The following is a 57,671-nucleotide window of genomic DNA, read 5'->3' as shown; positions in this document are numbered from 1 at the left end:
CGTGCTCGCCGTACGTGCTGCTGGACCTGGTCGACGACGAGGGCGCGCCGGTGCCGTTCGGCGACGAGGGTCGGGTGCGGGTGTGGCGGCTCACCGACGACCAGCTCATCCCCGGGTTCCTGGAGCGTGACCGGGGGCGGCGGGTGCGGCCCTACGGCGAGGCCGCCGAGGAGTTCCCGTGGCCGTGGCTGGGCGACCCGTACAGCCCCGAGTTCACCCAGCTGGGCCGGGTAGAAGGCGTCTACTGAGGAGGCGAACGTGCGGATCCTGCTGGTATGGCCACGCAATCCCCGCGCGGTGCTGAGCGACCAGCTCAGCTGCTGTGAACCCCTGCCGCTGGAGTACCTGGCGGGGGCGCTGCGCGACCACCACGACGTCCGGATCGTCGACCTGCGGCTCGATCCGCCGTTGGCCGAGTGGGCGCAGTCGCACGAGGCGCCGGACCTGGTCGGCGTCGCGGTGCCGTACACGACCAACGTGCACGTGGCCCGTGCGGTCACCAAGGAGGCCAAGCGGCTGTGGCCGGATGTGCCGCTGATGATCGGTGGACACCACCCGACGGTGTCGACGGAGTGGCTGGACGGGTTCGCCGCGGACTGGGTCGTGGCCGGTGAGGGCGCCGGTCCGGTGCGGCACCTGGTCGCGGCGCTGGAGGCGGGGCAGCCGGTGCTGCCGACGATCGGGCTGGCGCCCTACCAGGCGCGGGCCGAGCTGCGGCGGATCACCAAACCGGCGCCGGCCAGCCTGAACGAGCTGCCCCGGCCGGACCGGACGCTGCTGGCCCATCATCGCGAGGACTATTTCCACTCGATCTACCGGCCGGTGGCACTGGCGCGGTTCAGCGCCGGGTGCCCGTACCAGTGCAACTTCTGCTCGCTGTGGCGGATGACCGACCGGCGTTATCTGGTCAAGGAGGCCGAGCGGATCGTCGGGGAGCTGAACGACATCCCCAACCGCAACATCTACGTCGTCGACGACGAGGCGTTCATCCAGCCGCAGCGGATGCTGGAACTGGCCGACGCGATCGAGCAGGACGGCCTGGACAAGCGGTACCACATGTACGTGCGCACCGACACGGCCACGCGACGGCCGGACGTGATCACGCGGTGGGCACAGGTGGGGCTGGACTCGGTGCTGATCGGCGCGGAGTCGATGACCGACAACGAGCTGGACGGCTACCACAAAGGCACCGACTCGGGGCAGACGCGGCAGGCGATGGACCTGTTCCACGGCCTCGGGGTGAAGGTGCGGGCGAACTTCATCGTGCGGCCCGGCTGGGACGACGCCGACTTCGACCGGCTGCACCGCACCATCGACGAGCTGGGCGTGGACATGCCCAGCTTCTCGGTGCTCACTCCCCTGCCGGGCACCGACCTGTACGACGAGGTGCGCCACGACCTGATCAGCGACGACCCGGAACTGTTCGACTGCTACCACACGCTGTTCCCGACCCGCCTGGACCCGGCCCGCTTCTACGAGCGGGTGGCGGGGCTGCTGCTGGCGGCGAGCAACCGCGGCGGCGACGGCGACGGACCGGGGGTCTTCTACTTCAGCACCGACGACGCGTTCGGTCGCATGGTCGAGTCGGTCCGGCAGGGCCACCTGCTGGCGGAGCCGCAGCCCGCCTGACGTACGCACACAGGGCCCGGACGGCGCATCGGCGCGGTCCGGGCCGCTGCGTCTGTCCGGATGCGCACACGCTGGCGATGTAAGGAATTCTTGACATCATGTCGAGAATTCCTTACCTTCGTGATGTCAGAAATATTTGACATCACGCGGCATCCGGCGCCTGCGCGCGGCGTACGGTCTCGGCCGCTTCCACTGCCGACCTCAGCGAGGACCCGTCATGACCTCTCCGCAACGGACAGCCAGGATCACCGGCGCGCTCTACCTAGGCGTCGCGATCTTCGGCGCGTTCGCCTTCCTCTACGTGAAAGCCCTGGTCCGCGTACCCGGCGACGCCGCCGCGACCGCCGCCAACGTCGTCGCGCACGCCGACCTGGTCCGGTTCGGATTCGTGGCCGACCTGCTCCAGGCCACCCTGTTCCTCTTCGTGGTACTGGGCTTCCATCGGCTGCTGGCGCAGGTGAACCAGCACGTCGCCCGAGCCATGGTCGCCTTCGTGGCGGTCGCGGTCGCGATCATGTGCCTCAACGCGGTGTTCCACTACGCGGCGCTGCGGCTGGCGACCGACCCGGGCGGCTACGCCGGTCTCGGCGAGTCCCAGTCCCGATCACTGGTTCTGCTGCTGCTCGACATGAACTTCGACGGGTTCATCGTGGCGCAGATCTTCTTCGGACTGTGGCTGGCGCCGCTGGGCTACCTGGCGTACCGCTCCGGCCTGTTCCCCCGGGCCCTCGGCGTCGCGCTCGTCATCGGCTGTGTCGGCTACCTCGCCGACACGCTGGCCCAGTTCCTGGTGCCTGGGCTCAGCGACGCGGCCGGCACCGTGCTGACCGCGCCCGCGGGCATCGCCGAGTGCTGGATGGTCGGCTACCTGCTCGTACGGGGCGTCCGCCGCACACCCGCCCTCGCCTGAGCGAGTACGCGGGACGACGACGGGGGCCCGGCGAACCGGACCCCCGTCGGTTTCAGATACGGGCTACACCCCGAACGTCTCGCAGCGGCCGCCCGCGTTGGCGTTGTTGCCACGCCCGGCGAAGGCCGCGTCGGCTCCCGCGCCGCAGTCCACGGCGTCGTTGCCGGTGCCGGTGACGATACGGTCGTCGCCCGCCCCCGCGTTCACGCTGTTGTTGCCGTTGCCCGCGTCGATGATGTCAGCGCCGTCCCCGGTGGTCACCGTGTCGTTGCCCGACCCGGTCCGCACGGTGTTCGCGCCGGATCCGGCCCGGACCACGTTGTTGCCGTTGCCCGCGTCGATCCAGTCCGACCCGCCGGCCGTGGTGATGACGTCGTTGCCGGACCCGGTGGCCACGCAGTCGTCGCCGCCGTTGCCATTGACGACGTCGTTGCCACCCACCCCGACGATCAGGTCCGCACCGGTGCTGCCGTCGATCACCTCGTTGGCGGTGCTGCCCACGATGACCGCGCGCACCGCGATGCCGGTGCACGCGTCGGCGGCCATCGTGGTGGCCCGTACGGTGACCGGGCCGGTCGAGCCGATGCCGGTCAACCCCGTCACGGTCGCGCCGGAGGTCGTCTCGGTGAACACGACCGAGCCGCCGAGCCCGACGGTCAGCTCGACCGGGACCGCCTTCACCGTGACCGCGACGACGGCTGGCTCGCCGTCGCGCACGGCCACGCCGGTGCCGGTCAGCACGTAGGCGCCCTGGCCGAGGCTGATCGTCGCGGCGCTGCCGGTGAGCTGGATCCGGACCGGCCGGGTGCCCGCGCCGACGTCGACCCGTACGCCCGCCGGGGCGGCCGCGTCGGCGACGGTGACCTGGCGGCCGCCCGCATCGACGATCCGGCCCGAGGTGGCCGCGTCGGCGAACGTCGCGTTGGCCGGGTCGGTCGGGGCCGGGTCGACGGCGTCGAGGATGCCGTCGTCGTCGGCGTCGAGGTCGGTGCAGGGCAGGGTACCGGCACGCAGCGCGTGGCCGCCGTCGTTGGTGTCGTCGGACCAGTACCCGGCCTTGAACCCGGCGACGCACTCCGACTGCGGCGCGATCGTGAAGCCCTCGTTGTTGTAGTCGGGCATGCCCGCTGGGCGCTCGTAGACGGCCGTGGCCGCGAACCTGCCCTGTGCGTCGAGGTCGAACGTGGCGGTGCGGCCGTGGCAGGTGTCGTCGCAGACCGTCCACAGCAGCCCGGTCTCCGGCTCGAACACCAGGTCCATCACGCCCGGGAACCCGCTGGCGAAGGTCGCCACCCGGGTGTAGGCGCCACCGGCCTGGTCCAGCGCGTAGGCGTAGACCGAGCCGTTGGCCTCCAGCCCGACGAAGAACAGGCCGTCACCGTGGCCCGGGTAGTCGGCGGGCCGGTACGCCGAACCCGTCCGCTCGTCCCGGAACCCGCCCGCGACCAGATAGGAGTCCGGAATCCAGGTGATGCCCTCCAGCCCCGCGTTGGCGCCCACGGTGGGCAGGTCGGCGGTCAGGTTCCACTCCGCCGTCGCGTCGAGGCTGCTGCCGGTGCCGCCGACGTCGAAGCGGACGATCTTCGGCAGGCTCACGCCGCTCGCGGCGTTGTCGCGCTCGGTCGCCACGTAAACCCCGCCCGCCGGGCCTGCCCCGGACAGGGCCACGCCCTCGGAGTCGAGGTCACCGGTGCCGTCGGCGTAGTGCAGCGCCTTGCCCGACGCCCAGCCGTCGGTCGGGTCCGGGGTCCAGTTCGCGCCGTCGCGGACCAGGCGGTATAGCGTGCCCGGACCGTTCTTGACCGCCCACAGCACACCCGAGCCCTGGTAGGCCAGGCCGCTCATGTTACCGCCGAACACGTCGGCCGCGTCGGCGGTCGCCACCGCGCTGCCGCCCGGCCAGGTCGACGCAGGGGTCTGCCCGGCGCAGGCGTTGGCGCTGCCCTTGGTCGGGGCGGTCGTGGCCGCGAAGGCGCCGGTGGCGTCGGGGCAGCGGCCGTAGGTCGTGGTGGCGTGCGCGGTCCACGTGTACGAGTCCACCAGCGTCACACCGTCGGGCAGGAACAACCGCGCCGAATCCGCACCGCCGAGGCCGTACGCCGACTCCACGTCCAGGGCCAGGAAGCCACCGGCCGCGATCGACGTCCCGGCCGGGACCGTGAACGTGTGCGTGTCGTCGTTGTCCCGCACGATCCAACCGGACAGGTCGGCGGCTGTGGCGCCCCCGTTGAACAGCTCCACCCAGTCGCCGGGGCTGCCACCGCTCGACTCCACCTCATTGACCCGCACCGGGCTGCTGCAGTCGTTGGCGGCACCCTTGGTCGAGGCGGTGGTGGCCTTGACCGCACCCGTGCCGTCCGGGCAGCGGCCGTACGTCGTGGCCGCGTGCGCGGTCCACGCGTAGGAGTCGATCAGCGTCATACCGTCGGGCAGGTACAGGCGCGCCGAGTCCGCGCCGCCCAGCCCGTATGCGGTCTCGACATCCAGGGCCAGGTAGGCGCCCGCGGCCAGGGTCGTCCCGGCGGGCACCGTGAAGGTGTGGGTGTCGTCGTTGTCGCGGACGATCCAGCCGGACAGGTCGACCGTGCCGGTGCCCGCGTTGAACAGCTCCACCCAGTCGCCGGGGCTGCCGCCGCTGGACTCGACCTCGTTGACGCGCACCGCGGCCGGGTCGTCGGCCGCGGCGGGCACCCCGATCAGCAGGCAGGACATGGCCGCGAGCGTGGCCAGGGCGAGTCGTCGCTTGTCACGCCGATGTGTACGCAATGTGGATCCTTGTCACCAGGGCTGCGAAGTGGGCGGTGTTCCTCGCGCAGCCTGCGCCACCTCGGCGACCGGTACGTGAACACGCGGCGAACGCCCCGGGACCAGGGGCGCCGCCGCGCGGGAAAGCGACGTTCGGCTGATCCGCGCTCAGGTGAAGATCGCCTGACGTCGTACTACCGGCCGTCGGATGAGTGGTCCATCCTCAGCCGGTGTAGCAGACGCGCCAGCCCGCGCGCTCGTCGGACAGGAACAGGGTCTTCGGCACGGTCTCCCCGTCGGCGTAGGTGATCTCGGTGTCGACGTAGTAGAGCGTCCCCGCGTCGTTGACGTCCTCGACCCGCGGCTTCACGATCCGGTAGCCGGTGACGGCGGGATGGTCGTGTCGGGGACGCCATTTGTCGAGGGTGTACTTCTTGCGCTCGCTGCCACAGACCCACTGGTAGGCGGCGTCGTACTTCCCCTCGCGCAGCGCGTCGAGGTACGCCGTCGCGGCTACGGTCATGCCCTCCTTCGCCGCCTTGTCGGTGTGGTTGCGGTAGACGACGTACAGCGGGGTGCCGACGCACATGAGCAGGACCACGAACCCGAGGAACCAGAAGATGCCGTTGCCGCTGGAGTCGCCGGAGTCCGCCGCCATGTCCGCCTCATCGGATAGCCGTACACCTATCCGCACCCTAACGGGGCGCCGCCAGCGCACCCACGCCGGTCCGGTTCGGACAATTGAGGTCAGGCGCTCAGCAGCAGACCGTCAAGCCTGCCCGGCCACCCGTCGAGCACCGGGCCGGGGTCGGCGCCGAGCACGTCGGTCAGGATCGCGGCGTACACGTCACGGAAGTCGGTGTGGAACTTGAGGTCGCCGTCGTCGAGGTCGGTGAGGCTCGGCTGGTCGCCGACGAGGCGGCCACCCCGCACCGACGGCCCGGCGATCAGCACGTTGGAGGCGGTGCCGTGGTCCGTGCCGTCGGCGGAGTTGGCGCGCACCCGACGGCCGAACTCCGAGTAGATCACCACGACGACCTTGCGGCCGCGTTCGGTGCGGGCCATCCGGTCCAGGAACCCGCTGACAGCGGCGTCGACCGTGCGAAGCTGAGTCTCCTGGCCGGTCCGCTCCCCGGCGTGGAAGTCGAACCCGCCCTGCGAGACCGAGAACACCCTCGTCATCACGCCCGCCTCGACGCAGGCGGCGACCATGCCCAGCTGCGCCTGCAGGGTGGCCTGCGCGCCGCCGGTGCCGGTGGCCGGGTCGTCGCCGTGGTCGGCGTCGTCGTCATCGGCGTCCATCGCGTCGGTGACAAGCTTGTCGACGCTGATCAGGTCGGCGAAGCAGGCCGCCGCCCGTGCCTGTAGCACCGGCTCCCCGGCCGACGCCGCACCCAGCGCCTTGAGGTCGGCGGCGGTGACGGACTTGGGCACGCTCACCCCACCCAGCGGCACCGCCGCACCGGCGCAGTTCGCCCCGGCCAGCACCGGCGGCAGCACCGGCTCCAGCGAGATCGCCGAGCGCGGGTCGCGTCCGGCGTGGTCGAGCCAGCGGCCGAGCCAGCCGGTGTCGGCCGGGCGCACCGGGTTGGCGGTCTGCCAGATGTCCATCGACCGGAAGTGGCTGCGGTCGGGCTTGGGGTAGCCGACGCCGCGCACGATGACCAGCTGCTTGCGGTCGTAGCGCGCCTTCAGGCCCTTCAGACCGGGGTTGAGGCCGGTCTCGGCGTCGAGCTGGAGCACTTCGGTGCCGTCGTAGGCGAGGTCGGCGCGGGCGTCGCGGTAGGCGCGGTCGGCGTACGGGATGACGGTGGCCAGGCCGTCGTTGCCGCCGTACAGGGTGACCAGCACCAGCGTCCGGTCACCGGGCCCGGCCGACGGGTGGTCGGCGGTGGCGAGGATGTCGTGCAGCGTGTAGGCCCCGGCCCCGGCGACCAGGGCGGCTCCCCCGACCACGCCGGAGGTGATCAGGAACTTGCGACGGGTGACGGCGTCCATGGGTCTCCTCCTCAGTGGACCGCGTACTCGGGGCTGATCAGCGCGAGAGTGACCAGGCGCGGTGGCCGGGCGGCCGCTTCGACCAGCGCCGCCCGGGTCCGGGCGGTCCACGCGTCGACCGCGAGCAGCCGACCGACGGCATCCACCTTCGCGTCGGCGTTTCCCTTGGCCAGCGCGGCCAGGTTCGGCTCGGGGACGGCGGCGGCCAGCGCCGCGGCCGCCTTCATCCGCGTCTGCAGCGACGAGGTGGTCAGCCAAGCCGCCCCGGACGGCCAGCCACCGACGCTGGGCGGGCGCAGCGGCACCTGGCCCATCCGGCGGATCCCGTTGAGCAGCGCGGTGGCGGACTTGCCGGTGGGAGCGACGCCGAGCTGCCGCAGCGCGCCGACGGCCCACTCGACCGGCTGCTTGACCAGTTGCCCACGGGCGGCCATGAACCGCTCGTCGAGGAGCATCGCGGTCAGCATGGCGCTCACGTCGCGGCCGACGCCGTACGCGGCGACCATCGCGTCCCGGGTGGTCTCCGGCAACGGCTCGCCCGAGCCGAACCGGAACCACAGCCGGGAGGCGAGGAACACCGGGTGTTCGGGCTGGGCCAACAGCACGTCGACCAGGGAATCCGCGTCGTGGGCGGTCCCGCCGACGACGGTCTGGTCGCCCTTGGCGTGGCGGTTGGCCTGGAACACCGCGGCGCCCCGCGCCCGGTCGAGCGTCCAGCCGGTCAGCGCCCGCGCCGCGGCCTTGACGTCCTTCTCGGTGTACGCGCCGACGCCGAGAGTGAACAACTCCATCAGCTCACGGGCCAGGTTCTCATTGGGTCCCTTAACGGTGTTGCGCTGCCCGTCGAGCCAGAGGATCAGCGCCGGGTCACGCAGCATCGCCTTGGCGAACACAGCGAAGTCGCCGCGGCCGTACACCCGGAAGGTCTGCAGCTGTCGGCCCATCAGGGTCGCGGACTGGACCTTCTGCGCGCTGGTGGCCCAGTGGCCGTGCCAGAAGAACACCAGCTTCTCGGCCAGCCGGTGGTCGGTGCGCGCCATCCGCGCCAGCCACGCCTCGGACAGGCGGGTCAGCTGTTCGCGGGCCGCCCGCCGGGCCGCCGCACGCTGCTCGCGGGTCAGCTTCTCGGTGCGGCCGAAGTAGGGGTCTTCGGCGAAGACGGGCAACGGCTGAGCCGCGTCAGGGCCCACCGGGGTCACGAGGTCGGCCACCACATCGCGGTAGGCGCGCCCGGCGGCCGCGTCGATCTCGGCCGCGGTCGGTCCGAAGGTCGCCCGGCGCAGCAGGTGCGCGGCCAGGTTCCGGTCTGCCATGGCGCTCAAGGTACCCAGATGCCGGGCGGTTGGCCCGCCCACGAGGTACGGGGAGTGTAAGAACTGTCAGAAAACGCGGGTGAACGAGAACGACGGCGCGGCCCTGACGGGGCAGCACGATCCGATCGGCTCGGTGGCCGGGCGGGGGACGGTGCCGCGCAAGCACCTGGAAGGGTGTGGACGCCATGCGCCTCAACATCACCTCCTCGACGTCGTCGGACGGTGTCGTCGAACAGCGTTTCAGTCTCGGCGAGATCCCCGGCGTGCTGTGGACGCCCGAGGCCGCCACCGGTCCCCGGCCTCTGGTCCTGATCGGACACGGGGGTGGGCAGCACAAGACGTCTCCGCGGGTGGTGGCCGGTGCCCGCGACTTCGTCACCGAACTCGGCTTCGCCGCGGTGGCGATCGACGCTCCAGGCCACGGGGACCAACCCAGGACCCCCGAGCTGGATCGGGCCTTCACTGACATGCGGACCCGCGCGGCGGCGGGCGAGCCCATGTTCGAGCTGGTCGCCGGGCTGCACACCATGCTGGCCGAGCGGTCGGTCCCGCAGCGGCGTTCGGTTCTGGACGCGGTCGCCGAACTCGACCGCGTCGGCGGCGGACCCGTCGGCTACCTGGGCATGTCGCTGGGCTGCGGGCTGGGCGTCCCGCTGGTCGCGGCCGAACCGCGCATCCGCGCCGCGGTGCTGGGCCTGTTCGGCGCGCTGGGGCTGGCCGAGCCCGCTGCTCGGATCACGGTCCCGGTGCGGTTCGTGATGCAGTGGGACGACGAGCGCGTGCCACGACAGAAGGCCCTGGCGCTGTTCGACGCCTTCGCCGCCACGGAGAAGACCCTGCACGCCAACCCGGGTGGGCACGGGGACGTTCCGGAGTTCGAAACGCGGGACGCGGTCCGCTTCCTCGCCCGGCACCTGAGCTGACCGCCACCGGATGTCCACGCCGAACGGGATGCGTTCCCGTGCGCTGCCCGGTCGGCACGGACATCCGGCTCAACCGGTCAGGCTGTTTCGCCGTCGATACGGCAGGGCCCCGCGCGACTTCCGCAGATCCGGAACTTGAGCCATAAAACCTACGGAATCGGCCGATGCTGGTTATGGTCGGGATGATCCGAAGGAGTTGCCATGACGACCTACCACGCCGAGAAGCGCATCGACCATGACCTGACCGATGCGTTCGCCTATCTCGCCGACCCCGCCAACCTCCCGGAGTACTTTCCGAAGATCACCTCCGCCAGGCAGGTCGGACCCGAACTGGTGCAGACCACGGCGGCCGTCGACACCGACGGCGACGGCGAGCAGGAGCGGGTCTCCGGGCAGGCGTGGTTCCACGCCGACGACGCCACCCACGAGATCACCTGGGGCTCGCCGGAGCATTCCGCCTATCATGGCGCCCTCAAGATGACCGGCAGCGGTGGGCAGGACACCCTGCTCAGCCTCCAGATCGACGCGGCCGACGACCACCCGGGCATACAGGAGGCGCTCGACGAGGCGCTGGAGTCGATCGCCCGCCACCTGGCCGCCCACTCGCCCGGCTGATCGACGGTCGGAGCACGCCCGACCGCGCGCGGCGGCGCCCGGCCTGGACGCAGCCAGTCCTCGCGCCGCGGCAGGTCACCCGGGACGAGCACCGCCTTCCGGCCCGGTTTGGGGCGGGCCGCCGACGGGGTATCAGACCGGTCGGACCAGTTGGAGGAGGTGTGCCGTGAGCAGCGAACTCGCGGTGGCGTTCCTGGTGAGCCGGGAAGGCATCGAACAGGCGGAGCTGACCGAACCCTGGCGAGCCGTCGAGCAGGCCGGGGCGACCCCGCGCCTGGTGTCGCCCGAGCCGGGCAAGGTGCAGGCCTATCACCACCTGGAGCCCGCCGACGCCTTCGCCGTCGACGAGACCGCCGGTGACGCCGATCCGGCCCGGTACCGGGCCCTCGTGCTGCCGGGTGGTGTCGCCAACGGCGATCTGCTGCGCTGGCAGGAGCCCGCGCGCGAGTTCGTGCGCGGTTTCCTGGCCACCGGCGGACCGGTCGCGGTGATCTGCCACGGCGGCTGGATCCTCATCGACGTCGACGCCGTCACCGGACGCACCATCACGTCATGGCCGAGCATGGCGACCGACTACCGCAACGCCGGGGCGAACTGGACCGACCAGGAACTGGCCGTGTGCACGAACGGCCTGTTCCCGCTGATCAGCAGCCGCAAGCCCGACGACCTGCCCGCCTTCTGCGCCCAACTCGTCGACTCACTCAAGCACTAGTCGATCTCCGCTGCGCCGCGGCGGAGGCTGCAGTTTCGGGGAAACTGCTCGAAAGCGGGCCAAGATTCCGGCACTTTCCCCGAAACTGCGGCCACGGTGAGAGGACGGCGTGGGCGGGCCGGGTCGCGGTCCCGCCCACGCTGTATTTCACACCTGGGTGAGTCTGACCGCGTCCGCGATGACGTAGCCGGTGCCGCTGGTCCAGCGGCTGACCATGACCGCGTCGAAGTCCCCGGCGTTGAAGTTGAACGTGCCGAGGGTGCGCCAAGCACCGCCACCGGTGCGCTGGTCGACGTAGACGGTCTGATTGCCGCCGCTGGTGACCATGATGTACGGGGCCGAGTTGTTGTAGCCCGCGTTGGACGCGTACCAGGCCTCCACCCGATAGTTGCCCGCCGCCGGGATGGCGAACTTGTACTTGGCGGTGTCGCTGGCGCTGACCGGGTTGGCGTACCGGTAGTCCGCGCCGTAGCGGGTGGTCGAGTAGGTCGAGGTGCCCCAGTTCGTCGAGGCGGTGAACCGGCCCGCGGTCGCGTTGTCGACGATCGACGACCAACCGGGGGTGGGGTTCAGCAGGCGGGCGACGTCGGCCCGCATCACGTCGAGGTCGATGAACGAGGGGTCGATCTTTCCGGTGGTGCTGGTCTCGCGGTGGCCTCGGGCGTAGCTGGCGTCCCGGCCGAGGCGGCGCAGCACGGCGGCGGTGGCCTTGAGCGAGTTGTTGTACTGCGCGGCGGTCATCGCCTGGTCGGTGGCCTGGTCGCCGCCGTAGTCGATCTCCCAGCCGATCATCAGGGTGTTGCCGTCACCGGCCGGGATCGGGCCGCTGCCACGCGAGGCACCGGCGTGGTTGCACCGGTTGGCCGAGATGATGTGGAACACGCCGTTGTAGTCCACCAGCGCCTGAGCCAGCGGCCCCTGCAGGTCGGAGCGGCCGTTGATGACGGTGTTGAGCGCCGGGTGCGGGTTACTCGCGCTGGAGAACGCCGCGGTGTGGTGCCACAGCACGCCGATCGGGTCGAACGAGCCGGTGACCTTGCGGTTGAGCCAGTCGCCTTCCTCGACGACCGGAACGCCTTCTGCCCGCAGGACGTCGGCGAGCCACGGGATGCTGGCCATCAGGACTCCGTCATCAGGTCGGCGGCGCACTCCACGACGCGAGGCTTGGCGGCGGCGGCGGTCGCGGCGTTCGCGGCCTGCGGCGCCACGGTCACGGCTGCGGCGACGAGCACCGGCATGCCGAGGAAGGCGCGGCGTGGCAGCTGACGGGGTGGGCTTGGGTTCATGGCACTCCTTTTGCGAGGGAGGTGTGGAACCGGTGCCAGCACGATACGGCGCGACGCCCATCTATGTCGATAGTTGTCATAGTGGTTTCTTCGTATGAAGTTTTCTTTCTTGCCCCTCACCTGAACAGCGTGGGGCGGACATGCCCGTAGGCATGCCCGCCCCCTCACGACGGTTGCGGTCAGGCGCCGTAACTCGCCTGCAGCACGTTGAAGACGTTGCGGTGGCCGACCGTCTCCTGCAGTGACCACAGCAGGTCGGGATTGGTGTCGTCCTCCCAGTAGCTGATGCTCTCGCCGCCGCCGACCCAGGCGAAGGTGCGCGAACCGTCAGCCGGGGTCCAGTAGTAGAGCTGCTTGGACCCGGAGGAGTTGAACCACCAGCGGTTGTTGTGCGAGGCGACGCCGTTGAGCTTGTACCAGGGCAGCTGCAGCGCCTGCGACGCGGTGGTGGACGCGGCGAACGTGGTCGCGCCCGAGGCGAACGGGAACCGGATCGCCCGCGGCGCCCGGTTCGGGTAGTCGGTGCAGCCGGACTGGCAGGTGTACTCGGTCATCACGATCGACTTGCTCACCCGGTCCAGCGAGATCGACGACCAGGCCAGCGCCGTGACGCCCGAGGCGGTGCTCGCGGTGATCGTGCCGATCTGCGGCAGCACGTAGGCGTAGTTGTGGGCGTAGTAGGTGGTGGCGTTCACCCGGCCGATCTGGTCGGCGGTGCCGCCGGTGTCGGTCTTGAGGATCTTGCGCATGTCGAACACCCGCATGCCCCGGCCGGTGTCGGCGACGTACAGGTAGTCGCCGTACCAGGACACGCCGCCCGCGTGGATCGGGATGTCGCGGAAGTTCGGCGCCGCCGTGGTGCCGGTCGGCTCGACCAGCAGCACCTTGCGGTACTTGTTCGGGTACGTGGCGTCCCAGTCGACCAGCGTGATCCGGCTGCGCTCCTGCGCCCCGCCGCAGCTGTCCTTGGTGTACCAGCTGACCACGACCAACTGGTGGCCGTCGTAGTTGCCGCTGTTGGCGGTGCCGACCGCGTCGCGGCTGGTGGTGATGCCCTGCGGGTAGTTCGCGCAGTCGCCGTCGTCACCCGAGTCGAACTTGAAGCCGCCGTTGTAGCCGGCGATGCCGAGAGAGTCGGTGATGCCGGTGCGGTCGTGGTTGGCGTTGTCCATGACCGTGTGCACCGCCGCCGTGCCCAGGATGCCGACGAGCGCGGTGTTGAGGGCGTCGTACTGGTGGTAGTTGGCGGCCAGGGTGAACTGGCTGTTGGGCAGTGTGGTCGGTGCGGCCGCGGCCTGGGCGCTGGGTGCGGTCACCAGCGTGGCCACGAGCGTCGCCCCCGCCACCAGCCCGACAAAGACCCTGTTGCGTATGGACACCGTGGAAAACCTCCCCGATTGAGACAGAGAGTGCACCATACGCTCATTGATCTCTATGTTCAACCGTCGCGGACCCCGCCCAGCACGGTCAGGGCCGAGTGCGCCGCCGCAGCTCAAGACGGAACAAAAGGCTGGTGCCGGTGGCGGCGACGAGGCCGAACCCGTTGTGCAGCAGCACCTTGCGAGAGGCGTGATTGGTCAACGCGGTCTCGGCCCGCAGGCGGCTGAGGCCGTACACGGTTTCCGCGAGCTCGCACACCTGGCCGACGGACCGGGTGGCCAGGCCTCGACCGGCGAAGTCGCGGCCGACGCGGTAGCCGAGCTCCGCCTCCCCGTCGCTGATGTCGACCAGGTTGACCCGACCCGCGACCGCGCCCTCGTCGGTCATCAGCACGTGGAACAGGTCGGTGCCCGCCACCTGCATGCGCAGCAGCGCCTGGTGGCGGGCGGGATAGTCGGCGAAGAACTCGTCGCCCCGGTCGGCGATCGTGGCCGCGAAGTGCGCGCGGTTGACCGTCTCGAACTCGAGGACGGCGGCCAGGTGCTCGGCCCCGAGCTGCTGCAGTCGCACGCGCCGACCCTATCGGAGGCGCCGCCGCGCTCGGCCGTCAGCCTGCGGCCGGTGCGGCGGCGGGCCGGGCGGGCGGGTTGTGGCGGCGCAGCAGCAGCGCGTTGAAGATGACGATGATGGTTGACGCGCTCATGAGCAGGGCCGCCCACTGCGGTTGCGGCAGCAGGCCCAGGCTCGGGTAGAGCACTCCCGCCGCCACCGGGATGGCGAGCAGGTTGTAGATCGCGGCCCAGAACAGGTTCTGCTTGATCGTCGTGCCCGGCGTGATGGCCGTGATCAACGGAGGCCGGACCGTGGGCCGCGTGCTGGTGTGTCATCGTCGCACCTCACTGACCATGATCATCATTTGTGACGGTACCCCGAAAAGTCCCGTCCGGCGCGCCACCGCGCCGTCGACCCGACGATAGTACCCCCGGGGGGTATCGTCGACCGTGACGTCCGTCGCGCTCCGACACGCGTGGGGCGGACACCGACAGGCGTCCGCCCCACGTCCACACGAGCTGTCGACCGTCAGTTCTGCGGCCGAGCCACGCCCTTCCCGTCCAGAGCGCCGACCTCGCGCACCGCCGCGGCGATGGCCGAGGCGTCCTTGCGCAGGATCGCGCCGTGATTACTGGCGACCTTCGCACTGATCGCGATGTTCGGGTTGCGAACGGTCACCCGGTCGAGGCTCGCGCGGATCCGCTCCTGCTCGTCACTGCGGCTGCCGAAGGAGGTGCCCGAGGCGATTACATATCGCGCCGGGACGGCGATGGCGTCCAGCACCGGGCCCAGCGCGCTCTCGCGGGAGAGCTTGCCGAGCTCGATGTTGCTCTCAGCCTGCTGCGCGGCGGTCATCCGCGGGACCAGGCCGGTCGGGCGCAGCAGCGGCGAGAACCAGCCGATCCGCTTGAACAGCATGCGGATCCGCTGCTCCATGGCCTCGTCGAGCCAGTCGTGGGGGAACGCGCCGTCCACCATGACCGCGCCCACGGTCCGCTCCGGGTTCCGGTCGGCCCAGTGCGCCGCCACGACCGCCCCGTACGACCAGCCCACCACCAGTGCCCGGTCCACTCCCCTGGCCGCGAGCACTGCGTCGACATCCCGGACGGCGGCCTCGAAGGAGTAGTCCGCCGAGGTCTTCGACCTCCTGCCGCGCGCCCGCTCGTCGTAGGTGATGTGCCGCCATCCCGGCCCCAGTTCGGCGATGACTCGCCGCCAGTAACCCTGGGTGGCGAACTGGCCGTTCAGGTACACCACGGGCAGGCCGTCACCTCCGGGGTCGGTGACGGCCAGGGCCGTGTCGTCGATCTCGACCATGCCGGTCCACATGTTCCGCATCGCGCACTCCCGCTCTCGTTGTTTCTGATAACGGAAACGCTACGTTGCCTTCAATAATCTAGCAACACGTTCGTTGCTGAAATGCCGTGTTTCTCCAGCTAGATTTGATATTTTCGTTGCAACTACCTTGATCTTAATGCAACGAAAATCGCACTGAGCGTTGCAATGGTATGACGGTGAATGCTATATCGGCGCACCCTGTCCCCTCGACGAGACGCTCCCGTAGAGAACGCGCGAGCGGGCCGTACCGGAAGCACAGTGCTTCCGGTACGGCCCGCTCGGAGGCGGAACGCTAGGCCGTGGTGTCGTAGCTGTACCAGGCCGACGCGTCCAGCACGTCGGCCGGGCGCAGCGGCTCCCCCAGCAGCGTCACCATGGTGTCGTTGAGCCCCTGACCCGACGGCACCTGTTCGTCGCTCGCGCCCGGCAGGTACACGCGGCCGCCCCGGGCCAGCCACGCCTCCCACAGCCGGTCGATGTTGCAGTGGTTGAGGTAGAACAGCGGGTCGTTGGGCGAGCTGCCCGGCCCCATGTCCCCGCCGACCCACACGTGCACCCGGTTGTGCATCTGCGGACTGCCCGCCTGCTGCGGACGGCGCGGGTCGATCCACCCCTCCACCCGGTTGCGGAACCCGTCGGAACTGACGTCCCAGGGCAGGCTGTCGTAGGCGAGGTTCTCCTCCAGCGCCCACTTGGCGTCGTCGGGGGTGGGCAGGCCCGGCACCCCGGCGTCGGTGCCCGCCGCGCGCTGCAGCGGCCGGGGCGCGATCGACCACAACTGCGTGCCGTGGCCGACCAGCCGCACCCGGAACGGGCTCAGCGCGCCGCTGACCACGTCACCGCGCGACTCGCCCAGGCCCGCCTCGCCCCACAGCGAGCTGGCGTGCTGCTGCTCGGCTGGCAGGCCGCCGTCGGCGGTCCAGTCCCAGTACGGCAGCCCGGCCTCGGCGTCGCCGGTGACCCGCTGGAGCTGCTGCTCCAGGCGCAGCAGGAACATCCGGTGCCAGGGCAGGAAGATCGGGCCGCCGTGGGCCAGGTTGCGCATGGGCCGCGACGGGTTGCTGGGCATCTGCATGGACACGAAGTGCCACAGCACGAACAGGTCCCAGGTGGTCAGCTGCTGGTCCACGCCGTACAGGCGGAAGCCCGGGATGGACGGCGCGAGCAGCTGGTTGAGCTGAGAGGTGGTGTAGCCGGACTGCTCGGCGTTGAGCGCGACGACCCCGGCCAGGAACTTCTGCCGGGCGCTGTCGGAGGTCTGGATGTTGGCGCGTACGGCGGTCACCGGTGGTCCTCCCCATGCTCGTGGCCGTGCTCGTGCTCGTGCTCGTGGTCGTGCTGCTCCACCTGGGGCTGCGGTGCGGCGTGCTCGTGGCCCTCGGCGTGGTCGTGTCCGTCGGCGTGGTCGTGGCCCTCGGCGTGCTCGTGTCCGTCAGCGTGCTCGTGTCCGTCGGCGTGCTCGTGTCCGTCGGCGTGGGTCTCGCCCGGAGGGCAGGCGCAGCAGTCGCTGTGCTCGCCGACCAGGCAGCCCAGCTCGTCTATGGCCGGGGGCTGGGTGCCGAAGTAGTCCAGGACCCGCTTGCACAGGTCGATCGCCGACGGCAGCGCGTACTGCGGCAGGCCGTGGTAGTGCACGGCGCCGTTGTCCAACACCTCCAGGCCGCCCTCCAGCGGTTTGCCGTCGATCGTGATCGCGTACGTCGTCTCGATGCGGATCTCGTGCCCGTTGTGCACGGCCGTGCGCACCGACGACGACACCCCGTTCGTGCCGTGGCTGTGGCCATGCCCGGCGGTCGAAGGATCGGGCAACCCGTAGCCCCCGGCCCGCAGCGCGGCCGTGAAGTCGGTGGACCCGCCGCCGCCCTCATCCCTGACAAAACTCACTGTTCCTCCACCGTCCTACCGCGATCCCCGCTCATACGCGGGGCCACCGCACTGTGTCACCGCGCCCACGCGGGGGCAACGACGCGACGGCATTCGGACATCCGACGGCCGGGTCGACCGGATCAGTGGGTGTGCGCGTGGCGGGCGTACTCGTCGAGGCGGGTGGCGAGTTCGGTGGGGCGGCTGAGGGCCGGGGTGTGCGCGGTGTCGATCTCGTCCGGTGTCCTGCCCAGACGGTCCTGGGCGACGCGGCGCAGGTAGGCGGGCGGGAACATCCGGTCCCGGTGGCCGATCAGCACCCGGGTCGGCACGTCGGGCCAGACCGTCATCGGCGTCGGTTCACCGAGTCGTGCCTCGGACTGGGTCCGGCCGCGGCGCAACGCCTCGGCGGCCAGTTGCGCCGGCACGTCGTGGTAGAAGAGGTCGATCGGGTCGTCGTACTGCTCGTGCGCCTGGCGGGCGTACTCGGTGGCGGTCCAGTATTCGGCGGGTGCCTCCGCGGGTGCGGGGATCATCGGTGCCACCAGGACGAGCTGGCGTACCGGCAGGCGGGTGCAGACCAGCGGGGCGGTGAATCCGCCCAGCGACTGCCCCACCACGACCAGGTCTCTGCGGTCGCCGACCGCCGCCGCGACCGTGTCGGCGTACTCCGGCAGACCGGCGCTGTCGTCCTCGCAGGGCAGGTCCGGTGCCACGGTGTCGTGGCCCCGGGCGCGCAACTCGGCCTCCACCAGGTGCCAGTACCAGCCGACGTCTCCGGCCCCGTGAATCAGTACGAACGTGGTCATCCTCTACTGATACCCGTTTGCGGCGGCGTAGACACCACCGCGTGGGGCGACGCCGCCGCTACCGGGGCAGGTCGACCGGTCCGTAGCAGGTGCGCTCGGCACGGGTGGTGAGCGCCCAGTAGCGGTCGCCGTAGGACCAGTGCCACCACTCGGTGGGGTAGTTGACCAGTCCCGCTCCGCGCAGCGCGGTGGACAGGATCTCCCGGTTGCGGCGGGCCTGCGCCGACACCCGAGGCGACGCGGTGAAGCAGGCGTCCTGGCTGGCCAGCGGGGTCGCGTTGACCTCGGTGCCGAGGTCGAGCTCGACGCCGTCCTCGGTGCACAGGGTCAGGTCGACGGTGCCGCCGGTGCTGTGCGGGGCGACCTGCGGCGGCGAGACGTACTTGCTGGCTTCGACGTGCAGGCGGGCGTCGTCCCAGTCGGGGCGGACCTCGCGCAGCTGCTCGCGGTACTGCTCGAAGTAGGCGGTCTGCAGCCGCAGCGGCCGGTACGCCTCGATGACGAGCAACCGCAGCCCGCCGGGCAGGGTCCGCTGCGCCCGCAGCAGCCGCTCGACGGTGCCTTCGCGCAGGTGGGCATAGGCCCCGGCCGCGTCGGCCAGCCGTCCATCCACCAGCAGTCCCGGCACCTCACGCAGGTCGACCAGGCACTCGCCGTTGTCACCCAGGGGAACAGCCGCGATACGCGGGTCGGACAGCAGGATCATCGGTGACTGGGCGACGGCAGGCGCGGGCGGGCTGGTCAGCAGTTCGGTCATGAGCACAGCTCACCGCAGTCGGCGTTAGCCCGGCATGAGCGCGAACGCTCACATCCCGTTCACACCGCCGGTGTTCCGGTCACCATGGCTGGCGCGTGACGCCGTCCAGCTCGGCGACCGCGGAACGGTCCTCCGCCGCCAGGATTGTGAGCATCCGTTCGGCCTCGACCAGCGTCGCATGCTTACCGGTCGCCGTGGCGTCCTCCGGGTGAGGGGTCTCCAGCCACAGGCGCCCGTCGTCGCAGCTCAGCTGAACGACGGCACCGCTCGGACTCGACGCCGACAGCCAGGACCCGGTCCGAGTCGGCAGGCGCCGCAGCACGTCGATGACCTCGGCCGAGGTCATCGGCTGTCCCTGACCGACGATGGGACCGCTGGGTAGGGCTTCGTAGGTCACGTCGAGGATGCCGGATTCGTTCGGCACGCCCGGGACGTCGTCCCCGCGCAGCAGCCGCAACCCATCGAACCGGCCCGTGGCCCGGTCGCCGGCGAGCAGGCGGTGCCCGTCGCGCGTGATCCGCTGCGTACTGCCGTACGCCTCGACCTCCAGCGTGGCGCCGGTCGGCAGCCAGGGCAGTTCGATGGCGGCGAGGGCGGTGACCGGCATCGGGTCGAGACTGCGGACGCGGCGGCCCAGGTCGATCGTGGCCGTCACCTCGGGCTCCGCCGGGTCGTACGCGACATGGGCGGCCAACCGCCCGAACCTGCGGCGTTTCCAGTCCAGCCGGACGTGGATGCGACGGCCGGCCGAGCCGTCCCAGTCGACCTGGAGCCCTTCGGCTCGCAGCGCCGCGGCGATCTCCACGCCGATCTGCTCGTCCGGCAGTTCGGCGAACCCACCGAACGCCAGCCACAGGCTGCCGCCGTCGGCCATGCGCTCGGCATCCTGGGCGTGGTAGAACACGTAGCCCCGGGCTGCCTGGTCCTTGCCCCGCTCGTCCGCGATCTCGGTCGTGCCGCAGTTCTGGCAGCAGGCGAAGTCCTCCCGGGCCACGATCCCGGACATGTCGAGGGTGCGGAAGGCGTCCGTGAGCCGGTCCGCGTCGGTCCGTTCAGGCCACCTGTCCTGCTCCGCCAGATGCGCGGCAAAGGCCGGACCGACCAGGCGCCACGCCAGCGCGCGCAGTTCGGCGGGTTCGGCTTTGCCGTGCAGGAATTCCGTCACGCCGGTGACGATCCGGGTACAGGTCTGACTGCCGAGGGCGACCTGCCAACGGACGTGGTGGGCCGCGAGCTGTACTTCGGCATCTTCGAGTGGCACGCCGGGCAACGTAGCAGCAGCGCGCCCGGCTGATACGTCCGGTGCACGACGTATCAGCACCCGGCTCCGGGGGCTCTGTCTGGCACAGGGCACCAAACCAGAGGAGAGCCGCATGAACTACCAGCCCGCCATCAACCAGTACAACGTGGGCGCCAGCGCGACCACGGCCGCACTGCAGGTACACCTGCTCGCAGCCGTCTGGCCAGGAGCCGCGCCGCAGGTCAACATCGTCGTCGACGGCACGATCGCCGCGGGCGGGGTGCGACCGGACTACGACAGCGCCACGAACACCATCACCATCCGACACAACGCCGCCGGGCCCGAGGACATCCTGGACAACCTGCTGTTCGAGGTGAACAACGCGCTGAACCCGAAGGTCGCGGCGGCCGCCGCGCTGTCCAAGGCCACCCCGGTCGGCGACCTCGGCAACCAGAAGATCATCGCCGAGTACGACACGTTCAAGCTGTACGTGCGCGATCTGGCGACCATCTTCGCGCCCGGCGGCAACGCCAACAACTTCCCCGCGCTGGTCGGGGGCGCGCACGCCCTGCCCGCGCAGGCCCTGGCGACGATCAACAACTGGATCGCCACGTACGCGCCGATCTACGCCGCCTACGGCGCGGGCGCGCCTTTCGCGGTGCACCCGACCGCGAACCTCATGCCGCTGCCTGCCGTACCGGCAGCGCCGGCGGGACCGTTCGGGGCGGGCGGGGCGGCGGTCGCCGCGGAGCAGGCCGCCATCCTGCAGTTCGGCACCACGATCCACAACCCGGGCGCCGCCGGCGAGCAGTTCTACCTGGGGCTGCTCACCAGCAAGCAGGTGTACGGCTACGAGCTGGTCCGCAACTGGAACGTGTCGCAGCTGACGACGTACGTCAAGGCCATCGACCCGGCGTACGTCAACGTCATGGCGGCCAACCAGATGAAGCCGATCAAGCTGGCGTGGGAGGACGAGCGGCGCTTCCGGCCGTACCTGTTCGAGCAGGCGATGGCGCTGCTGCCGGTGCTTGCCCCGGCGGGGGCGCTCGGGCAGAACCACCAGTTCGACCCGGGCATGGTCCAGGTCGCCCTGGAGGAGGCGAGCCGCGCCGTCTCCGACCGGTGGGAAAAGGGCGACCTGTCCAAGGTCAAGCCGGTGGTGCCGTGGCTGCAGCCGGGACAGGCCCTGCGGGTCCAGGTCGACCTTCTGCGGATGAACGCGGCGCCCGCGCTGCCCGCCATCAACCTGTCGCGGATCCGCTGACCACTGTCGCGGATCCGCTGACCAGGTTCGGCATCGGCGAGGGCGCCGAATGATACGGAAGGCCTCCCGGTTTCGGGAGGCCTTCCTCCGTTCGGGCTACCGTGGCCGCACAGTCGTCCTTGCGACGATCGTCCGGGGTATCACCGCTGCTCGATGCCTCTCTATTCTGTAGTAGCGGTCCCATCACGACACAGGAGCGCCCGTGTTCCACCTCGACGCGACGACGCACGGTCCGGTCGGCCGTGCCGTCCCGGCGCGACCGGCGCCGGGTGACGAGCGGGTGGAGACACAGGCGCACGCGAGTCGGCCCCGGCGGCGAGACCGGCCTGGGTTCAGGCCGGTGCCGTGGACCGGGGGCCGGGATCGGCGTATGGGCGGCAGCGGTCAGATGAGCGTCCAGGACGTCTGGACCGGTCCGTCGTCCTGGGGGTAGCAGCAGAGCCGCAGGTGCCCCCGCGCGACACCAGTCGCGCAGAAGCGACCCAACGCGTCGGCGTCGACCCAGGTGGGGCCGTCGGCGTGGTCGACCCGGATGCGGGCGCGCTGGGGCGGCACGAGCTGCCCGGTCAACGCGACCGTGGCGCCGGTGACGGCCGCCTCGACCTCGATGGTCAGGTCGCCCGCGGTGAACGTGAACAGGTCCGGCGGGGTGTCGCCACGGACGCCCGCCAGTTCCACCTGCTTGACCAGTTGCGCGAGCGCGGCGTCGGTGTCGCGCCAGGACAGCGCCTCCTTCGCCATCGTCAGCAGGTGCGTCGGCACGGGGTCCATCCGCGAGGCCAGCCCACGCAGTTCGGTCGGGTTACGGTCGTGGTCATGCGGCATCGCTGCTCAGCCTCCTGCGGAGATGGTCCAGGCAGCGTGCTCTCGTGGGGCCGATGCTGCCGATGGGTATGTCCAAGGCCGCGCTGACCTCGGCGTAGCTGGGTGGTGGGTCGAGCAGCAGCAGCCGCAGCACCGCCTGGCACTGCGCGGGCAGCTCACGTACGGCCTGCCACAGGGCACGGTCGCGCTCGCGGCGCAGCAGGTCGTGGTCGGGCGCGTCGCCGACGGTGTCGCGCGGCTCCAGCGTGGTCAGGTCCCCGACGGGCAGGTCCCGCCCGGCCCGGCGCAGCACCGCCAGCGCCTCGCGCCGGGCCGTGGTGGCCAGCCAGGAGCCCAGCCGGTCCGGTTCGCGGATGGCGCCCAGGTGCTCGACCAGGCGCAGCCAGGTGGCCTGGAAGACGTCGGCGGCGTCGGCCGAACCCAGGCGGTGGCTGCGCGCCACCGCCCAGACCAGCCCGGAGTAGGCGTCGACCAGCGCGTTCCAGGCCTGCTGGTCGCCTGCGGCAGCCCGTTCCAGCAGCGCGCCCGTGTCCGGTTCGGGCAGCATCGTCTCCTGCGATCCCTGGCTCATGACAGCCCCGGGTATCCGCCGATGGAGCGCAGCGCCGCCGTGGACAGGACCGACTTGAGCGCCACCTCGGTCGAACCGCTGCGGGCCGTCTGCTCGGCGAGCAGCCCGACCACGTGCGGGGTGGCGAACGAGGTCCCGCTCCACAGCGCCCAGCCGGTCGGGAACTGGCTGTGCTTGACGAACGTGCTGGTGATGTCCTCGCCGGGCGCGATGACGGTGACCCAGGGGCCCGCGTTGCTCCAGTCGCACAGGCCCTTGCCGTCGTGCGCGGCGACCGCGACGATCTGTCCCGCCCACGGCTGCGCCGTGCCTGCGAACGCGGCGGGCCAGAACGGGCGGTCGCGCAGGCCGTCGTTGCCCGCCGCGGCGACGACGAGCCGGTCGCGCCCGGTGAGCAGCTGCCCCAGTGCCACCGACAGCGCCAGCGGCGGTTGGTCGTCGAGGGTGTAGCCGCCCAGCGACAGGTTGATCAGCTTCTCGTCGCTGACGCGGTCGAACGAGGCGATCAGGTCGGCCTCGGTACACAGTCCGAAGGTGTCCAGCAGACGCACCGCGCGGACGTCGGCCTTGGCGGTCTGCGCGGCGATGACGCCGATGATGAAGTTGGCGTGGCCGACGTCGCCGTCCAGCACACCGTCGTCGTCGACGTCGGTGTCGGTCTCGAAGTCGGCCGCCGTGGCCGTGTACGCGTGCGACGGCAGCGGGCTCTCGCGCCACACGCCGGTGTCGATCACCATGACCGGCACGTCCCGGCGCGGCTTGTCGACCGTCGGCGAGGTGGTGGGCTGGGCGGCGGGCTGCGGGGGTCCGAACGGGCCGCCGTGCTCGAACGGGGTCGACACGAACACATGGTTGGGCGCCGCGACGGTGCGGTCGTCGCCGTCACGTGCGGCCGCCTGCCGTACCTTGCGGGCGGCGGCGGGCACGTCCAGGCCGTCCGCGGTCAGCCGCAGGAGGCCGGGCGCCACGACGGTCTCGTTCACCCGGTCGGTGTGGCCGAGGCCGCCGAGCACCCGTTCGGCGGACTGCCGATGGTCGGTGAGCACCAGCAGTTCGTTGCGAGCGAACCAGACGGGCCTGCGACCGGCGCGGGTCTCCTGGCCGAGCCAGGGCAGCTCGGCCATCCTCCGGGCCCGCCGGTCCTGCCAGCGGTGCAGGCGGTCCTGCGACATTGCCATCGTGGTCCTCCAGGTCGGCGTGTTGCGTCGTGCAACAGAGTGCGGGCGGTGGCCTCCTGATACATCGGGGTCTGTCACAACGACGACACTTGCGACAGTGGTGATTGGACCGATGCGAGAGTTGTGCGGCATGAGCGCGTACTAGCCATGGTCATGGCCAACCCGGAACGGGCCGCCGCCCTCGGCGTACGGCTGCTGGCCCGGGCCGAACGTGGACGCGACCGCCCCGGTATGTCCACCAGCCTGCGCATCCTCGGCCTGGCCGCCCGGGAGCTGCAGGATCCGGCGCTGGCCGCCATCCGGTTGCGCCGCTCGATCGCCGTGGCCCGTGACCATCCGCGGCTGGCGGCCGAGTCCCGGATGAGCCTGGCGTTGGTGCTCAACGACCTCGGGCGTCCTCGGGCCGCGCTGCGCGAGATCGATCAGGCGCTGCTGGTGCTGGAGGGGCTGCCGCTGGCTCGGGCCCGGATGCAGCACGGGATCCTGCTGCGGCGGCTGGGCCGCGACACCGAAGCGCTGGAGGCGTACGGTGCGGCGCTGGCGAGCTTCCGGCGCCACGACGACCGGCTGTGGCAGGCGCGGGCGCTGACCAACCGCGGGGTCCTGCAGGCCTACCGCGGGATGTTGACGCAGGCGAAGGTGGATCTGGAGCGGGCCGAGGAGCTGTACCGGGGCCAGTCGCTGACCGTGGCCGTGGCCCAGGTGCAGCACAACCTCGGTTTCGTCGCGGCGCAGGGCGGCGACATCGTCACGGCGCTCACCTGGTACGACCGGGCCGACGAGCAGTTCCGGCAAAGCGGGCGCCGACCCGCCGAGGCGCTGATCGACCGGGCGGAGCTGCTGCTGGCGGCCCGGCTGCTGCCTGAGGCCCACCAGGCGGCCCGCGACGCGGTCGAACTGGCCGGGTCGACCCGGCTGGGTTCGCTGCTGCCGCAGGCGCGGCTGCTGCTCGCCCAGGCGGCGCTGGCCGCCGGGGACACCGCCGAGGCGCGGCAGTCGGCGCGCCTGGCGCGGCGGGCCTTCGAACGGCAGCAGCGGGAAAGATGGGTGGTGCACGCCAGATACCTGGAGTCGGTGGCCATGGCGCGGCCGAGCCCGCGACTGCTGCGCACGCTGGCGACGGCGCTGGACGCGGCGGGCTGGCCGGAGCAGGCCCTGGACGCGCGGCTGCGCGCGGCGGCCACCGGCGACGCGGACGCGCTGGCCGAACTCGCTGCGGTCAGCGTGGCCCGCGGGCCGGTCCGGTTGCGCATCCGGGCCTGGCACGCGCAAGCGCTGTACCGCCTGCACCGCGGCGACCGAGCGGGGGCCAGGCGTGCGCTGCTGGCCGGGCTGCGCCTGCTCGACCAGTACCGGGCCGCGCTGGGCGCGACCGAACTGCGGGTGCTCAGCTCGGCCGAGGGCGGTGAGCTGGCCCGGTTGGGGGTGCGGCTGGCGCTGGTGGAGCGGTCGGGACGGCAGGTGCTGGGCTGGGCGGAGCGGTGGCGTGCGGCGACGCTGCGACTGCCCGCCGGGCGCGGGCAGGACGACCCGGCGCTGGCGCGGGAGCTCGCCGAGTTGCGCCGGGTCAGCGCGGAGCTGGCCGGATACTCCTCCGACGCGATCCGGCGGGCCCGGCCGCTGCAGCGCCAGCGTGTGTTGGAGGACTCGATCCGGCGCCGCACCTGGCGTACCCGGACCACAGGCGGCGTGGTCGAGACGCCCGGTTCGGTCGACGAGATCGTGGGCGGCCTGGGCGGGCGGGCCCTGGTGGAACTGGTCGAGCAGGACGGGCAACTGCTGGGCGTGGTCGCCGTCGACGGGCGGATCCTGTTGCGCCCGCTGGTCGCGGCGACGGCCGTGGCCGCGGAACTGGCGGCGCTGCGGTTCGCGATGCGGCGGCTGGTGCTGCGGTACGGGTCGGCGGCGTCGCTGGCCGCCGCCGAGGCCGCCGCCCGGCACGGCGTACGGCAGCTGGACGAGTGGCTGCTCGGTCCGCTGTCCCGGCTCGTCGGCGATCGGGACCTGGTGGTGGTGCCGACCGGTGCCCTGCAGGCGCTGCCGTGGTCGGCGCTGCCCAGCTGCCGTGGCCGGTCGGTGGCGGTCGCCCCGTCGGCGACGGCGTGGGCCCGCAGCGCCGCCGGTGGCGGAGTGACCGACGACCGGACCGTGCTGGTCGCGGCGGCGCGACCCGAGCACGCGCTGGGCGAGGTGCGGGCACTGGCCGCGCTGGCGCCCGCCGCGCGGGTGCTGGCCGGTCCGGACGCGACGGTGCGCGCGACCCTGGCTGCCATCGACGGTGCCCGGCTGGTGCACCTGGCCGCGCACGGTGAGTTCCGCGCCGACAATCCGCTGTTCTCCCACCTCGACCTGGCCGACGGGCCGCTGACCGTGCACGACCTGACCGGCCTGCACCGGGCGCCGGACCTGGTGGTGCTGTCGGCCTGCGACACGGGCCTGTCGGCGGTGCATCCGGGCGATGAGCTGATGGGGCTGACCGCCGCGCTGCTCGGGGCGGGCACCCGCACGCTGGTCGCGAGCATCGGCCCGGTCGACGACGACGCGACCCGGGCGCTGATGCTCGAGCTGCACGACCGGCTGCGCCAGGGCGCCGACCCGGCCGCCGCCCTGGCCGCCGCGCAGGTCGCGGCACCAGTAGAGCACTGGGCGACCGCCCATAGTTTCTCGTGTTTCGGCGCCGGAGCCGCCTGACCTCCCATCATCCGCGTCGGATATCGGCGGCGGCGGCGTCGCGCAGCTGACATCGACGGCTGTATCAGCGCCCGCCGCCGCCCGCTCTGTTTCGCGATCGTGCCGCCCGGCACGAGGCGAGGCGGAGGTGGACAGATGCGGTACACGCAGGAGCCGGGGCCGTTGGCCCGGGCGTCGGCGCTGCTGCTGGCGAGCCTGGCCGAGGTCGATGTGGCCGTGCAGGTCGAACACCCCGGCGCTGTGCAAGGTGTGCAGGCCGGAGCGTACGGCGGCCCGTGGCTTGCGGTATGGCCGTACGCGGTGCTGCCGGAGTCGCTACCGGCACGCGCCGGTGATCCGCTGCGGTTGCGGGTGCGGTTCCTGCTGCACGCCGACGGTCCCGGGACGACCCCGGTCGAGGTGCTCGACCGGGTGCTCACGGCCGGGGTGCCGTACCTGCTGGCCGAGGCGGTGCCGGACACGTTGTGGCCGGCCCTGGGGGCACGGCTGCGCATGGCGCTGCTGTGCGAGGTGCCGGTGCAGTTGGCCACGGCGGCGCCGTACGTGCCGCGGGTGACCCAGCCGCCCCGGCTGGAGACGACGGCACTGCGGCCGCTCAACGGCCGCGTCGTCACCGTCGACGGAGTGCCGCTGGCGCGGATGCGGGTGGCGGTCGCCGATCAGACGGCCGCCGCGTACACCGACAACAACGGTCACTTCACGCTGCCCGCGGTCGCCGCCGACCGCCCGCTGCGCCTGCTGGTCACCGGCCGCGGGTTGCAGCTGTCCGCCGAGGTCGCGGCCGTGTCGGCCGACCCGGTCGTCATCACCTGCGAGATCCTGGAGGTCTAGCAATGCCCGTGTACTCCTCTCCCGGCATCTATGTCGAGGAGGTGTCCGGCGGCAGCAGGCCGATCGAATCGGTCGGCACCAGCACCGCCGGGTTCGTCGGCACCGCACCCGACCCGACCGCCCGCCGCGACGAAGCCGTCGCGGTCAACAGCTGGTCGGAGTTCGTGCGCGTGTTCGTCGGCGAGAGCACCGCCAGCACCCCGCTGTCGCGGGCCGTGTACGGCTTCTTCGACAACGGCGGCGGCCGCTGCTACGTCGTCAACATCGCCACGGGCCACCCGCTGGCCGGTAAGGGCCGCCAGCGGTCCGGGCTGCGGCTGCTGGAGGCGATCGACGAGATCGCGATCGTGGCGGCGCCCGGCTACACCGACGCGGCATCCTACGAGGACCTGCTGGCCCACTGCGAGCTGATGGGCGACCGGATGGCCATCCTCGACGGGCCGGAGCACACCGGCGACGTCGAGCGGCTGACCCGCGTCGGCGGCGTCACGCTGCCCAAGCCGCCCCGCAAGGCCGGTGCGAGCGCCGAGGGCGAGTCGCAGGTCGCGCCGGTCGAGGAGAACAGCGGGCTGCGGCCGCGCCAGTCCGACTACGGCACCTTCTACGTGCCTTGGCTGGTCGTACGCGACCCGCTGACCGGCGAGATGACCAGCACCCCGCCCAGCGGCCACGTGGCCGGGGTGTGGGCGCGCACCGACACCACCCGAGGCGTGCACAAGGCCCCGGCCAACGAGCCGGTGCGCGGCGCGGTCGACCTGTCGTACCGGGTGACCAAGGCCGAGCAGGACGTGCTGAACCCGGCCGGGGTCAACTGCATCCGGCACTTCCCGGCCGAGGGCATCCGCATCTGGGGCGCCCGCACGCTGGCCGCCTCGGCCAGCGAGTGGCGCTACCTCAACGTCCGGCGACTGTTCAACATGCTCAAGGAGTCGATCGGCGACGGCACGCGCTGGATCGTGTTCGAGCCCAACGACAACCTGCTGTGGAAGTCGATCCGCCGCGACATCGGCGCGTTCCTGACCCGGGTGTGGCGCGACGGCGCGCTGCAGGGCCGTACGCCTCAGGAGGCGTTCTTCGTCAAGTGCGACGAGGAGACCAATCCCGCCGAGGTCCGCGACGCGGGCCAGGTGGTGACCCTGATCGGCATCGCGCCGGTCAAGCCGGCCGAGTTCGTCATCTTCAAGATCAGCCAGTCCGCCGGCACCGGCGGCGAGCAGGGAGCCTGACATGCCCGAGGTCACCGCAACCGCGCGTCCCGCCGCCCAGCCGGGCAACCTGGTGGACCCGTATCGCGCGTACAACTTCAAGCTGCTCATCAACAACGTGACCGAGGGCCACTTCACCGAGGTGGGCGGGCTCGGCATCAAGGTCGAGACCATCGCCTACCGGGAGGCGGGCAACAACTCGGTGGTGCGGGCCATCCCCGGCCGGGTCACGTACCAGCCGGTCACGCTGCGGTTCGGTCTCACCTCGTCGGCGGAGCTGTGGGACTGGCTGATGACCGCGGTCGAGGGCCGGGTCAGCCGCCGCAACGTCTCCATCGTCATGCTCGACAGCTCGGGTTCGGCCGAAGCGCTGCGCTGGAACCTCGTCAACGCCTGGCCCCAGGAGTGGTACGGCTCGCCGCTGGACGCGATGAGCCGCGAGCTGGCGGTGGAGACGCTGGTGTTGGCGCACGACGGCCTCCAGCGGGAGACCAGCGGTGTCGGCGCGGCTGCGTGATCTCGTCGGCTGGTTGCGGCGCCTCTTCGCGGGAAGGGGCGCCGCCGCCCGGCGGACCCTGGCGGTGACGGCCGACGGCACCGCGCTGGTGTACGTCGCCGACCCCGCCGACCAGGCCGATGCCTTCGGGCATGACGGGGCCGACGACCCGACCGCCGGACTCCGACCGCCGACCGCCGACCGGCTGGGCGGACGCGCCGCCGACCTGGACCCGTCCGGGTCCGGAACCGGTTCCGGACCGGCCCGGCCTGCGGCGCCTCAACCGGGTGCGCAGGCCGTCCGGCCGCCCCGCCCGGTGGCGCAGGCCGTCCGGCCGCCGCACCCGGTGCGGGCGCGGGACTCGGGGCAGCCGAGTTCGGTCTGTCCGGCCGTCCGTCCGGGAACGACCCAACTGCCGCCACGGTCGGTGGCCGCCCAGGCGATGGCCGCTGAGGCGGTGCGGGTCGAGGCGGAGACGGCTGCTGCACCGGCCCGATGGGCCGACGACGCGTCGGCCCAGCCACGGCCGTTGCCGGACTGGATCGACAGCCCGGCTGATTCGCCTGCGGGCGAGGGTCACCGGGTCGAGCAGCAGCGGCTTGGTCAGGCACATCGCCGTCCCGGCCCGGCCGTGGTCGGCGACGAGCCCGTCAGCCTGGCGACCGAGCGGACGGGCTCCGCGACGGAGCATGGCTTCGGGACACCTGGGTCACCGGAGCATGACGGTGTCAGCGGGCGGTCGGGGTGGCCGGGCTCGCAGGACGCTGCCTGGCCGACGCGGTTCGGCGGGCGGGCGGCTGCGGCCCCGGCGACACCCGGCACCCCGCCCGGAGCGGATCCACCCGGGTCATCCCAGGTGGACGACCTGCCGGGGCCGCGCAGGGAGGGCAGGGGGGAAGCTCGGCACGACCGGCTCACCGGGTCCGGTACCGGTACCGCCGCCACGGCGGACCGCGACAGGACGGCTGCCGTCCGCGTCCACTCGGACACTTCCGGGTGGCCCGCGCCGTCGTACGGCCCGGAGGTCTCGACACAGGACGACCGGGCCTTCGAGGCGGTCGAATCCTGGCGTGGCCCGACGGCGGACGCGTGGACCGACGCCGTTCTGGGGCGGCGGTCGAGCCGTGCCCCAGGGCAGTCCGCCACCGCTTCGGGGTCGGCCGCGACGCCCGGTCCGCAGCCGGTGCGCCCCGGGCCGGGCCGAGCGGCGCAGCCCTCGTACCCGGCGTACCCGGCCGTTTCGCGGGCCCGGCGGCAGGACTGGCCGCACGACGCCGAGCGGCTCGGGCCGCCCGGGGCCGCCATGATCACCGGTCCCGCGGCCGAGGCGCCGTGGCCGTCGCTGGACGGCCCGGCAACGGTCGCCGACCCGTGGCCGCACCTGCTCGACGACACGGCGCTGTGGGTGGCCCCCGATCCGTCCACGCCCGACCCCGACCGGATCCACCGACTGCGACGTGAACAGGAGGGGCAGCAGTGGAACGCATAGCCTTCCTCGTCGACGCCACCGGCGAGCGCATCGACTGCCTGGTCAACCCCGAGACGCTGGTGATCCGGCGACTCGCCGGGGTGCGCCCGGCGGCGCTGCCGGGCGCCGTGGTCGGCACCGGGGTCGACGACGCGCTGCTGTACACCGGCGGCGGCCGTACCGAACTGGTGCTCGACCTGCTGTTCGACGTCGACCTGGTGGAGCCCGCGCACCGACCCGACGACGTACGCGAGCTGACCGGGCGGCTGTGGCACCTGGCCGAGAACGGCGACGGCCGCCTGCCGCTGGTCCGGCTGGTATGGGGCAAAAGCTGGAACCTGCCCGGCGTGGTGGTGAACGTGGCCGAGCGTTTGGACGCCATCGACGCGTCCGGCACGCCGCGGCGTTCGTGGCTGCGGCTGAAGCTGGTGCGCACCGAGGGCGAACCCGCGGCGCCGCCGACCCGCACCTCGGCCGCCGCGGTCCAGGTGACCGGCAACGGCGCCGGCGGAGCCGGGGTCCGCTTCGACCTGCTCGCCGCCACGGCGCTGGGCGACCCGACCCGGTGGCGGGAGCTGGCCGAACACAACGGCGTCAGCAACCCGCTGGCCGTGCCCGCCGGTTCCGTCCTGGGAGTGCCGTCATGATCATTCCTCAGCTGTCGGTACGCCTGGACGGCGTGCCCGTCCCCGGCCGGGTCCTGTCGGCCCGCGTCGCGTACCGGATCTCGCTGCCGACCCAGGCCGAGCTGACCGTGCAGGCGGGCAACGGCTGGCCCTTCGGGTCCCGGCTGCAGCTCGAACTCGACGGGCAGCCGCTGTTCGACGGAGACGTCGGCTCGGTGGAGCTGGTCCGCGGCCCCGGCTCGGAGATCGGCTGGACCGTCGTGGCCCACGACGTGCTGCACCGGCTGCGCGCCCGGCAGCGGCCCCGCGTGTTCACCGACGTGACGCTGGCCGACCTGGCCCGCGAACTCACCGCCGGGCTGGGGCTGACCGTGCGCTGCCCCGACCCGGGGCCGCCGCTGGAGCGGGTGGTGCAGCACCGGGCCACCGACTGGGACCTGCTGTCGCGTACCGCCGCACGGCTGGGCCGCTACCTGCACCTCGACGGCCGCACCCTGGTCGTGGACACGCTGCGTCCGCGCGGTTCGGCGGTGGAGCTGAAGTTCGGCGACACGCTGTGGCAGTGCCGCGTCGCCGGGCACGCCGACCGGGCGCTGTCGGCGGTGACGGCGTACGGCTGGCACCCGAGCCGGGGCGAGTTCACCACCGAGCGGGCCGCGGGCCCCGGCTACCGTCCCGGCTCGGCGACCCCGCCGCCGGGGCTGGCCGCCGGCGCCGACCGCACCCTCATCGACCAGCCGGTCGGGCACCAGGCCGAGGCCGCGCAGGCGGCTGTCGACCGGGGCGCCGCGCGGGCGCTCGCGGTCAGCGGCACCTGCCAGGGCGACGTGACGGTACGGCCCGGCCGGGCCATCGGCGTCAGCGGCGTCGACGACGCTGTCGACGGGGTCTATCCGGTGTGCACGGCCGTGCACACGATCGACGCCGACGGCTACCGCACCGTCTTCGGCACCGAGGCGCCCGAAGGCCTGCCGCAGCAGACCGCGGCGGCGATCGCGCTGGGCCGGGTCACCGCGGTCGACGACCCCGACGGCCGGGGCCGGGTCCGGGTGGTCCTGCCCGGACACGGTGAACTCGACCTGGGCTGGCTGCCGGTGCTGTGCCCCGGCGCCGGGCCGGGCAAGGGCGTGGTCGTCCTGCCCGACCCCGGTGACCTGGTGGTGCTGGCGCTGCCGCGCGAGGACCCCGCCGACGCGATCGTGCTCGGCGCCGTGTTCGGCCCGCAGACCCCGCCCGACACCGGGGTGAAGGGCGGCGCGGTCAAGCGCTGGACCCTGCACAGCGCGGGTGGGCAGCAGGTCGTCGTGGACGACGTCGACAAGTCGATCACGCTCACGAACGCCGACGGCAGCCGCCTGGAGCTGGCGCCGAACGTGGTACGGCTGCTGGCCCGCACCGACCTGGTCATCGAGGCGCCGGGTCACAAGATGTCCATCCGCGCCGCCAGCGTCGACTTCGAGCGGGCGCTGATCCCGGGCCTGCCCACGGGGGTGAACCCGCTGTGAAGGCGATCGTCTCCACCGCCGACGTGCGCTGCGACCACGACGGCAAGGTCCAGAACAACCCGTCGCAGCACTGGGTGCAGATCGCGGGCGACCCGGTGCTGGTCGACGACGACCCGGAGGGACGCGCGATCGTCCGCTGCCCGAACATCGGCGCCACGATGAAGCCCTGCGTGAAGACGCTGCGCGTGTTCACCGGCTACAGCGACTGGATCCGCGTCGACGGGCACGCGGTCGTGCTGGACAACCTCGACGGGCTGACCGACGGCACCGTGCCCGGCACGGTCCACTACCAGGTCCGGATCCCCGGCCAGTCCTTCGTGGAGGTCTCCGCGTGAACGCGACATCGCTGCGCTTCTCCGAGCCCGTCGGGCTCGTCACCTCGGCCGCGGGTCGGGTCGCGCTCGTCCACGGCGACGACGCGATCCGCCAGGCGATCATGCTGCTGCTCGGTACGACGCCCGGTGAGCGGTTGATGCGCCCCGACTACGGCTCGCACCTGCACCGGCTGCTGTTCGCGCCCAACGACCAGACCACCGCCGGTCTGGCCATCCACTACGTCCGCCACGCGATCGAACGCTGGGAGCCGCGGGTCGAGATCGAGGAGGTCGACGCCGACCCCGATCCCGACATCCCGTCCCGGCTGAACGTGCACCTGCGCTACCGGGTCCGCCAGACGCTGGCCACCGGTGTCCTCGACTACCCCCTCGACCTCGGAGAACAGCCATGATCCCCGTGCCGAACCTGGACGACCGCACGTTCGCCGACCTCGTCGCCGAGGCCCGCGAGCGGGTGCGCCGGTCGTCGCCGGACTGGACCGACCTGTCGGTGCACGATCCGGGTGCCGCGCTGCTGGAGGCGTTCGCGTACCTGACCGAGGTGATGCTGTTCCGGCTGAACCGGCTACCGGAGAAGGCGTACCTGGAGTTCCTGAACCTGCTCGGGGTCACCCGGCGGCCGCCCGCCGCGGCCTGGGTGGAGCTGACGTTCAGCCGGACCGGCACCGACACCGCCGAGCGGATCGTGATCCCGGCCGGGACGCGGGTGGTGGCCGCGCGCGGCGCCGACCCGCAGCCGGTCGTGTTCACCACGACCGTCCCGGCGGCGGTCGCCGAGGGCGCGACGGAGACGCGGGTGCGGGCGTACCACTGCGAGCTCGTCGACGGGGAGCTGCTGGGCCTGGGCACCGGGCTGCCCGGACAGGTGCTGCGCTGCGACCGCGCCCCGCTGGCCACCACCGGTGAGCCGCTGGAGGTGATGCTCGGCGTGCAGGCGGCCGGGCCGGTCGACGGGGCGGCGCGGGAGTTCCAGGGTCGCGTGTTCGAGATCTGGCAGCGGGTGGAGAGCTTCGCCGGGCTGGGGCCGACCGACCGGGCGTACCTGCTGGACCCGGCAGCGGGCGTGGTCACGTTCGCGCCGGAGCTGGACGGGGCGACGGGGCAGGCCGCGATACCTGGTGCGGTGCCGGGCGCGCACCGCGAGATCCGGATCTGGTACCGCACCGGCGGCGGCTCGCACGGCAACGTCGGCGCGGGCGCGCTGACCACACTGCGGGATCCGATCGCGGGGGTACGGGTCACCAACGCCGAACCGGCCCGGGGCGGGCGCGACCTCGAACCGGTCGACGCGGTGGCCCGGCGTGGGCCGTACGAGCTGTTCAGCCTGCACCGGGCGGTGACCGCGCGCGACTTCGAGCTGCTGGCCACCACCGACTCCCCCGCCGTGGCGCGGGCGCGGGCGTTCACCCGGGCGGCGATGTGGTCGTTCGCCCGGCCGGGCGAGGTCGAGGTGACGCTGGTGCCGTTCGTGCCCGAGGCGGCCCGGCCGGGCTGGCGGCTGCCGGTGGCGGCGCTGCTGGAGCGGCAACTGGACGAGGTGCGGCTGCGTACGCAGGCCGACCTGGACCGCCGCCGGGCGCTGGGCACGTCGGTGACCACGACGTGGGCCCGGTACAAGACCGTGGCGGTGCGCGGCCGGGTGGTGGTGGGCCGCCAGGAGGACCTCGACGCGGTGCGCCGCCGCATCCACGACCGCCTCTACCAGGCCATCAGTCCACTGCCCGCCCCGGCGACGGTGGAGGGCTGGACGTTCGGCGAGCCGCTGCGCGCCTCGAACGTGTACCGGATCCTGGAGCAGGCCGAGCCGGGGGTGCGCTACGTCGACGACGTGCGGTTCGTGCTCGACCACGCCCCGTCCGGCGTGACGAGCTCGCTCGCCGCCGACAACTATCAGGCCGCCACCTGGTACACCGGCGGTGGCGCCCAGGTGTTCCGGTCCACCAACGACGGCCAGGGCTGGGAGCTCGTCAACGAGCTGCCCGGCGAGACGGTCCGGCAGGTGCTGCCCGCGCCCGGCGCCGACCGCCCCGGTGTCACGGCACGGCCGGGCACCGTCGCGGTGGTCACCAACACCGACGAGGGCGGCTCCTCGGTGTACGTGTCGGCCGACCTGGGCGAGACCTGGCGCAAGCTCACCGAGCTCGACGCCGTGGTGCTGGAGGCGGCCTGGATCGACCGGGACGAGGCGGTGTCGCTGCTGCTGGCCTCCGACGCGGGACTGTTCGAGATGTCGCTGGTGGACGGTGCGGTGCCGCTGCAGATCGTGGTGGACCAGAAGGACCAGGACCGGGGCTTCAACTCGGTGCGGGCGTTCGTGTCCGAGCGCGGGGTGTGGGGCGTGGCGCTGGCCGCCGAGACCAGCTACGGGGTGTACCTGTCCACCGCGGGCGGCAAACCCGGCACGTTCCAGCACGTGGGGCTCGCGGGCACCGACACCCGGGCGTTGGCGGTGCAGCTGGACGGCCCGGACACGGTGCTGTGGGTGGGCACCGGCATGGCCGACCCGCGCAAGCCCGGCAAGGGCTGCTACCGGGCGCGGCTGTTCGAGGCCGACGTCCGCTGGCAGGAGATGTCGGCCGGGTGGACCGGCGGCACTTGCTGGGGCCTGGACTTCACCGACGGGGTCGCGTACGCCGCCAGCCAGAGCGGCGGAGTACTGCAGCTGGACACCACCGCCGCCACGCCGCAGTGGGAGTCGCCGTCGGTCAACTGCGGCCTGCCGCTGCGCGACCGGACCCGGTTCGAGCCGGTGCGGACCGTCGCCGCAGGCGGCGAGGTGTTCGTGGGCGGCAACCGGGGCGTGCAGGTGCGCGCCGGGGCGGGGCTGTGGCGCTCGGCGGCCAGCAAGGAGCTGCGGCAGGTCGTCACGATCCCGCCGACCTGGCTGCTGGTCTCGGGTGACCACGACATCGAGGTGGTGACCGACGATGCGGCGTGACGCGATCGCCGGGATGCTCCCGGCCGTGTTCCAGCGGACCATGCACCCGTCCGGGGTGCTTTGGGCGCTGCTGGACGTGATGGAGGGCCTGCACGACAGCAGCGAGGCCCGACTCGACGCGGTCGAGGACCTGTTCCACCCGTACCGCTGCCCGGAGCGGCTGGTGCCGTTCCTGGCCCGCTGGGTGTCGGTCGACCACCTGGGCAGCGGTCGGGACCTGGTCGCACACGGTGCCGCGCTGGCGCAGTGGCGCGGCACCCGAGAGGGGCTGAAGGCCGCGGTGGTCATCGCCACCGGCCTGACCGAGATCGAGATCGAGGAGGCGGCCGACCGCCCGTTCCACCTGATCGTCCGCATTCCCGCCGAATGCGTACTGGCCGAGCAGGTTCGGCACATCGTCGAGCTGGACAAACCGGCCGCCACCACCTTCGAGATGGGAGAACTGCCATGAGCGAGAAGACCGACAAGAACGAGAAGTGGATCATCACGACGTCGACGCCGGAGGTGGCACTGGGCCAGGACCGCGCTGCCGAGGTGACCTTCACCATCACCAACCAGACCAAGCGCACCGGCCGACCCGGCATCGACTTCCACACCGGGACCGACACCGACGCCGCCTGGTTCACCGTGGAGGACTACCCGCGCCCGCGGCCGGGGGCCACCGCGCCACTGGTCGTGAAGATCAACGTGCCGCAGACGGCCCCGGCCGGACGCTACGAGTTCCAGGCCCGACTCACCCCTCCCCCGGCCCCGGGCACCTTCGGCGACGCCGAGGCCGGTGACGCGCCTGAGGAGAACTCGGTGCTCAGCCGCCGCGTCGCCGTGGTCGTGCCCGCGCCGCCGACGCCGGAGAAGAAGCCGTTCCCGTGGTGGATCGTGGTCGCCGCCGCGCTGGCCGTACTGGTCATCGGTGTGATCACCTGGCTGGTGTGGCCGGGCGACGACCCGCAGGCGGTCGCCCCGCAGTCGTCGGCCAGCCCGTCGGTCGAGCCCAGCGCCAGCCCTTCACCGGTGCCGATGACCGCCGTGCCGAAGCTGGTCGGGCTGAACCTCACCGACGCGAAGGCGGCCCTGGCCAAGGCCGGTTTCGTGCCCGGCACGGTCCAGTACGGCTGGGACAACTCCCGCGGCCCCGGCGCGGTCACCCGCCAGTCACTGCCGGGTGGCGCGAGCGCGGCCAAGGGCAGCACTGTCGACCTCGGGATCTCGGCGGCCGCGGCGCAGCCGGTCATCTCCGTGCCGGTCAACAACTCCAGCGTCCCGCCGGGCCGGATGCCCACGCTGAACTGGACCCAGCCCGACTCGTGGCCGGTGCGCTGGCTGGTCTCGGTGCAGCTCGAACGCTGCACCCGGTCGGTGGTCGGTGAGGTCTGCAGCCTCACCCCGGCCGTGTCCAGCCAGATCTCGCGGGAGCGGCAGTTCACCCCGGCGCTGCCCAAGCCCAACTACGACACGGTCAACAACGTCCGCGACAACGGCTGGGTCACCATCAGTGTCCAGGTCCTCGACGACTACGGCACCGCCACCACCGCCGGCACCGTCCGGGTCTACCTGGAGCACTGACATGCCCGCACTCACCCGAGGACAGAAGATCCTCGCCGCGGTCGCGGTGCTGATCGTGGCGCTGTACGTCACCGGCGTGGCCACCCAGAACGACCAGCAGTCCATGGCCGACCCCACCGACAACGGCCTGGTCCAGGCACTGGGCGACTGGTTCGGCGACCCCGATCCGGTCGACCCGGCGGATCTGACCGCCCCGTGCCGCACCGGCGACACCCTCACGGTCGAGGGCAGCTGCGTGCTGACCGTCGCCAGGGCCGACGCGGACCTGCGCGAGGTGGCGCTGCGCCCCGACGCCGCGCTGCACCTGCACACCCGCGCCCCGCACGACGACACCGCCCTCGACCGCGACGTCCCCGCCGGGGAGCGCATCAAGGTCGCGGTCGACGGCGACGGCGTGGACATCACGCTGACCTGCGACAAGTGCACCGTGACCGTTGGAGGCAGTGATGGATAGGCTGCGCACCCCGTTCTTCTTCGTCTCGCTCGTCGCGTTCGGACTGGTCGTGGCGGTGGAGACGGGCAGCTCGTTCCTGCTCGGGCTCACCACCCCGGCCCTGGACACGGCCACGCAGCTCGGCGCCGACGTCCCGCCGGGCGTGGCGGAGCGGCCGGGCGGACTGGCCATCTCGTACCTGGCGCTGATCGACGTCGTGCTGCTGGGCACGGCGGTGCTGATGGGCGTGGCGATCCTGGCCTCCAAGCGGCTGCATGCCCGAGCCCAGGGGGTGGTCACGCTGATCGGTGCGATCATCCTGATCATCACGGCGCTGGTGCTGCTGTTCGTGGCGATCGCCAAGCTCGTCCTGATGATCGGCCTGCTGCTGGCCTTCCCGTTCGGGACGATCGTGTACCTGATCCTGTTCGGGTCGTTCCCACGCGGCGAGGCGGCGGTGGTGCTGTCGCTGATCATGTTCCTGAAGGTGGTCGGCGCGGTCTGCCTGGTGCTGGCGCAGCAGCGGTTCCTGCAGAACAAGGGCCTGGTCGCCATGATGATCACGTCGCTGCTCGGCAACGTGGTGGCGGTGTTCCTGCACGGGCTCGTGCCGGGGGTGCTGGTCAGCATCACGGACGCCATCGCCGGGATCGTGTTCGCGATCGTCGGCATCGTGTGGGCGATCATCCTGATCATCGGGTCCATCCCGGCGATCATCCGGGCCGTCCAGGCCACGGTGGACAACGCCAAGCAACTGCGGTCGGCTGTGCCGAACGCCGCCCAGAGCTGACCCGGCCGTTCGTCATCGAGGACAGGGCCCATGACCAGCAAACTTCCGGTCACGGGCCCTGCCAGTCCCGGTCCACGGGCACGCCGGATACGAAACGATCGCTGCAGAGTTCGGACATTCCGCCACTGGACCATGCGGTCAACGAACTTAGCGGGGGTCGAGATGCCTGCGGTAGCGTCGTGTCGTCGCGCAGTGGTGCATAGCCACTGATTGACGACTTGCGGAAGCCGTAGGGGGTCGCGGGCTACGGCATTAGTCACCATTTCGCACAATGATCAAATCTGGACAGGAAGTAGATCACCGAGGCCCTCACCGCTGACCCGCCACCGCTGACCAGCGCTCGCCCTCAGCCGGGCCAAGGGCATCGACATCCGGCAGAATCCCAGCCAGAAGCACCACCGGCACCTGGAGCCGGTGCTGGTGGTGCTGTCATCGGTTAACGTGACCGGCGCACTTCAATGCGACAAGCAGCCCTTGGAGCATTAAAATGGGAACTCACGAAATGAACCCGACTTGCTGCATTCCGACAATGAAATCGGTTATCGGAAAGTCGAGTCGCGCCTGCACAGCGAACACGGCAATGGGAGTTGGGAAGATGACTTGGTGGTGCTGCCAGACCTTTTTTGTGGCGAGTACCCTTCCATCAATGATCGAATCTCCATCCGAGGAGAATTGAGCACCACGGGTAAAGACCAACTGAGGCCGTTCGTTGTCCTCTAAGTACGAGGCGCTGATGTTACCCACCGCCGCTATGGGAGCTCCAATCGCCGGCGCAGTTCCAGCAGCCGAGGACAGTTGCTCCACTCCCGTCTTATCGTTTCCATCCGTGAAGCTTGCCAGTGCCTGCACGACTGGCAGGCTGGGGCCAGCCCCACTCGCCACCTGATCCGCAATCGCTTGCTCGACAGCGGAAATCGGTGCTGAGCACTCACCTCCACCCCCCATGGATCGGCAGACGAACTCCACAAATACCTCTGGCCCCCGGTCGCCGACGCACCGCCCAGCTTCCATGCACGCCAGATGATCCATCGCTTCTCCGACCGTGAAGCTGCGTGAGCCGCTATACCCGAAGCCGCTCCTCATGGCCTCATACGTTTGCTCGCTGACGTCCTGACCCATGATCTTCAACTCACGGATCTTGCGGATCGCTTCCTCAGCTCGTTTCCGCGCGGCGGCAATCCCTGCTTCATGATGCTTCACCCGGGTCTGATATTGCGCGACAGTCTCCTCCTCGAACCGAAGACCCGATGCATCGCTGAAGGTGGTGGGATTTCCTCCGCTATACGAGTAGCCGTGTGCCTGCTGGGGGTTGGTCAGATCCAGGACTGGGTCGACCGAGATGAATCGGCCGAGTGTGGCGTCGTACTCGCGCGCACCGAGGTGCACCAGACCTGTCGAGTCCTTGGTGCCGCCGACGTAGCCTCTCGTGCCGACGAACAGGCCTTGCGATCCGCGGGTCTCGCCGTACGGCATGGTCCTGTTCCTGGTGGTGCCCAGGCCCACGGAGTTGATCTGAATCTGCTGGGTCCCGTGGTGGTCACCGACGATCCAACGCAGTCCCGCACCGTCTCGCACCGCGATGGTCTGCCCGTCTGCGGAGTAGTAGCGGGTGGCCGCCAGGGTGCCCGAGTCGCGGTCGATTTCGGTGTGACCGAGATAGAGAGTGGTCTTCCCGCCCGTCTTGCCGAGCAGCCGGTTGCCGTCGGCGTCGTACACATACTCGGTCGTGGTAGCACCTTGGGTGACTGTTGCCAGGTGTCCTTCGGGGTTCCAGTTCAGAACCTGGCCGACACCGGCGTCGGTCTGGCGGTTGACCGTGTTGCCGGCGTTGTCATAGGTGAACGCCCTGTTCGCGGTGCCGGCAAGCGGTCCTGCGGCCGCGACGCTGGTCAAGGAGTGCGGTCGGACCGCACCGGGTGCCGGGTAGGTGTACGTCCACGTGGTGTCCGCCGCGGCACCCTTGTCGACCTGCGTCTTACGGTTGCCGGTGTAGTCGTCGAAGGTCCACTGGCGCCAGTAGGGGTCGGCGCCAGCGCCGCCTGGGACCTTGGTGGCGCCGCAGTCCCAGATGGCGTTGGTCCATGCCTCGGTCATCCGGCGTAGGGCGTCGTACTTGAAGCACTCGACCTGGTCCCGTGCCCCGTTGGTCCTTCCGGCGATGACTTTGACGTCGCCGATGGCGTCGTAGCTGTATTCGCTGGTGAACTTGTCGCTGAAGGTGCCCGGGGTCGTGCTCTCGGTGTCGACCTGGGACACGTCGAGGCGTCCGGTGCCCTGGTTGATGGTGTTCGTCAACCGCACCTGAGCTCCTGCGGCGCCGAGCGTGACCCTGTTCAGCGGCCCGTAGTTGTAGTAGGTCCGGCTGGCGACGTAGGTGGTGGTGCTGGGTCCGTAGTCGGAGGTGACGGTCGTCGGGTAGCCGAGGTTGTCGTATCCGTAGGTGATCACCTCGTCTTCGGCCAGCGGCGTCCCGGCCGCCCCTACCCCTGGCACTGTCATCGAGGTGATGTTGCCGGCCTGGTCATAGCCCAGGTTCGTCTGGTAGGTCTTCACGGCCGGGTCCATCACACCGGCCGGGACGGTGACGAAGTTGCCGGTGGGTTGGTAGCGGTTGTTGTATCCGGTGACGCCGGTGACGTACGCGCCGGTGGTGTCGTAGCGCGTCGCCGAGGTGAGCTGCCCCTTGGCGATGGTGTCGTAGAGGTAGGAAGCGAGCTTCGTGCCGCCGGTGCCGACCGGGCCCGACCAGCGTTCGATGACGCGGGAGAGGTCGTCGTACTTGTTCGAGACCTTCCCGAGCGGGCCCTGGGTGTAGTCGACGCGGCCGGCCGAGTCGTAGGCCGTGGTCGTGGTGCCGGCGTCGGGGTCGACCGCAGTGGTCATGCGACCGGCCCAGTCGTAGGCGTAGGTCCAGTCGTTGCCGGCCGGGTCGGTCATGGCGGTCATACGCCCGAGCAGGTCGTAGGTGTAGACGGTGTCCTGGTGGATGGTGGCGGTGGTGTACTGCTCCAGCTTCGTGGTCTTGCCGTTGACGTCGAGATACGCGATGGTCCTGGTGCCGCCGGCCGGAGGCACGGTCTCGACCCGGTCGCCGTAGTAGGTGGTGGTGGCCTGCCGCCATGCGCTGGCGGTGGTGGAGTAGTCCGCCACGCTGATCGGCCGCGACAGGTGGTCATAGGTTGTCTTGTGCCAGGCGGGCAGTGCCGTCAGGGCCGGGTTGAGCAGCCCCGATCCGGCGGCTGAGGCGTTGTGCACCGGGTCGCCGGTCGCCGCGACGTTACCGCGGGCGTCGTAGGTCGTGACGCTGACGATCCGGCCACCGGCCGGGCTGGCCGTCTGGACTTCCCTGGTGCGGCCACGGCCGTCGAGGTAGGTGAACGACGAGGCCCAGTTCCCCGCACCCGACACCAGTTTCTCGGTCTGCGTGCGCGCGGGCGCGGTGGGCTGGCCGATCCCGCCGTCGTAGGTGATCTGGTATGCGAACCGCAGCGATCCCTGGCCCGCTGTCTCGCCGGGCAGAAGCACCTCGGTGGTGCGGCCCAGGCGGTCGACCTTCAGTTCGGTCACCTTGCCGTTGGCGTCGATCGTCTTGAACGGACCGCCCTGGTAACGCGACATGAAGATGGTGGTCTGGTGACCGGCGATCGGGCCGGCGGTGACGATGCCGTTCTCCGGCCAGTTGACCGCCGGGTTGTAGGTCGTCGTGGTGGTCTTTCCCGCCGCGTCGGTCGCGCTGGTGACACGGCCGAAGTTGTCGTACACCGACTCGGTGGCGGTGTACTTGTTGCTGGCGCTGTATGTCTTGACCCAAGTGGGGTTGCCGTCGTCGAGATACTGCAGCGGGCCGGTGTCGATAGACCCGTCGTAGTAGGTGATCGTGCGCCCGATCTCCGCGCCCGGGGTCTGGGTGTTGCACGCCGAGCCCTCACGGGTGATGACCGTGTCCGGGTAGTCGAGCAGGTAGAGCGCTTCGTTGCGGGCGTAGTAGATGTTGGTGCAGGTGTCGTCGGCGGTGTCGGCGAGGTTGCCGTGGTCGGTGACCGTCTCCGGCTGCCAGAACACGTTGTCGTAGGTCGTCGTCTTCTGGGTCTCGCGCCAGCCTCCGCCGGTGACCTTCTCCCGGTTCTTCTCCAGCGTGACGAACGTCCGGTACGAGTTGTTGTAGCCCGGCCCGTCGCCCATCAGCGGATACCCGTACTCGTAGCGGGTTGACCCGACCTCGTCGTAGGTCGCAAGGGTCGGATCGGAGTTGTAGGTGAGCATCTTGTAGCGCTGGACCTGCAGCGTCCGGCCGGTCACGGCATAGTGGTCGACGCGCCAGTGGTCGTCGAAGTCCTTGATCATCGTCTGCTTGAGGGTGTCGTCGTCCTTGCGGTCGTAGTACATCCCCTGGAAGAAGGTGTGCGTCTCGACCGTGTACTGCGACGGGTCCGTGCCCGAGCCCTGCAGCACCCGCACCTTGCCGTAGCCGCGCCAGTCACTCCACGACTCGTCCGAGTCCGCGACGAACGGAGAACGCGGGTGAGCCCAGGTCGCGGTCGACTGCGAGTAGTCGTACTGGGTCACCTGATCCGGCGAGCCGCCCACCAGGTCCTTGTAGACGACCTTCGTGACGAGATACTTGTGGAAGATCCCGAAGCCGGAATCGTTGCTGTCTTCCGGTGTGTGGAAGATGTTGTAGCAGTCCTCGGTGTTGACGTCCCAGTTGCCGACCTTGGTGTTGTACCAGGTGCTGTAGCCCGGCTGGTTCGATCCGCCGTCCGGGCACGGGTCCTTGCGGCCGTAGGTGATCTCGATCTTCCCGCCGAACCCGTTGTAGATCTGCAGCAGCCGCGGCATCCGCAGTGCCGCGACACCCAGGCCGTCCTCGTCGTAGTCGACGCGGCCGTCCAGGTCGGTCCGCGAGTCGAAGTTCACCACCGGCAGGGCGATCTTGGTGGCGTCGTCGCCGATCAACCCGATCGGTCGCAGGTAGTCCAGGAACAGCACCTCACCGGTCAGACCAGGCGGGTTGATGAACTTGTACCTCGCCTGCACCCGCGAGATGTTCTCCCAGCCGTTGGTCACCGGGTTCCACGTGTAGGACGTGACCATGTCCAGGCGCGTCGAGGTGAAGAACGCCTGCGAGTAGTTGCCGCACGAGGTCGCCGAACACAGCAGATCGGCCGGCACGTCCGGATACGACGACGGTGAGGACGCCTGGGTCGGACAGGCGTTGGCCGGGTACGGGTTGGCCACCACGTCGTCGGTCAGCGTGCGCTCGACACACCGGTTCACCGACGTGAACTCGACCTTTCCGACAGGGATCGATCCAGCCACGGTGTCATTGCGACCGTATTCGATCCGGTCGAGATAGCCGCCGCGGTCGTAATCCAGGATGCTGCCGGTCTTGGCGCGCTTGTAGTAGTTGACCTCGCGGGTCCAGAACAGGTTCGTCTGGTTCTCGTTGCGGTCGACGATCTGGTCGAGATTCCACCGCCACGGATCCTGGCACGATCCGGTGAACGCGCTGTTGCACGGCTCGCCCGGGTCATCGCCCAGGAAGTTCATCTTCCACACCGCGTCGCGCACGAACCCGAACCGGTACTTGGCCCCGTCCGGCGTCGACACCAACCAGTACCCGTCCGACTCGGCCCCACCGGCCAGGTTCTCGACCTTCCAGCCGAAGTCGTCCTTGGTCCGCCACTTGCCGTCCGTGGTCTTCACCAGCTTCGTGGCCTGACCGTTGAGCGAGATCGTCATCTGCGCCGAGAGGATGTCGTCGGTGCCCGTCTCGCCGTCGTGCTTGTCGGGCGACTCCCAGCACATCTCACCCGCCAACGCACCGTCAGACGGGTAGTCCTCCTTGCACGAGTAGTAGGTCCGCTCGATGTAGCCCGGACTGAACGACCAGCCCAGACCGGCCCAGCCACCCTGGTTGTTCGTCCATCCCGTCACGCCGTCCACACCGCTGGAGCTGTAGGACAGCGACAGACCCAGCGGGCTGCCATAGGGCAGCGGCGGCTCCGGCAGCGGATAGGAGTAGCTGAACCCGCCCGAACTCAGGCCTATCTGCCACTCGTCCGACGGCTTCAACTCCGTCGCCTTGTACGAGCCGGTCGAGCCACCCTCCGCGACGGACATCACCGCCAGCACCGTGCCCGAGCCCTGCACCGCGGTGCTCTCATCAGCCAGCACCCCCGACCGGTTCGCACGTGCCGCGGCGATCTGGTCACCGCCGACTCCCACGACCGCGCTCAGCACACCCCGCGCCAGATCGTTGACGCTCTCCACCCGCCGCGGATTCGCCGTGCACTTCGCCACCTGCGGAGTCTTCACCGCACACGCCGGCAACTCCACCAGCCGCAACCGGTCCGCGACCGACCCGCCGAACGCCTGCGCGTACGGCGAGTAGTCGACACTCACCCGCACGTGACCGCCCGACAGCACGCTGTCAGCACGCGTCAGCGAGAACACATGACCGACCGCGCCGACGGCACCGGCCGCCGCATGGTCGAAGGACTGAACCCGCACCGCCCCGACGGGACGTTCGGCAGCGAACGCCCGCGCACCCGATTCCGCGCCGACCGGCGACACCGACACACCCAGGGTCGCGCCGACGCTCTGCGCGCCCGCCTGCCGCCCGGCCGTGGCCAGATCCAGCACCGCCACACCCGGCTGCGGCCACTTCGGCGCGGACAGCCGCGCCGTCCTCGCGACCGCGTCGTCAGGGTCAGGCCCGCGGTCGGCCACAGTCAGCGGCCGTCCGGCCACCGACACACCCACATCCAGCAGATCAGGACTCGCCGCGGCAGCCCTCACCGGCACCCCGACGAACGGCAGCAACCCCACCGTCAGAACCACAGCCAGCAGAAACGGCAACCGACGCAGGCGCACGCGCCGCCGAGCAGACACCATCACACACACTCCCCCGAGGCGATCAAGTGCACGCACGGTAGCCCAGAGTTCGACCATCCCGTTGTCCCGCGACGAAGAATCGTTATCGACGTGATGCTCATGATTGTTTGGTTCGCCTGGGGCGGCCTAGCGGTCGAACCGGCGGACAAACGTGTCCACCATCGACGAAGCACTGGAAACCGGGGATCGTGTTTGGTGACGCGGTCGTGACGATCCGACACGCACCGACCTCACTGCCGCGGCGCGTGACTCGGCCCGCCGTACCCAACGGCGGGCCGAGCCACGCGGTGCCGCTACGACAGGGTCAGCGCGGTGTCGTCGATGACGAAGGAGGTCTGCAGGGACGCGTCCTCGACGCCGGTGAACTTGATGACCACCGTCTGCCCCGCGTACGCGGAGACGTCGATGGTGCGCAGCGCGTACCCGGTGTTCTTGTTCAGGTTCGAGTAGCTGGCGATTGTGGTCGAGCCCGCGGCGACGGTCAGCTTGTCGTAGGCGACCGTGGTGGTCGTCTCGGCGGTGTCGATGTGCAGCCAGTACGTCAGCGTTGCGCGGCACCCGGCCGGGATCGTCACCGACTGCGACAGCGTGTCGGTGTGGGTGCTGCCGTACCCGTTCAGCCAGGCCTTGTACGACCCGCCGTGCGCCGCCTGACCCGAGCTGTTGTCGATCACGCCGCTGCTCTGGGTCCACGGGGACGTGCCGGTCTCGAAGCCCGGGTTGCCGAACAACTGCCCGGAGCAGGTGCCGCCCGACGAGCTGACGGTCCAGCTGAAGGACGCCGTGCCGGTGGCGTTGGTGGTGTCCTTGGCCGTCACGGTGACGGTGGTGGTCTGCGCGGTGGTGGGCGTACCGGTGATCTTTCCGGTGCTCGCGTTGATGGTCAGGCCCGCGGGCAGCCCGGTGGCGCTGTAGGTCAGCGTCTGGCCGCTGCCGGAGGAGCTGGCGGTGATCTGCAGGTTCACCGCGGTGCCGACGACCGAGGACTGGTTGCCCGGGTTGGTGACCGTCACCGTGTTGCCGGTGCCCGGCGGCTTGGGCAGCAGGCAGCCCGACACGGTCAGGTCGATCGCGCGCGAGGCGTTGAGGCAGGTGGTGAACCAGTACGTCTGCTGGCCGTAGCTCTGGCCCTGGTAGACGTGGGTGGTGCCGTTGGCGTCGACCTCGCACGGGTTGTTCAGCGTGCAGGACTGGCCGTCGTCGTTGCCGGTGTTGTTGATGCCGACGACGTTGTTGGTGGCCAGGTCGACGATCGGCGAGCCGGAGGTGCCGTGGGTGGTCTGGCAGCCGGAGTTGTACTTGATCGAGTCGTGCCAGGTCCACACGCCCTCGCGCAGGGTGGGCACGAACGCGCTGATGGTGCAGTTCCAGATCTGCTTCCAGTAGCTGGACGGGATGAACATGCTGCTGCCGCTGGCCGGGCGGGTGGCCGAGATCGTCAGCGCGGTCACGCCGTAGCTGCTCTGGATCGAGGCGAACGTGGTGTTGAGGCGGTACAGGGCGACGTCGGTGTCGGTCATCGTCGCGTAGATCAGCTGGTCGGCGCGGACGGTGCCGAGGCCGGTGCCGGAGGCGTTGAGCAGGGTGCCGGACCGGGTGCTGCTGCGGTTCTGCAGCACGTCCCCGGCGCCGGGCATGCCGCCCTCATAGCAGTGGCCGTTGGTCAGCATCATGGCCCGGTCGGTGCTGACGGAGCTGGGGAAACGTACGAGCGAGGCTGAACAGTTGTTCAACGCGATCGTCGCGTTGAGGCTGGCCGCCTGGAGGGTGACGGCGGTCGCGGGGACGGCGGGGACCGCGATGGCGGCCGCGCCGAGCACGAGTGCGCCCACGGTGGTGGCGATTCGTCGGAACATGGGGGCTCCCAGGGGGTGTGAGAAATCGCCGCCAGTCTATGGGCAGCCTCACCCTCCAGTGAAGACCATGAATAACCGCGCCGATCGACCCAGCGAGCGGTCAGCGCTCGGCGCCGTCCAGCAGGGCGCGCACCTGGGCGGCGAGCGCGACCGACGCCTCGATCTCCACCTTGCGGATCGACACGCTCTCCACGTTGAACCCGAACGGCATCCCCAGGTGGCGACAGAACTCGCTGAGCTCCCGCGCCGCGGCGACACAGTAGTCGTACGACTCCGCCAGCGGGTCGGCGGCGTGGGTCAGCGCGTTCTCCAGCCAGCGCGGGATGCCCACGCCCAGCCACTTCAGGAAGGCCAGCGTCTTGAGTGAGCCGCACACCGACAGGGTGAACAGGACCGGCCGCGGCGCGATGCCCTGCTCGCGGCAACTGTGGAAGTAGTCCGACACCAGGCTCTTGGTCGCGTCGACGTCGTAGACGACCTGTGAGATGAAGAAGGCGCAGCCGCGGGCCTGCTTGGCGGCCAGGCGCAGGTGCTCGTCACCGCTGCGCACGTACCGCTCGGTGATGGCCACCCCACCCAGCAGCAGCTCCGGCCGGACCTCGTGGCGCAGCACCTGGGCCTGCGGCAGGCTCGTGTGGATGGTCTTCTGGCTCGACGACGCGCCCACGAACACGCTCAGCACGCGGGCCGGGTCGGCCCGGTCCAGCCACGACCGCAGTTCGTGCTCGGGGTACTTGCCCACGCAGCGGTAGACCACGACCGGTCGGTCCCAGCCGGTCAGGTACTCGTCCTGGAAGCGGGCCGGATCCATGGTCGGCAGGTACGGGAAGGGGCGCTGGTCGGGGTTGCGGTCGCTCTCGTCGTCGATGTCGTAGAGCACCAGGCCGTCGACGTCGAGAGGGGCGAGCCGGGCCATGGTGACGGCAGCGATCTGGCGCACCTCGTCGGGGGTGGCGCTGCGGCGCGGCGGCGTGATGCCGAACAGCAGGACACCGCTGTGCGCGTCGGTCAGCAGTTCCCGCAGCGGCGGCCGCCCGGTCGGGGTCTCGGCGGCGTTGGGCGAGGTCACGGTCTGCTCCAGCATGAACCGACCTTAACCAGGTCGTCTGTGGCGTGTCTTCGCCCAGGATTGCCGTCTCACATAGTCGACACGACTCGGGTGGTCAGTGTGCCATGGTCTGGGCGGCGCGCAGGTCGTCGAGCAGCTCGACCTGGATGGCCAGGACCTCGGTCAGGATGCGGCGGGCGACGGCCAGCAGCTCGGCGACGTGCGGGCTGACCAGCGAGTAGTAGACGGTCGAGCCTTCCTTGCGGGTGACCACGAGGTTCATCTTGCGCAGCACGGCCAGCTGCTGGGACAGGTGGGCGGCCTCCAGGCCGACCTCGGGCAGCATCTCGCCGACGGAGTGCTCGCGCACCGACAGCAGCTCCAGCACGCGAATGCGGGCCGGGTGGGCCAGTGCCTTGAAGAACTCCGCCTTGGCCTGATACAGCGGTTTGCGCACCGGTCCACCTCCTCCATCGTCCCCAAACCGTACCGGGCGCATTCGCGGGCTGCCGGGCTGCCGGGGGCGTTCCGATCAGCGGACCATGCGGCCGGGGCGGGACAGGGCGAACAGCCGTCTGGCCAGGGCCTGCAGCAGCACCAGACTGGTGTCCTGGTCACCGCGGCGGTGCATGACGTGCGCGTGGGTGGCGATACCGAGCAGGCGCAGTCCGTCCAGGCCCCAGGCGGTCGCGTTCGCGTCCAGGTGGGCGTGCAGCGCCGCGAACTCGGCGGCGGCCTCGCCGCGCTGGGTGGTGCGCCGCACCGCGGGCACCAGGCCGTCGACCACCAGGAGGTATCCGTGCCAGGCCGAACGTCGCTGGGGTTCCATCTGGCTGCACGCCCCTTCCGCTGTCGGCCATCCCGGCCGCGCGTGCTCGGGCGCTGCCCGCCGAACCCGCGGCGACGCATTAGTACTTGCTAAGATACGCAACTATTCAGCTCGACGGGCACCGGGTGTACGCAGCCCCCGCCCGAATGGCAAGATTCGTCCCATGTGGACAGAGGGTGCCTCGGCCGACGCGATCGAGCTGGCACACAGACAGGTCGCGGCGGCCGCCGCGATGCTCGCCCAGCACCGTCCGGCCGGTGGCGGCCTGTGCAGCTGCACCCGACAACTGCCCTGCTCGGTGGCGCTGGCCTGCGTACGCGTGAGCGAGCGGCACAGCCGGTTGCTCGGCCTCACCCACCCCACCATCGTGCTGCCATTGGTGCGCGAACAGGCGCCCGGCAGCGAGGAGACACCCCCGCAGGGTTGATCGCCACGACGACAAGGGTCCGTACAAAATTCAAGGGTTCCGATGCCTTGTGCCGCTTCGGCGGTTCTGCTTGGCTACGGCGAGCCGTCCACATCGGCATGGACACAAGGAGCCCTTCATGAGACTGAAAACGGTTACGGCAGGACCTGCCCTAGCTGTCTTCGTCGCCGCGGCGATCGCCCTGAGCGCACAGCCCTCGGCCGCCGCCCGACCCGCCGGACAGACCGGTGCGACCGCACCGGCCCTCGTCGGCACCCTGGCCGCGCCGGTCATCGACGTGAACAATGTCAAGGCCCACCTGCAGCAGCTGCAGACCATCGCGACCAACAACGGCGGCAACCGGGCGACCGGCACCGGCGGCCACACCGCCTCGGTGACCTACGTGCAGCAGAAGCTGCAGGCCGCCGGCTTCACCGTCACCCTGCAGACCTGCACCACCTGCAACGGCTCGGCCAAGAACGTCATCGCCGACTGGCCGGGTGGCGACACCAACAACACCTACATGTTCGGCGCGCACCTCGACAGCGTCTCGGCGGGTCCCGGCATCAACGACGACGGCTCCGGCTCCACGGCGCTGCTGGAGGCCGCGCTGCAGCTGGCGGCGGCCAACCCGACCATGGCCAAGCACGCGCGGTTCGGCTGGTGGGCCGGCGAGGAACAGGGCCTGATCGGCTCGAAGTTCTACGTCAACTCGCTGACCTCGGCGCAGAAGACCGCGATCAAGGCGTACGGCACGTTCGACATGATCGCCTCGACCAACGGCGGCTACTTCGTCACCGGCACCGACGCCGTCGCGGTGAAGCTGCGTGAGTACTTCACCTCCATCAGCGTGCCGACGGAGACGTCGACCGAGTGCTGCAGCGACGACGGCTCGTTCCGCAACGCGGGCATCCCGTCCTCGATCAACTCGACCGGCGCCGGCTTCACCAAGACCAGCGCGCAGGTCACCAAGTGGGGCGGCACCGCCGGTGCGGCGTACGACCCGTGCTACCACAAGGCGTGCGACAGCTACCCGTCGAACATCAACACGACGTCGCTGGGCCGCTTCGCCAACGCGATCGAGTACGCCGTGTGGAACCTGACCACCGGCACCGCGCCCGCCAATGACTTCTCGGTGTCGCTGAGCCCCACCTCCGGTGCGGTCAACCCGGGTTCGTCGACCACGGCCACCGTCAGCACCGCGACCACCTCGGGCAGCGCGCAGACGGTCAGCCTCAGCGCCTCCGGCGCCCCGTCGGGCGTGTCCGTGAGCTTCAGCCCCACCTCGGTGACCTCCGGCGGCTCGTCGACAATGACCGTGTCGACCACCTCCAGTGCCGCCCCCGGCACCTACACCATCACGGTGACCGGCACCGGGTCCGTGACCCACTCGGCCACGTACACGCTGACCGTCAACGGCACCGGCGGGTGCACCGGGGCCGGGCAGAAGTTCGCCAACCCGGGCTTCGAGTCCGGTGCCACCTCGTGGACCCAGTCCTCGGGCGTGATCGGGCAGAACACCGGCAACGGCGCGCCGCGCACCGGCACGTGGTCTGCGTGGCTGAACGGCTACGGCTCCACCCACACCGACACGCTGTCGCAGTCGGTGACCCTGCCGACCGGGTGCAGCAGCTACACGCTGTCGTTCTATCTGAAGATCGTCACCGCGGAGACCACGACCACCACCGCGTACGACAAGCTGACCGTGCAGGCGGGCACCACCACGCTGCAGGTGTTCTCGAACCTGAACGCCAGCGGGTACACGCTGCGCTCGTACAACCTGTCGGCCTTCGCGGGCCAGACCGTCACCATCAAGTTCACCGGCGTCGAGGACTCGGGCCTGCAGACGTCGTTCGTCATCGACGACACGGCCGTGACCGTGTCCTGACGCGACAACAACCGGTGGCCGGTTCCACGAACCGGCCACCGGTTGTTAATGTCGGCGCCTGTGCGTACGCGGATGGTGCTGGTGCGGCACGGCGACTCGGTGCACAAGGCAGACGGCGTGGTCGGCGGCCCGCACGGCTGCGGCGGCCTGACGCCGCTGGGACACGAGCAGGCGGCCGGATTGGCCTCGCTGCTCGCCGCACGGGCGGACCAGGACGGGTGGGGTGAGACCGTCGCGGTCTACACCTCGACCCGACGTCGGGCGGTGCAGACCGCGGCCACGGTCGGGGCGGCGTTCGGAGTGGAGCCGACCCAGGACTGCGGCCTGTGCACCTGGCACGTGCCGGACTATGCCGACGGCATGGCGGTGGAGCGGTTCCTGCGGGACCACGCCGCACCCGGCGGCGGGGTGTTTCGGCCATTTCAGGACGGCAACGAGACACCTGCCGAGCTGCTCACCCGGATCAGCCGCGCGCTGGTGGAGATCGCCTCCCGGCACCGGGGCGCGACCGTGATCGTGGTCGCGCACGCGGAGACGGTCGCCGCTTCGTTCACCGGGCTCGGCCTGCTCGGCCACTGGCACCCGTTCGACCTGGTCAACGTCGGCAACGCCACGGTCACCGAATGGCTCACCGACGACAACCCGGCGGCGTTCCCGCCGCCGCGCTGGTCCCTGGTCCGCTTCAACGCGTGAGGCAACCCGCCGCCAGCGGCCGTCGCGGGCGCGACGCCGCCTGTTGTCCGACCCGGCTACCTTGAGCCGATGGCTCGCGGCGCGAAAAGGACGCTCCGACGCAGGGACATCCAGGCGCGGGTCGTGTCGGCTGTGGTCGCGAGCGCGGCACTTGCCGGTGCCTGGATCATCGACCGTACCGGCGGCTCCGTGCCGCGGTTCGCGTTCCTGCTCGCGCCGGTCGCCGTCTGGGCGGCGGTGATCGCGTACGCCCAGCGGGTCGTCGTGAGCCAGACCTCCATCGCCGTGTACTCGATGTATCGCGTCAGCACGGTGCCGCGGCACATGGTGGCAGCCGGGCAGCTCGGCAGTGACGGCAAGCTGCTCGTCCAGACCACCGACGGTCGGACCGTCGTCATCCGGACCGGGCCGTCGTGGCTGTGGGAACCGAGAAGCGGCAGGCTCGATCGAAGGCTGGGCCAGCGCGAAGCGGCCGAGCAGCTCAACGCCATGCTTCGCGGAACCCCCGCGTTGCTCGACACCGCGACGCCCCGGACCGCAACACCTCGGATCGCCTGGCGATGGGGGGTCGTCGCCATCGCGGCGGCGTGCCTGTTCGCCTTCGCGGCGGGCTGCCTCGGGCCTGACCTGCTGCACTACTGACGGGCCGCGCCAAGGGACCGCACCGATCTTCTCCGGCAGCTCACGCCAGACGGTCACCGCCACGCGATCAGAAGCGGTTACGCAGGCGCATGGCGTTGGGTCGACCGTCGGGATCGCAGATCAGCTCGTAGACGAGCCGAGCGGGCAGCCTGCGCCAACCGCCGACCTTCGGCGGGACGTAGCGGCGCAGTCTGGTGCGCGGCCGCGGACCGGTGCCACCGGCCTCGTGCCAGCCGTCCAGCTCCCTGGCCGCGGCAGCGAACAGGTCGAACGCCGCCCGCGGCTCGCGCAGCCGCCCGTCGGGACGCCCTCGCCGCCGAACACGTGCTCACTCATCAGCTCCAGCCGCAGGTCACGCGCGTACGCGGGGACCTCCGACTCGTCGACCACCGCGCAGGTCAGCTCGGAGTCATAGGTCCACGAGCGCAGGTTGAAGTTGTCCGAGCCCACCGTCGCCCAGGTGTCGTCCACGACGCACGACTTCGCGTGTACGTAGATCGGCGTCCCGGCGGCGTTCTCCAGGCCGTACACCGCGACCCGGTCGCCGCCTGCCCGGCCCAGCACCTTCATCGCCTGCTTGCGACCCCACGACTCGGCGATGGAGATGGTCGGCGAGGCCGCGTCCGGGACGAGCGGCACCACGCAGATCAGGCGCAGGTCGGGGTTGGCCCGCAACGCCTCGGCGAACGGCTGGATCACCCGGGCCGACCAGAGGTACTGATCCTCGACGTAGATCAGCTGCTGTGCCTTGGCCAGCGCTTTGAGGTAACCGCGCGCGATGCTGCGCTCGCCGCGCGGGGCGAACGGATAGCGGCCCAGCCGCCGCCGCGGGTACGTGCGCAGCGTCTGCACGCTGTGCGGACCGCACGCGGGCGGGTCCGGCAGCTGCTCGGGCAGCGCCGGGACCTCGGTGCGCAGCCGGGACAGGCGGTCGCGCAGCCAGTCCAGCACGTTCAGCGACAGCGGGCTCGGGTCGAGCCATCGTTCCCGGAACACGTGCTCGACGTCGCCGACCGCAGGACCACGCAGCTGCAGCTGGATGTCGTGCCAGGGCGGGTTCGGGCCGTACACCTCGGCCATCGGTGGGGCGAGCGGATCGCCCTGGTGCTTGGTGTCGTCGTTGCGGCCGCGGCACAGGTCGATGCCGCCGACGAAGGCCACGTCGTCCTCGGGGCGGTCGGGGTGGCGGACCACGAACATCTTCTGGTGGTGCGAGCCGCCGAAGCGGACCCGCATGTCGAGCAGGACGTGCGCCCCGGCCTCCTGCAGCTGCTCGGCGAGCTGGCGGTTCTGCGGCGAGCTGAAGTGCAGCCAGTCCGGGTGCGAGCGCCACAGCAGGCCGTACACGTGCACCCCGCGTCGGGCCGCGTCGCCGAGCACCTTGGTGACCTGGGTGCGCGGCCCGTCCAGGCGCTCATCGGGGTCGCCGCGCCAGTCGGTGAACATCACCACGTCCCCGGCCCGGGTCCGATCCAGGACCTCGACCAGCTCATGGAAGTACGCCGCTCCGTGCACCAGCGGGCGGGCCAGGTTGCCCCGGGTCCAGGCCAGGCCGTCGCCGCGCCGCCGGTCGATGTCGGTGGCGGGGTTGCCGCGCTCGTCGGCGGACAGGAACCAGCTGCCGGGGGTCACGCCGGCGACCGTACCGTCAGCGCCACGGAAACCGTCAGGGGCATCGAGTTCGCGATGGTCGGCTCCCACCCGCCGCGGCAGGCCGGGTCTCAGAAGGTGATGAACCCGTACAGAGCCTTGTGGTTGGACTTGGTGGAAGCGACCGTGTACCCGACCGGCGAGGCCTGGACCGTGCCTCGCACGAACAGATAGTCGATCTTGCTGGACCCGTTGGTCGCGGCGGTGCCGTAGCCGTTCATGCCGTATCCGCTGAGCGTGCTCGCCGGGATGCCGGTGCGGTTGGCGTCGATGCCGACGATCCGGATCGTGGAGGCGTTCATCAGGTCGGTCGCATCGACACCGAGGTGGATGCCGGTGGCGCCGATGCCCTTGTCGCCGTCGCCCGCGCAGGCGTTCTGGCGGTTCTCCTGCGGCAGATGCATGGTCGCGGCGAAGACGCTGGTGCCGGTCTCCTTGATGGTGAACCGGGCGGCGATGGCGCTGGTGCGCTTCCACTTGTACTGGTCGGTGGTGTCGGGGTCGGCGTTCGGCGGCTTGTACAGGGTGCACCCGGCGCCGTCGGCGTAGGCGGTGCCGGGCTTGAGCCAGCCCGCGCTCCAGTACTTCGACACACCGGTCAGGGACAGTCGCCCGGAGTGGTAGATGATGCCGTTGGTCTGCTTCTTCTTCAGGTCGCCGAGGGACTGGTCGTCGCACTTGTGGGTGCTGCCCCACGGCTCGGGGTCGTCCCAGACCACGATCGCTTGGTACGTCCCGGCGGGCAGCCCGAACTTTGCCGACAGCTGGTCGGCGTACGCGGTGGCCTGGCCGGTACCGCGGATCTGCTGCACGATGAGGATGTCGGGCGCCTTGACCCCGCTGGTGCCGGTGTGGCCCGCGTCGTCGACGAGCATCGAGGTCAGGTGGTCCGGTCCCGAGATGCGGGTGCAGGACCCGTCGGAGTTGTTGACCACCAGGTTCTCGATGTTGTTGTTGTAGACCCGCAGCACGCGGTCCGCGGCCTGCGCCGGGACCGGCAGCGCCGTCACCGTGGCGATGGCGGCCAGCACCGCCAGCAGCCGAATTCCGATCCTGGCGCGCATGCCCGGCCCTCTCGTCGAGTTGTGCCGCCATCCTGCCGGGCCCCGCTACAGCCGACCTACAGGTCCGCCACAGCGGGGCCCTGAGCGTCATGGGCCCTGGACGTCAGGCCCGCAGCGCGGTCTCCACGATGCCCGCGTAACCGACGTGGCCGGACCGGTTCGGGTGGTAGGACTCCCCCGTCGGCAGCGACGTGCCGTTGAGCCATTCGACGTCGTCGCAGACAGCGTGTCCGGTGAAGGGACCACGCGCGTCGACGAAGACGAAGCCGTGCGCGGTGGCCCTGGCCTTGATGGTGGTCGCGAGCAGGTCGGCGGCCGCGTTGAGTTCGGTCTGCTCTCCGGGCGAGATGCGGGCGATGACGTTGCACTCCTCGCCGTTGAACAGGCGCGGGTAGCCGACCACGGCCACGGTCGCGTTCGGGGCCAGGGAGCGGATGCGGTCGTACAGCCCGTCGAGCTGGCCGGGCAGGGTGTTGCGGATGTAGTTCTCGGCGGTGTCGATCTGACCCCAGCAGGTGTAGGGCCAGGGCTTGGCGCACTGGACGATCACCGAGGACCAGCCGATGTCGTTGCCGCCCGCGCTGACCGTGACGTACCGGGTCCCGGCGTTGAGGCTGCCCAGCTGCTTGTTGAGGACGTCGGGAATCTTCGCACCGGCGCAGGCGGCGAAGGTGAGCGTGGCGCCGAGGCGGGCGGCGTCGAGGACCGGATAGGCGTACGAGGAGCGCTGGCACGTTGTGTCGAAGTACTCGCGGGTGCCGGTGCCGGAGGCGTAGGAGTCGCCGAGGGCGGTGTAGGTGGGCGCGGCGGCGTGGGCGGGTGCGCCGAGCAGGACGAAGGAGAGGGCCGCCAGCAGGGGTACGGCGGCGCGGAGCGGGAACGGCATGTGGCTCTCCCAAGGGGTAGGGGGTGCGCACATGCTGCCAGAAACATTCACGAACGTGAAGGTCCACGCGTGCCGCCCGGGTAGGGCGGCACGCGTGGTGAACGTCCGATCAGGCCTGGGACGAGTAGCTGCTGAAGAAGCCGGAGTCGATCGGGTTACCGGCGTTGTCGAAGCAGTTGACCAGCACCAGGATGTCGGTTCCCGCGATCGACCAGGGCTTGTGCAAGCCGCAGAACGACGGCGTGGTGCCGTACGCGGTGGCCTGGGAGTTGCCGGGCAGGCTGGCCGCGAGCTGGTAGTACTTGATGGTCCACACCGGCGGGCCCGCGCTCAGGCCATTGCTGCCGAAGATCGAGTTGTAGTTCGTCGACGCCGGGCCTGCGCCGGGCACGTTCCAGATGTAGCCGAAGCGGTTGGGCGGGAAGGCCGGGCCGTACAGCGACCGCTTGAACTGGTACGTCGAGGTGAACGCGTTGTCGGCCAGCGCACCGAGGTGGTTGTAGCACAGGATGCGGAAGAACTGCCCGTTGGGCGAGGACTGGAAGCTGGCGACCTTGCAGCGGGCGGCCGCGGCGGCGTTGACCGCGGTCACCTGGATGCCGCCGTCCTGCGGCCCGGGGGTGCCCAGGCCGGTGAACGCGATCGAGTACTGGCCGATACCGACATGGGTGCAGGTGGTGCCGAAGCCGAGCGTGGTGTAGTTGGTGATGATGCCGCAGGCGGCGTTGTTGTACATGTAGCCGTAGAGGCCGCCGCCGATGCCGCCGGAGCTGCGTGCGAACTGGACCGAGAAGCCCGGGGCGGGGTCGAGCACGCCGGTGGTGCGGTAGCAGGCGACCTTGACGATCTCGTTGGGCGGCAGCGACGTGTCCGGGCCCCAGCTCTCGGCCTGACAGAAGCGGCCGTTGGGGCTGGTGAGCGCGTCGTGCACGGCGGTGACGTGCACGACGCCACCGGCGATGCCCTGGCCGGGGAACTTGACCGTCCACCGGCCGGGCACGCCGGGGGTGACCGACGTGGTCG

At 70.8% G+C, this 57,671-nt stretch carries 52 protein-coding genes (1 of these 52 running past the window's edge); 25 read left to right on the top strand and 27 right to left on the bottom strand.

Annotated elements, in window-relative coordinates; all coding sequences use genetic code 11:
* The 3 genes from KUA19_RS12550 to KUA19_RS12540 form a co-directional block, all read left to right on the top strand.
* Window positions 1–248 carry the 3' portion of an acyl-CoA synthetase family protein gene (locus tag KUA19_RS12550; protein WP_217396135.1) on the top strand. It extends 856 nt beyond the left edge of the window, so the window shows 248 of its 1,104 coding nt (coding positions 857–1,104); its start codon lies beyond the left edge, outside the window; its stop codon occupies window positions 246–248.
* A gap of 10 nt (window positions 249–258) precedes the next feature.
* Window positions 259–1,629, top strand: coding sequence for a B12-binding domain-containing radical SAM protein (locus KUA19_RS12545; RefSeq protein ID WP_217396134.1), 1,371 nt, complete (start codon window positions 259–261; stop codon window positions 1,627–1,629).
* A 217-nt stretch (window positions 1,630–1,846) separates the two neighbouring features.
* Window positions 1,847–2,539, top strand: a complete 693-nt coding sequence (locus KUA19_RS12540; protein WP_217396133.1) for a DUF4386 domain-containing protein — start codon at window positions 1,847–1,849, stop codon at window positions 2,537–2,539.
* Window positions 2,540–2,602: 63 nt separating this feature from the next.
* On the opposite strand, the gene KUA19_RS12535 is transcribed toward KUA19_RS12540, so the two are convergent.
* The 4 genes from KUA19_RS12535 to KUA19_RS12520 form a co-directional block, all read right to left on the bottom strand.
* Entirely contained in the window at window positions 2,603–5,305 is a 2,703-nt protein-coding gene (locus tag KUA19_RS12535) for a lamin tail domain-containing protein (RefSeq protein ID WP_217396132.1), read from the bottom strand.
* Window positions 5,306–5,507: 202 nt separating this feature from the next.
* Complete coding sequence (locus tag KUA19_RS12530) at window positions 5,508–5,942, bottom strand: Rv0361 family membrane protein (RefSeq protein ID WP_217396131.1); 435 nt, start codon at window positions 5,940–5,942, stop codon at window positions 5,508–5,510.
* Between the two features lie 89 nt (window positions 5,943–6,031).
* Window positions 6,032–7,282, bottom strand: coding sequence for a DUF1501 domain-containing protein (locus KUA19_RS12525; RefSeq protein WP_217396130.1), 1,251 nt, complete (start codon window positions 7,280–7,282; stop codon window positions 6,032–6,034).
* A gap of 11 nt (window positions 7,283–7,293) precedes the next feature.
* Window positions 7,294–8,595 carry a DUF1800 domain-containing protein gene (locus tag KUA19_RS12520; RefSeq protein WP_217396129.1) on the bottom strand — a complete coding sequence of 434 codons (1,302 nt, stop codon included), beginning with the start codon at window positions 8,593–8,595 and terminating at the stop codon, window positions 7,294–7,296.
* A 185-nt stretch (window positions 8,596–8,780) separates the two neighbouring features.
* Between KUA19_RS12520 and KUA19_RS12515 the strand changes: the two genes are divergently transcribed.
* The 3 genes from KUA19_RS12515 to KUA19_RS12505 all read left to right on the top strand — a co-directional run bounded on the left by KUA19_RS12515 (window position 8,781) and on the right by KUA19_RS12505 (window position 10,845).
* A complete protein-coding gene (locus KUA19_RS12515) occupies window positions 8,781–9,518 on the top strand; it encodes a dienelactone hydrolase family protein (RefSeq protein WP_217396128.1) in 738 nt (245 codons plus the stop codon).
* 201 nt (window positions 9,519–9,719) lie between these two features.
* Window positions 9,720–10,133: an SRPBCC family protein gene (locus tag KUA19_RS12510; RefSeq protein ID WP_217396127.1), complete on the top strand. Its 414-nt coding sequence runs from the start codon at window positions 9,720–9,722 to the stop codon at window positions 10,131–10,133.
* A 166-nt stretch (window positions 10,134–10,299) separates the two neighbouring features.
* On the top strand, window positions 10,300–10,845 hold the full coding sequence (locus tag KUA19_RS12505) for a type 1 glutamine amidotransferase domain-containing protein (RefSeq protein ID WP_217396126.1): 546 nt from the start codon (window positions 10,300–10,302) through the stop codon (window positions 10,843–10,845).
* Window positions 10,846–10,992: 147 nt separating this feature from the next.
* On the opposite strand, the gene KUA19_RS12500 is transcribed toward KUA19_RS12505, so the two are convergent.
* The 11 genes from KUA19_RS12500 to KUA19_RS12450 all read right to left on the bottom strand — a co-directional run bounded on the left by KUA19_RS12500 (window position 10,993) and on the right by KUA19_RS12450 (window position 20,091).
* Window positions 10,993–11,964, bottom strand: coding sequence for a golvesin C-terminal-like domain-containing protein (locus KUA19_RS12500; protein WP_217396125.1), 972 nt, complete (start codon window positions 11,962–11,964; stop codon window positions 10,993–10,995).
* Entirely contained in the window at window positions 11,964–12,131 is a 168-nt protein-coding gene (locus KUA19_RS12495; RefSeq protein WP_217396124.1) for a hypothetical protein, read from the bottom strand. Before KUA19_RS12495 ends, KUA19_RS12500 begins: the two co-directional genes overlap by 1 nt.
* A gap of 179 nt (window positions 12,132–12,310) precedes the next feature.
* Window positions 12,311–13,510: a hypothetical protein gene (locus KUA19_RS12490; protein WP_217396123.1), complete on the bottom strand. Its 1,200-nt coding sequence runs from the start codon at window positions 13,508–13,510 to the stop codon at window positions 12,311–12,313.
* An 88-nt stretch (window positions 13,511–13,598) separates the two neighbouring features.
* On the bottom strand, window positions 13,599–14,081 hold the full coding sequence (locus KUA19_RS12485) for a GNAT family N-acetyltransferase (protein WP_217396122.1): 483 nt from the start codon (window positions 14,079–14,081) through the stop codon (window positions 13,599–13,601).
* Between the two features lie 37 nt (window positions 14,082–14,118).
* On the bottom strand, window positions 14,119–14,361 hold the full coding sequence (locus KUA19_RS12480; RefSeq protein WP_217396121.1) for a hypothetical protein: 243 nt from the start codon (window positions 14,359–14,361) through the stop codon (window positions 14,119–14,121).
* A gap of 230 nt (window positions 14,362–14,591) precedes the next feature.
* Entirely contained in the window at window positions 14,592–15,401 is an 810-nt protein-coding gene (locus KUA19_RS12475) for an alpha/beta fold hydrolase (RefSeq protein WP_217396120.1), read from the bottom strand.
* Window positions 15,402–15,693: 292 nt separating this feature from the next.
* Window positions 15,694–16,686, bottom strand: a complete 993-nt coding sequence (locus KUA19_RS12470) for a tyrosinase family protein (protein WP_217396119.1) — start codon at window positions 16,684–16,686, stop codon at window positions 15,694–15,696.
* Window positions 16,683–17,285: a hypothetical protein gene (locus KUA19_RS12465; RefSeq protein ID WP_217396118.1), complete on the bottom strand. Its 603-nt coding sequence runs from the start codon at window positions 17,283–17,285 to the stop codon at window positions 16,683–16,685. Before KUA19_RS12465 ends, KUA19_RS12470 begins: the two co-directional genes overlap by 4 nt.
* 122 nt (window positions 17,286–17,407) lie before the next feature.
* Window positions 17,408–18,073 carry an alpha/beta fold hydrolase gene (locus tag KUA19_RS12460; RefSeq protein ID WP_217396117.1) on the bottom strand — a complete coding sequence of 222 codons (666 nt, stop codon included), beginning with the start codon at window positions 18,071–18,073 and terminating at the stop codon, window positions 17,408–17,410.
* Between the two features lie 58 nt (window positions 18,074–18,131).
* Window positions 18,132–18,830 carry a M15 family metallopeptidase gene (locus KUA19_RS12455; RefSeq protein ID WP_254549189.1) on the bottom strand — a complete coding sequence of 233 codons (699 nt, stop codon included), beginning with the start codon at window positions 18,828–18,830 and terminating at the stop codon, window positions 18,132–18,134.
* Between the two features lie 79 nt (window positions 18,831–18,909).
* Window positions 18,910–20,091 (bottom strand): DUF6891 domain-containing protein, encoded by a 1,182-nt coding sequence (locus KUA19_RS12450; protein ID WP_217396116.1) that lies wholly within the window; start codon window positions 20,089–20,091, stop codon window positions 18,910–18,912.
* 112 nt (window positions 20,092–20,203) lie between these two features.
* On the opposite strand from KUA19_RS12450, the gene KUA19_RS12445 reads away from it, so the two are divergent.
* A complete protein-coding gene (locus KUA19_RS12445) occupies window positions 20,204–21,334 on the top strand; it encodes a hypothetical protein (RefSeq protein ID WP_217396115.1) in 1,131 nt (376 codons plus the stop codon).
* Window positions 21,335–21,718: 384 nt separating this feature from the next.
* Here KUA19_RS12445 and KUA19_RS12440 read toward each other — a convergent pair whose 3' ends face one another.
* From KUA19_RS12440 to KUA19_RS12430, 3 genes are read right to left on the bottom strand one after another with little or no spacing between them, the layout of a single operon-like run.
* Window positions 21,719–22,159: a hypothetical protein gene (locus KUA19_RS12440; RefSeq protein ID WP_217396114.1), complete on the bottom strand. Its 441-nt coding sequence runs from the start codon at window positions 22,157–22,159 to the stop codon at window positions 21,719–21,721.
* On the bottom strand, window positions 22,149–22,703 hold the full coding sequence (locus KUA19_RS12435; protein WP_217396335.1) for an RNA polymerase sigma factor: 555 nt from the start codon (window positions 22,701–22,703) through the stop codon (window positions 22,149–22,151). Before KUA19_RS12435 ends, KUA19_RS12440 begins: the two co-directional genes overlap by 11 nt.
* A 23-nt stretch (window positions 22,704–22,726) precedes the next feature.
* A complete protein-coding gene (locus tag KUA19_RS12430) occupies window positions 22,727–23,908 on the bottom strand; it encodes a S8 family peptidase (protein ID WP_217396113.1) in 1,182 nt (393 codons plus the stop codon).
* A gap of 147 nt (window positions 23,909–24,055) precedes the next feature.
* Between KUA19_RS12430 and KUA19_RS12425 the strand changes: the two genes are divergently transcribed.
* From KUA19_RS12425 to KUA19_RS12360, 14 genes are all read left to right on the top strand, one after another.
* Complete coding sequence (locus tag KUA19_RS12425) at window positions 24,056–26,599, top strand: CHAT domain-containing protein (RefSeq protein ID WP_372451788.1); 2,544 nt, start codon at window positions 24,056–24,058, stop codon at window positions 26,597–26,599.
* 135 nt (window positions 26,600–26,734) lie between these two features.
* On the top strand, window positions 26,735–27,430 hold the full coding sequence (locus KUA19_RS12420) for a hypothetical protein (protein WP_217396111.1): 696 nt from the start codon (window positions 26,735–26,737) through the stop codon (window positions 27,428–27,430).
* A 2-nt stretch (window positions 27,431–27,432) separates the two neighbouring features.
* Window positions 27,433–28,656 (top strand): phage tail sheath family protein, encoded by a 1,224-nt coding sequence (locus KUA19_RS12415; protein ID WP_217396110.1) that lies wholly within the window; start codon window positions 27,433–27,435, stop codon window positions 28,654–28,656.
* Window position 28,657: 1 nt separating this feature from the next.
* A complete protein-coding gene (locus tag KUA19_RS12410) occupies window positions 28,658–29,152 on the top strand; it encodes a phage tail protein (RefSeq protein ID WP_217396109.1) in 495 nt (164 codons plus the stop codon).
* The gene (locus KUA19_RS12405; RefSeq protein WP_217396108.1) at window positions 29,133–30,620 is read left to right on the top strand and encodes a hypothetical protein; all 1,488 of its coding nucleotides are present in this window, start codon (window positions 29,133–29,135) and stop codon (window positions 30,618–30,620) included. Before KUA19_RS12410 ends, KUA19_RS12405 begins: the two co-directional genes overlap by 20 nt.
* Window positions 30,608–31,246 carry a CIS tube protein gene (locus KUA19_RS12400; protein WP_217396107.1) on the top strand — a complete coding sequence of 213 codons (639 nt, stop codon included), beginning with the start codon at window positions 30,608–30,610 and terminating at the stop codon, window positions 31,244–31,246. The genes KUA19_RS12405 and KUA19_RS12400 overlap by 13 nt, the downstream gene beginning before the upstream one ends.
* Window positions 31,243–32,730: a phage baseplate assembly protein V gene (locus KUA19_RS12395; RefSeq protein ID WP_217396106.1), complete on the top strand. Its 1,488-nt coding sequence runs from the start codon at window positions 31,243–31,245 to the stop codon at window positions 32,728–32,730. Before KUA19_RS12400 ends, KUA19_RS12395 begins: the two co-directional genes overlap by 4 nt.
* Complete coding sequence (locus KUA19_RS12390; RefSeq protein WP_217396105.1) at window positions 32,727–33,065, top strand: hypothetical protein; 339 nt, start codon at window positions 32,727–32,729, stop codon at window positions 33,063–33,065. The genes KUA19_RS12395 and KUA19_RS12390 overlap by 4 nt, the downstream gene beginning before the upstream one ends.
* The gene (locus KUA19_RS12385) at window positions 33,062–33,457 is read left to right on the top strand and encodes a GPW/gp25 family protein (RefSeq protein ID WP_308167418.1); all 396 of its coding nucleotides are present in this window, start codon (window positions 33,062–33,064) and stop codon (window positions 33,455–33,457) included. The genes KUA19_RS12390 and KUA19_RS12385 overlap by 4 nt, the downstream gene beginning before the upstream one ends.
* A complete protein-coding gene (locus tag KUA19_RS12380) occupies window positions 33,454–36,003 on the top strand; it encodes a putative baseplate assembly protein (protein WP_217396104.1) in 2,550 nt (849 codons plus the stop codon). Before KUA19_RS12385 ends, KUA19_RS12380 begins: the two co-directional genes overlap by 4 nt.
* Window positions 35,993–36,454: a phage tail protein gene (locus tag KUA19_RS12375; RefSeq protein WP_217396103.1), complete on the top strand. Its 462-nt coding sequence runs from the start codon at window positions 35,993–35,995 to the stop codon at window positions 36,452–36,454. Before KUA19_RS12380 ends, KUA19_RS12375 begins: the two co-directional genes overlap by 11 nt.
* Entirely contained in the window at window positions 36,451–37,566 is a 1,116-nt protein-coding gene (locus tag KUA19_RS12370; protein WP_217396102.1) for a Stk1 family PASTA domain-containing Ser/Thr kinase, read from the top strand. Before KUA19_RS12375 ends, KUA19_RS12370 begins: the two co-directional genes overlap by 4 nt.
* Before the next feature lies 1 nt (window position 37,567).
* Complete coding sequence (locus KUA19_RS12365) at window positions 37,568–38,020, top strand: hypothetical protein (protein ID WP_217396101.1); 453 nt, start codon at window positions 37,568–37,570, stop codon at window positions 38,018–38,020.
* Window positions 38,013–38,789 (top strand): hypothetical protein, encoded by a 777-nt coding sequence (locus KUA19_RS12360; RefSeq protein ID WP_217396100.1) that lies wholly within the window; start codon window positions 38,013–38,015, stop codon window positions 38,787–38,789. The genes KUA19_RS12365 and KUA19_RS12360 overlap by 8 nt, the downstream gene beginning before the upstream one ends.
* 495 nt (window positions 38,790–39,284) lie before the next feature.
* On the opposite strand, the gene KUA19_RS12355 is transcribed toward KUA19_RS12360, so the two are convergent.
* The 5 genes from KUA19_RS12355 to KUA19_RS12335 all read right to left on the bottom strand — a co-directional run bounded on the left by KUA19_RS12355 (window position 39,285) and on the right by KUA19_RS12335 (window position 49,419).
* Complete coding sequence (locus KUA19_RS12355; protein WP_217396099.1) at window positions 39,285–45,620, bottom strand: RHS repeat domain-containing protein; 6,336 nt, start codon at window positions 45,618–45,620, stop codon at window positions 39,285–39,287.
* A gap of 359 nt (window positions 45,621–45,979) precedes the next feature.
* Window positions 45,980–47,542, bottom strand: coding sequence for a S1 family peptidase (locus tag KUA19_RS12350; RefSeq protein ID WP_217396098.1), 1,563 nt, complete (start codon window positions 47,540–47,542; stop codon window positions 45,980–45,982).
* 100 nt (window positions 47,543–47,642) lie between these two features.
* Complete coding sequence (locus tag KUA19_RS12345) at window positions 47,643–48,626, bottom strand: methylenetetrahydrofolate reductase (RefSeq protein WP_217396097.1); 984 nt, start codon at window positions 48,624–48,626, stop codon at window positions 47,643–47,645.
* Window positions 48,627–48,705: 79 nt separating this feature from the next.
* Window positions 48,706–49,047 carry an ArsR/SmtB family transcription factor gene (locus tag KUA19_RS12340; RefSeq protein ID WP_217396096.1) on the bottom strand — a complete coding sequence of 114 codons (342 nt, stop codon included), beginning with the start codon at window positions 49,045–49,047 and terminating at the stop codon, window positions 48,706–48,708.
* Window positions 49,048–49,122: 75 nt separating this feature from the next.
* A complete protein-coding gene (locus KUA19_RS12335; protein WP_217396095.1) occupies window positions 49,123–49,419 on the bottom strand; it encodes a hypothetical protein in 297 nt (98 codons plus the stop codon).
* Between the two features lie 163 nt (window positions 49,420–49,582).
* Between KUA19_RS12335 and KUA19_RS12330 the strand changes: the two genes are divergently transcribed.
* The 4 genes from KUA19_RS12330 (at window position 49,583) to KUA19_RS12315 (ending at window position 53,048) form a co-directional block, all read left to right on the top strand.
* Window positions 49,583–49,846, top strand: a complete 264-nt coding sequence (locus KUA19_RS12330) for a hypothetical protein (protein WP_217396094.1) — start codon at window positions 49,583–49,585, stop codon at window positions 49,844–49,846.
* Window positions 49,847–49,964: 118 nt separating this feature from the next.
* On the top strand, window positions 49,965–51,713 hold the full coding sequence (locus KUA19_RS12325; protein ID WP_217396093.1) for a M28 family peptidase: 1,749 nt from the start codon (window positions 49,965–49,967) through the stop codon (window positions 51,711–51,713).
* A 60-nt stretch (window positions 51,714–51,773) separates the two neighbouring features.
* Window positions 51,774–52,406: a histidine phosphatase family protein gene (locus KUA19_RS12320; RefSeq protein ID WP_217396092.1), complete on the top strand. Its 633-nt coding sequence runs from the start codon at window positions 51,774–51,776 to the stop codon at window positions 52,404–52,406.
* A gap of 123 nt (window positions 52,407–52,529) precedes the next feature.
* Window positions 52,530–53,048: a hypothetical protein gene (locus KUA19_RS12315; protein ID WP_217396091.1), complete on the top strand. Its 519-nt coding sequence runs from the start codon at window positions 52,530–52,532 to the stop codon at window positions 53,046–53,048.
* Between the two features lie 120 nt (window positions 53,049–53,168).
* On the opposite strand, the gene KUA19_RS12310 is transcribed toward KUA19_RS12315, so the two are convergent.
* From KUA19_RS12310 to KUA19_RS12295, 4 genes are all read right to left on the bottom strand, one after another.
* A complete protein-coding gene (locus KUA19_RS12310; RefSeq protein ID WP_308167417.1) occupies window positions 53,169–54,680 on the bottom strand; it encodes a phospholipase D family protein in 1,512 nt (503 codons plus the stop codon).
* Between the two features lie 89 nt (window positions 54,681–54,769).
* Window positions 54,770–55,762 (bottom strand): hypothetical protein, encoded by a 993-nt coding sequence (locus tag KUA19_RS12305; RefSeq protein WP_217396090.1) that lies wholly within the window; start codon window positions 55,760–55,762, stop codon window positions 54,770–54,772.
* A 103-nt stretch (window positions 55,763–55,865) separates the two neighbouring features.
* On the bottom strand, window positions 55,866–56,648 hold the full coding sequence (locus KUA19_RS12300; protein ID WP_217396089.1) for an SGNH/GDSL hydrolase family protein: 783 nt from the start codon (window positions 56,646–56,648) through the stop codon (window positions 55,866–55,868).
* A gap of 109 nt (window positions 56,649–56,757) precedes the next feature.
* The coding region (locus KUA19_RS12295) for a hypothetical protein (protein WP_217396358.1) at window positions 56,758–57,671 on the bottom strand (914 nt) is incomplete at its 5' end.

It is taken from the genome of Catellatospora tritici (assembly GCF_019083965.1).
GTDB classification, from domain to species: Bacteria; Actinomycetota; Actinomycetes; order Mycobacteriales; family Micromonosporaceae; genus Catellatospora; species Catellatospora tritici.
This window is presented reverse-complemented; position numbering and strand designations above follow the sequence as displayed.

Coding starts and splice junctions, on each gene's coding strand:
- KUA19_RS12540 (WP_217396133.1), top strand. CDS start 1,847: ATGACCTCTCCGCAACGGACAGCCAGGATCACCGGCGCGCTCTACCTA.
- KUA19_RS12530 (WP_217396131.1), bottom strand. CDS start 5,942: ATGGCGGCGGACTCCGGCGACTCCAGCGGCAACGGCATCTTCTGGTTC.
- KUA19_RS12525 (WP_217396130.1), bottom strand. CDS start 7,282: ATGGACGCCGTCACCCGTCGCAAGTTCCTGATCACCTCCGGCGTGGTC.
- KUA19_RS12520 (WP_217396129.1), bottom strand. CDS start 8,595: ATGGCAGACCGGAACCTGGCCGCGCACCTGCTGCGCCGGGCGACCTTC.
- KUA19_RS12515 (WP_217396128.1), top strand. CDS start 8,781: ATGCGCCTCAACATCACCTCCTCGACGTCGTCGGACGGTGTCGTCGAA.
- KUA19_RS12510 (WP_217396127.1), top strand. CDS start 9,720: ATGACGACCTACCACGCCGAGAAGCGCATCGACCATGACCTGACCGAT.
- KUA19_RS12500 (WP_217396125.1), bottom strand. CDS start 11,964: ATGGCCAGCATCCCGTGGCTCGCCGACGTCCTGCGGGCAGAAGGCGTT.
- KUA19_RS12495 (WP_217396124.1), bottom strand. CDS start 12,131: ATGAACCCAAGCCCACCCCGTCAGCTGCCACGCCGCGCCTTCCTCGGC.
- KUA19_RS12475 (WP_217396120.1), bottom strand. CDS start 15,401: ATGCGGAACATGTGGACCGGCATGGTCGAGATCGACGACACGGCCCTG.
- KUA19_RS12460 (WP_217396117.1), bottom strand. CDS start 18,073: ATGACCACGTTCGTACTGATTCACGGGGCCGGAGACGTCGGCTGGTAC.
- KUA19_RS12455 (WP_254549189.1), bottom strand. CDS start 18,830: ATGACCGAACTGCTGACCAGCCCGCCCGCGCCTGCCGTCGCCCAGTCA.
- KUA19_RS12445 (WP_217396115.1), top strand. CDS start 20,204: ATGAACTACCAGCCCGCCATCAACCAGTACAACGTGGGCGCCAGCGCG.
- KUA19_RS12440 (WP_217396114.1), bottom strand. CDS start 22,159: ATGCCGCATGACCACGACCGTAACCCGACCGAACTGCGTGGGCTGGCC.
- KUA19_RS12430 (WP_217396113.1), bottom strand. CDS start 23,908: ATGGCAATGTCGCAGGACCGCCTGCACCGCTGGCAGGACCGGCGGGCC.
- KUA19_RS12425 (WP_372451788.1), top strand. CDS start 24,056: ATGGTCATGGCCAACCCGGAACGGGCCGCCGCCCTCGGCGTACGGCTG.
- KUA19_RS12420 (WP_217396111.1), top strand. CDS start 26,735: ATGCGGTACACGCAGGAGCCGGGGCCGTTGGCCCGGGCGTCGGCGCTG.
- KUA19_RS12415 (WP_217396110.1), top strand. CDS start 27,433: ATGCCCGTGTACTCCTCTCCCGGCATCTATGTCGAGGAGGTGTCCGGC.
- KUA19_RS12410 (WP_217396109.1), top strand. CDS start 28,658: ATGCCCGAGGTCACCGCAACCGCGCGTCCCGCCGCCCAGCCGGGCAAC.
- KUA19_RS12395 (WP_217396106.1), top strand. CDS start 31,243: ATGATCATTCCTCAGCTGTCGGTACGCCTGGACGGCGTGCCCGTCCCC.
- KUA19_RS12380 (WP_217396104.1), top strand. CDS start 33,454: ATGATCCCCGTGCCGAACCTGGACGACCGCACGTTCGCCGACCTCGTC.
- KUA19_RS12375 (WP_217396103.1), top strand. CDS start 35,993: ATGCGGCGTGACGCGATCGCCGGGATGCTCCCGGCCGTGTTCCAGCGG.
- KUA19_RS12370 (WP_217396102.1), top strand. CDS start 36,451: ATGAGCGAGAAGACCGACAAGAACGAGAAGTGGATCATCACGACGTCG.
- KUA19_RS12365 (WP_217396101.1), top strand. CDS start 37,568: ATGCCCGCACTCACCCGAGGACAGAAGATCCTCGCCGCGGTCGCGGTG.
- KUA19_RS12360 (WP_217396100.1), top strand. CDS start 38,013: ATGGATAGGCTGCGCACCCCGTTCTTCTTCGTCTCGCTCGTCGCGTTC.
- KUA19_RS12350 (WP_217396098.1), bottom strand. CDS start 47,542: ATGTTCCGACGAATCGCCACCACCGTGGGCGCACTCGTGCTCGGCGCG.
- KUA19_RS12345 (WP_217396097.1), bottom strand. CDS start 48,626: ATGCTGGAGCAGACCGTGACCTCGCCCAACGCCGCCGAGACCCCGACC.
- KUA19_RS12335 (WP_217396095.1), bottom strand. CDS start 49,419: ATGGAACCCCAGCGACGTTCGGCCTGGCACGGATACCTCCTGGTGGTC.
- KUA19_RS12330 (WP_217396094.1), top strand. CDS start 49,583: ATGTGGACAGAGGGTGCCTCGGCCGACGCGATCGAGCTGGCACACAGA.
- KUA19_RS12325 (WP_217396093.1), top strand. CDS start 49,965: ATGAGACTGAAAACGGTTACGGCAGGACCTGCCCTAGCTGTCTTCGTC.
- KUA19_RS12305 (WP_217396090.1), bottom strand. CDS start 55,762: ATGCGCGCCAGGATCGGAATTCGGCTGCTGGCGGTGCTGGCCGCCATC.
- KUA19_RS12300 (WP_217396089.1), bottom strand. CDS start 56,648: ATGCCGTTCCCGCTCCGCGCCGCCGTACCCCTGCTGGCGGCCCTCTCC.